Annotated in this window: 54 protein-coding genes and 1 pseudogene (1 of these 55 only partly in view); 22 read left to right on the forward strand and 33 right to left on the reverse strand. The window is 43.7% G+C overall.

From position 1 onward, the window contains the following. Positions 1–507: 507 nt before the first annotated feature. The 6 genes from JWG45_RS02960 to JWG45_RS22585 all read left to right on the forward strand — a co-directional run bounded on the left by JWG45_RS02960 (position 508) and on the right by JWG45_RS22585 (position 5,108). Complete coding sequence (locus JWG45_RS02960) at positions 508–876, forward strand: hypothetical protein (protein WP_205278295.1); 369 nt, start codon at positions 508–510, stop codon at positions 874–876. Between the two features lie 55 nt (positions 877–931). Then, complete coding sequence (locus JWG45_RS02965; RefSeq protein ID WP_205278296.1) at positions 932–2,035, forward strand: MBL fold metallo-hydrolase; 1,104 nt, start codon at positions 932–934, stop codon at positions 2,033–2,035. Positions 2,036–2,047: 12 nt separating this feature from the next. Next, positions 2,048–2,854 (forward strand): SDR family NAD(P)-dependent oxidoreductase, encoded by an 807-nt coding sequence (locus tag JWG45_RS02970; protein WP_205278297.1) that lies wholly within the window; start codon positions 2,048–2,050, stop codon positions 2,852–2,854. A gap of 126 nt (positions 2,855–2,980) precedes the next feature. Continuing rightward, on the forward strand, positions 2,981–4,420 hold the full coding sequence (locus tag JWG45_RS02975) for an MFS transporter (RefSeq protein WP_232380485.1): 1,440 nt from the start codon (positions 2,981–2,983) through the stop codon (positions 4,418–4,420). 69 nt (positions 4,421–4,489) lie between these two features. Beyond that, a complete protein-coding gene (locus JWG45_RS22665) occupies positions 4,490–4,717 on the forward strand; it encodes a DUF433 domain-containing protein (RefSeq protein WP_269750270.1) in 228 nt (75 codons plus the stop codon). A 46-nt stretch (positions 4,718–4,763) separates the two neighbouring features. Then, complete coding sequence (locus JWG45_RS22585) at positions 4,764–5,108, forward strand: DUF5615 family PIN-like protein (protein WP_205278298.1); 345 nt, start codon at positions 4,764–4,766, stop codon at positions 5,106–5,108. On the opposite strand, the gene JWG45_RS02990 is transcribed toward JWG45_RS22585, so the two are convergent. From JWG45_RS02990 to JWG45_RS03005, 4 genes are all read right to left on the reverse strand, one after another. Next, complete coding sequence (locus JWG45_RS02990; protein ID WP_205278299.1) at positions 5,105–6,001, reverse strand: tyrosine-type recombinase/integrase; 897 nt, start codon at positions 5,999–6,001, stop codon at positions 5,105–5,107. The two genes, JWG45_RS22585 and JWG45_RS02990, sit on opposite strands and share 4 nt — an antisense overlap. 111 nt (positions 6,002–6,112) lie before the next feature. Then, a complete protein-coding gene (locus tag JWG45_RS02995; protein ID WP_205278300.1) occupies positions 6,113–6,652 on the reverse strand; it encodes a shikimate kinase in 540 nt (179 codons plus the stop codon). Then, a complete protein-coding gene (locus JWG45_RS03000; RefSeq protein WP_205278301.1) occupies positions 6,649–7,500 on the reverse strand; it encodes an HDOD domain-containing protein in 852 nt (283 codons plus the stop codon). The genes JWG45_RS02995 and JWG45_RS03000 overlap by 4 nt, the downstream gene beginning before the upstream one ends. Positions 7,501–7,505: 5 nt before the next feature. Then, the gene (locus JWG45_RS03005) at positions 7,506–8,012 is read right to left on the reverse strand and encodes a chemotaxis protein CheD (RefSeq protein ID WP_205278302.1); all 507 of its coding nucleotides are present in this window, start codon (positions 8,010–8,012) and stop codon (positions 7,506–7,508) included. A gap of 230 nt (positions 8,013–8,242) precedes the next feature. Here JWG45_RS03005 and JWG45_RS03010 point away from each other — a divergent pair, with 230 nt between their 5' ends. The 3 genes from JWG45_RS03010 to JWG45_RS03020 are packed head-to-tail and all read left to right on the forward strand — an operon-like array spanning position 8,243 to position 12,161. Next, positions 8,243–9,469 carry a TraB/GumN family protein gene (locus tag JWG45_RS03010; protein WP_205278303.1) on the forward strand — a complete coding sequence of 409 codons (1,227 nt, stop codon included), beginning with the start codon at positions 8,243–8,245 and terminating at the stop codon, positions 9,467–9,469. Next, the gene (locus tag JWG45_RS03015) at positions 9,466–11,598 is read left to right on the forward strand and encodes a 7TM diverse intracellular signaling domain-containing protein (RefSeq protein WP_205278304.1); all 2,133 of its coding nucleotides are present in this window, start codon (positions 9,466–9,468) and stop codon (positions 11,596–11,598) included. The genes JWG45_RS03010 and JWG45_RS03015 overlap by 4 nt, the downstream gene beginning before the upstream one ends. Beyond that, entirely contained in the window at positions 11,595–12,161 is a 567-nt protein-coding gene (locus JWG45_RS03020; RefSeq protein ID WP_205278305.1) for a FlgO family outer membrane protein, read from the forward strand. Before JWG45_RS03015 ends, JWG45_RS03020 begins: the two co-directional genes overlap by 4 nt. A gap of 10 nt (positions 12,162–12,171) precedes the next feature. Here JWG45_RS03020 and JWG45_RS03025 read toward each other — a convergent pair whose 3' ends face one another. After that, positions 12,172–12,864, reverse strand: coding sequence for a M24 family metallopeptidase (locus JWG45_RS03025; RefSeq protein ID WP_205278306.1), 693 nt, complete (start codon positions 12,862–12,864; stop codon positions 12,172–12,174). A 48-nt stretch (positions 12,865–12,912) separates the two neighbouring features. Continuing rightward, positions 12,913–13,767 (reverse strand): annotated as a pseudogene (locus JWG45_RS03030) (alpha/beta hydrolase); the annotation flags it as partial. 51 nt (positions 13,768–13,818) lie between these two features. On the opposite strand from JWG45_RS03030, the gene JWG45_RS03035 reads away from it, so the two are divergent. From JWG45_RS03035 to JWG45_RS03045, 3 genes are all read left to right on the forward strand, one after another. Further along, positions 13,819–14,226: a hypothetical protein gene (locus tag JWG45_RS03035; protein ID WP_205278308.1), complete on the forward strand. Its 408-nt coding sequence runs from the start codon at positions 13,819–13,821 to the stop codon at positions 14,224–14,226. After that, positions 14,214–15,632, forward strand: coding sequence for a UTP--glucose-1-phosphate uridylyltransferase (locus JWG45_RS03040; RefSeq protein WP_205278309.1), 1,419 nt, complete (start codon positions 14,214–14,216; stop codon positions 15,630–15,632). The genes JWG45_RS03035 and JWG45_RS03040 overlap by 13 nt, the downstream gene beginning before the upstream one ends. A gap of 127 nt (positions 15,633–15,759) precedes the next feature. Continuing rightward, positions 15,760–17,112, forward strand: coding sequence for an EAL domain-containing protein (locus JWG45_RS03045; RefSeq protein WP_205278394.1), 1,353 nt, complete (start codon positions 15,760–15,762; stop codon positions 17,110–17,112). A gap of 901 nt (positions 17,113–18,013) precedes the next feature. Here JWG45_RS03045 and JWG45_RS03050 read toward each other — a convergent pair. The 16 genes from JWG45_RS03050 to JWG45_RS03125 all read right to left on the reverse strand — a co-directional run bounded on the left by JWG45_RS03050 (position 18,014) and on the right by JWG45_RS03125 (position 35,945). After that, entirely contained in the window at positions 18,014–20,413 is a 2,400-nt protein-coding gene (locus JWG45_RS03050) for a C1 family peptidase (RefSeq protein WP_205278310.1), read from the reverse strand. Between the two features lie 9 nt (positions 20,414–20,422). After that, positions 20,423–20,881: an LIC_20196 family exoprotein gene (locus JWG45_RS03055; protein ID WP_205278311.1), complete on the reverse strand. Its 459-nt coding sequence runs from the start codon at positions 20,879–20,881 to the stop codon at positions 20,423–20,425. A gap of 73 nt (positions 20,882–20,954) precedes the next feature. After that, entirely contained in the window at positions 20,955–22,532 is a 1,578-nt protein-coding gene (locus JWG45_RS03060) for a methyl-accepting chemotaxis protein (protein ID WP_205278312.1), read from the reverse strand. A 28-nt stretch (positions 22,533–22,560) separates the two neighbouring features. Next, the gene (locus tag JWG45_RS03065) at positions 22,561–23,163 is read right to left on the reverse strand and encodes an SCO family protein (RefSeq protein ID WP_205278313.1); all 603 of its coding nucleotides are present in this window, start codon (positions 23,161–23,163) and stop codon (positions 22,561–22,563) included. A gap of 53 nt (positions 23,164–23,216) precedes the next feature. Then, positions 23,217–23,855, reverse strand: a complete 639-nt coding sequence (locus JWG45_RS03070; protein ID WP_205278314.1) for an energy transducer TonB — start codon at positions 23,853–23,855, stop codon at positions 23,217–23,219. Positions 23,856–23,873: 18 nt separating this feature from the next. Beyond that, a complete protein-coding gene (locus JWG45_RS03075) occupies positions 23,874–24,278 on the reverse strand; it encodes an ExbD/TolR family protein (RefSeq protein ID WP_205278315.1) in 405 nt (134 codons plus the stop codon). Between the two features lie 17 nt (positions 24,279–24,295). Continuing rightward, on the reverse strand, positions 24,296–24,910 hold the full coding sequence (locus JWG45_RS03080) for a MotA/TolQ/ExbB proton channel family protein (RefSeq protein ID WP_205278316.1): 615 nt from the start codon (positions 24,908–24,910) through the stop codon (positions 24,296–24,298). Positions 24,911–24,985: 75 nt separating this feature from the next. Beyond that, a complete protein-coding gene (locus tag JWG45_RS03085) occupies positions 24,986–25,504 on the reverse strand; it encodes a hypothetical protein (RefSeq protein ID WP_205278317.1) in 519 nt (172 codons plus the stop codon). Beyond that, the gene (locus JWG45_RS03090; RefSeq protein WP_205278395.1) at positions 25,504–28,032 is read right to left on the reverse strand and encodes a TonB-dependent receptor plug domain-containing protein; all 2,529 of its coding nucleotides are present in this window, start codon (positions 28,030–28,032) and stop codon (positions 25,504–25,506) included. The genes JWG45_RS03085 and JWG45_RS03090 overlap by 1 nt, the downstream gene beginning before the upstream one ends. Before the next feature lie 11 nt (positions 28,033–28,043). Continuing rightward, entirely contained in the window at positions 28,044–28,412 is a 369-nt protein-coding gene (locus tag JWG45_RS03095; protein ID WP_205278318.1) for a hypothetical protein, read from the reverse strand. A 1-nt stretch (position 28,413) separates the two neighbouring features. Then, complete coding sequence (locus tag JWG45_RS03100; RefSeq protein WP_205278319.1) at positions 28,414–29,061, reverse strand: hypothetical protein; 648 nt, start codon at positions 29,059–29,061, stop codon at positions 28,414–28,416. Continuing rightward, positions 29,030–29,410, reverse strand: coding sequence for an LIC20211 family lipoprotein (locus JWG45_RS03105; protein ID WP_205278320.1), 381 nt, complete (start codon positions 29,408–29,410; stop codon positions 29,030–29,032). Before JWG45_RS03105 ends, JWG45_RS03100 begins: the two co-directional genes overlap by 32 nt. A gap of 308 nt (positions 29,411–29,718) precedes the next feature. Further along, on the reverse strand, positions 29,719–30,768 hold the full coding sequence (gene meaB / locus JWG45_RS03110; RefSeq protein ID WP_205278321.1) for a methylmalonyl Co-A mutase-associated GTPase MeaB: 1,050 nt from the start codon (positions 30,766–30,768) through the stop codon (positions 29,719–29,721). Between the two features lie 12 nt (positions 30,769–30,780). Further along, positions 30,781–32,979: a methylmalonyl-CoA mutase gene (scpA, locus tag JWG45_RS03115; RefSeq protein ID WP_205278322.1), complete on the reverse strand. Its 2,199-nt coding sequence runs from the start codon at positions 32,977–32,979 to the stop codon at positions 30,781–30,783. Beyond that, a complete protein-coding gene (locus tag JWG45_RS03120; protein WP_205278323.1) occupies positions 32,976–34,862 on the reverse strand; it encodes a methylmalonyl-CoA mutase family protein in 1,887 nt (628 codons plus the stop codon). Before JWG45_RS03120 ends, scpA begins: the two co-directional genes overlap by 4 nt. 90 nt (positions 34,863–34,952) lie before the next feature. Next, positions 34,953–35,945, reverse strand: a complete 993-nt coding sequence (locus tag JWG45_RS03125; protein ID WP_205278324.1) for a TerC family protein — start codon at positions 35,943–35,945, stop codon at positions 34,953–34,955. Between the two features lie 87 nt (positions 35,946–36,032). Here JWG45_RS03125 and JWG45_RS03130 point away from each other — a divergent pair, with 87 nt between their 5' ends. From JWG45_RS03130 to JWG45_RS03150, 5 genes are all read left to right on the forward strand, one after another. Beyond that, entirely contained in the window at positions 36,033–36,659 is a 627-nt protein-coding gene (locus JWG45_RS03130) for a lysoplasmalogenase (RefSeq protein ID WP_205278325.1), read from the forward strand. Positions 36,660–36,721: 62 nt separating this feature from the next. Then, complete coding sequence (locus JWG45_RS03135; RefSeq protein WP_205278326.1) at positions 36,722–37,564, forward strand: ferritin-like domain-containing protein; 843 nt, start codon at positions 36,722–36,724, stop codon at positions 37,562–37,564. Between the two features lie 9 nt (positions 37,565–37,573). Continuing rightward, positions 37,574–38,731: an aminotransferase class V-fold PLP-dependent enzyme gene (locus tag JWG45_RS03140; RefSeq protein WP_205278327.1), complete on the forward strand. Its 1,158-nt coding sequence runs from the start codon at positions 37,574–37,576 to the stop codon at positions 38,729–38,731. A 407-nt stretch (positions 38,732–39,138) separates the two neighbouring features. Further along, the gene (locus JWG45_RS03145) at positions 39,139–40,089 is read left to right on the forward strand and encodes a bile acid:sodium symporter family protein (protein ID WP_205278328.1); all 951 of its coding nucleotides are present in this window, start codon (positions 39,139–39,141) and stop codon (positions 40,087–40,089) included. A gap of 204 nt (positions 40,090–40,293) precedes the next feature. Continuing rightward, a complete protein-coding gene (locus tag JWG45_RS03150) occupies positions 40,294–40,539 on the forward strand; it encodes a hypothetical protein (protein WP_205278329.1) in 246 nt (81 codons plus the stop codon). Between the two features lie 114 nt (positions 40,540–40,653). On the opposite strand, the gene JWG45_RS03155 is transcribed toward JWG45_RS03150, so the two are convergent. Continuing rightward, positions 40,654–41,730 carry a helix-turn-helix transcriptional regulator gene (locus JWG45_RS03155; RefSeq protein WP_205278330.1) on the reverse strand — a complete coding sequence of 359 codons (1,077 nt, stop codon included), beginning with the start codon at positions 41,728–41,730 and terminating at the stop codon, positions 40,654–40,656. 271 nt (positions 41,731–42,001) lie between these two features. On the opposite strand from JWG45_RS03155, the gene rpmG reads away from it, so the two are divergent. From rpmG to JWG45_RS03170, 3 genes are all read left to right on the forward strand, one after another. Continuing rightward, positions 42,002–42,166 (forward strand): 50S ribosomal protein L33, encoded by a 165-nt coding sequence (gene rpmG, locus JWG45_RS03160; protein WP_001206796.1) that lies wholly within the window; start codon positions 42,002–42,004, stop codon positions 42,164–42,166. An 18-nt stretch (positions 42,167–42,184) separates the two neighbouring features. Beyond that, positions 42,185–42,643: a TraR/DksA family transcriptional regulator gene (locus JWG45_RS03165; protein WP_205278331.1), complete on the forward strand. Its 459-nt coding sequence runs from the start codon at positions 42,185–42,187 to the stop codon at positions 42,641–42,643. A gap of 202 nt (positions 42,644–42,845) precedes the next feature. Then, on the forward strand, positions 42,846–44,909 hold the full coding sequence (locus JWG45_RS03170) for a hypothetical protein (RefSeq protein WP_205278332.1): 2,064 nt from the start codon (positions 42,846–42,848) through the stop codon (positions 44,907–44,909). Here JWG45_RS03170 and JWG45_RS03175 read toward each other — a convergent pair. From JWG45_RS03175 to JWG45_RS03185, 3 genes are all read right to left on the reverse strand, one after another. After that, positions 44,892–46,286 carry a PrsW family glutamic-type intramembrane protease gene (locus JWG45_RS03175; protein ID WP_205278333.1) on the reverse strand — a complete coding sequence of 465 codons (1,395 nt, stop codon included), beginning with the start codon at positions 46,284–46,286 and terminating at the stop codon, positions 44,892–44,894. The genes JWG45_RS03170 and JWG45_RS03175 overlap by 18 nt on opposite strands. Before the next feature lie 43 nt (positions 46,287–46,329). Beyond that, a complete protein-coding gene (locus JWG45_RS03180; protein WP_205278334.1) occupies positions 46,330–48,030 on the reverse strand; it encodes an LruC domain-containing protein in 1,701 nt (566 codons plus the stop codon). A 365-nt stretch (positions 48,031–48,395) separates the two neighbouring features. After that, positions 48,396–49,136 (reverse strand): ubiquinone/menaquinone biosynthesis methyltransferase, encoded by a 741-nt coding sequence (locus JWG45_RS03185; protein WP_205278335.1) that lies wholly within the window; start codon positions 49,134–49,136, stop codon positions 48,396–48,398. Between the two features lie 132 nt (positions 49,137–49,268). Here JWG45_RS03185 and JWG45_RS03190 point away from each other — a divergent pair, with 132 nt between their 5' ends. Then, a complete protein-coding gene (locus JWG45_RS03190) occupies positions 49,269–49,793 on the forward strand; it encodes a MotA/TolQ/ExbB proton channel family protein (RefSeq protein ID WP_205278336.1) in 525 nt (174 codons plus the stop codon). After that, positions 49,790–50,203 (forward strand): ExbD/TolR family protein, encoded by a 414-nt coding sequence (locus JWG45_RS03195; RefSeq protein ID WP_205278337.1) that lies wholly within the window; start codon positions 49,790–49,792, stop codon positions 50,201–50,203. Before JWG45_RS03190 ends, JWG45_RS03195 begins: the two co-directional genes overlap by 4 nt. Here the strand turns inward: JWG45_RS03195 and JWG45_RS03200 are convergent, their stop codons facing one another. From JWG45_RS03200 to JWG45_RS03230, 7 genes are all read right to left on the reverse strand, one after another. Continuing rightward, positions 50,204–50,548: a nucleotide pyrophosphohydrolase gene (locus JWG45_RS03200; protein WP_205278338.1), complete on the reverse strand. Its 345-nt coding sequence runs from the start codon at positions 50,546–50,548 to the stop codon at positions 50,204–50,206. Further along, positions 50,545–51,612: a DUF1574 domain-containing protein gene (locus JWG45_RS03205; RefSeq protein WP_205278339.1), complete on the reverse strand. Its 1,068-nt coding sequence runs from the start codon at positions 51,610–51,612 to the stop codon at positions 50,545–50,547. The genes JWG45_RS03200 and JWG45_RS03205 overlap by 4 nt, the downstream gene beginning before the upstream one ends. 9 nt (positions 51,613–51,621) lie before the next feature. Then, positions 51,622–53,019 carry an MBOAT family O-acyltransferase gene (locus JWG45_RS03210; RefSeq protein WP_205278340.1) on the reverse strand — a complete coding sequence of 466 codons (1,398 nt, stop codon included), beginning with the start codon at positions 53,017–53,019 and terminating at the stop codon, positions 51,622–51,624. After that, on the reverse strand, positions 53,016–54,176 hold the full coding sequence (locus JWG45_RS03215) for an SGNH/GDSL hydrolase family protein (RefSeq protein ID WP_205278341.1): 1,161 nt from the start codon (positions 54,174–54,176) through the stop codon (positions 53,016–53,018). Before JWG45_RS03215 ends, JWG45_RS03210 begins: the two co-directional genes overlap by 4 nt. Before the next feature lie 15 nt (positions 54,177–54,191). Further along, positions 54,192–55,607, reverse strand: a complete 1,416-nt coding sequence (locus tag JWG45_RS03220) for an MBOAT family O-acyltransferase (RefSeq protein ID WP_205278342.1) — start codon at positions 55,605–55,607, stop codon at positions 54,192–54,194. Between the two features lie 97 nt (positions 55,608–55,704). Next, positions 55,705–57,084, reverse strand: a complete 1,380-nt coding sequence (locus JWG45_RS03225) for a hypothetical protein (RefSeq protein WP_205278343.1) — start codon at positions 57,082–57,084, stop codon at positions 55,705–55,707. Between the two features lie 9 nt (positions 57,085–57,093). After that, a protein-coding gene (locus JWG45_RS03230) for an LIC20162 family protein (RefSeq protein ID WP_205278344.1) crosses the window boundary here: on the reverse strand, positions 57,094–57,671 show its 3' portion. 25 nt of this gene lie beyond the right edge of the window; the window shows 578 of its 603 coding nt (coding positions 26–603); the start codon falls outside the window, past its right edge; its stop codon occupies positions 57,094–57,096.

Below are 57,671 nucleotides of genomic sequence, written 5' to 3' on the forward strand. Positions count from 1 at the left end.
TCTAAAAACTCATAGGCCTCCTTAGAGAATTTTGGAGCTTATAAGAAATAAGAGGGTTTTGAAACCCGAAATATTGTCTCTCAATAATGAACCCATTGGGAACAATCTTAAGAATTATCTAAGGAAAATAAAAATTCAGAATTCCAAAAAAAAAGAATCCATTGCTCTTCTAAAAAGGTTTGGATCGCTCCTGAGGGCCCCTCACTTGGATAAATGCGCTTGGAGCTCTTAAAACATATTAGGATTTGCAGAAAAAAATTGTTTAGCTATTCTGAAAATCGTCCTTACTCGAATCTCTAATAGTATGGCTTTAAAGCTTTTTGTTAATCAGTTCTTTCGTAAAATACGAGATTTTTTATAAGAGAAAATCGATTCGTAGCTCGTTAAGTTTTTTGAAATTAGCTTTTTATATCCGTTACATTTCGACAAACAATCGTTGCCAAAGCCAATTCTTCCCGGAAGATTGGCTTCTGATAATTTACAGATTGCAAAGGAAAAACTGGTACGATGATACCCTACACCATCTATAAAATGCTCCATATCTTCGGAATTCTTCTTCTCTTTACCGCGCTGGGGGGAGTCACCATGCACGTATTGAACGGAGGAAACAAAGAATTCTCCAATCGCAAATTTGTGGGAATCACTCACGGAATCGGTCTCTTTCTGATCTTACTAGGCGGCTTTGGAATGCTCGCAAGACTCGGAATCCTCTGGCCTTGGCCGGGTTGGGTGATCGCAAAGTTCACGATCTGGCTTGCTTACGGAGGACTTCTTACGGTAGTTTATAAAAAACCGTCTTTAGCGAAAGTGTTCTGGTTCGGGTTTCCATTATTAGGACTTCTCGTATCCTATATCGTTCTCTATAAACCTTTCTGATCGACTTTCAAAATTTGAAGAATTAAGATACATTGGTATCGAGGAATTAAAAGAGATGGCAAAAGCATCCGCATCCAAAACAACTCCCAAGTCAAAACCAAAAAAGGATTCTTCTATCAAACCGGTCACGGACTTCGTCGGTTCAAGAAGCCTTCCGTTTCCAGTGGACAGGCTCGAAGATGTTCGCAAACGTGCGCGCAAATTTCGAGAAAAGATGCTGTCGGGCTCTCAAGTCGTTTTTTACAGATCCTACGATTTGGTACGGGTGCCGTATCCGACACGTTATGCGCTCTTGAACGCTTACAGCCTACCGACTCCTTATATGCACATATTGAATCGATTGTTTATCATTCAATATCGCACCGGAGAAGGCATCAAAACTCTTTTGTTTTCTCCTTCCGATCTCGACGGAAACGCGGAAACTCCTTTTTTCAAAAGACTCGCAGAAAGTTTCGGACCCTTCCAATCCATCGGAAAAAAGATCATCGCTCCGATCTTAAATACGGTGGAAGAATGTCTTCAAGACGCGGGAATCTCTCCTGAAAAAGTGGACTACATTTCTTACGATCACCTTCATACGCAGGACATCCGTAAATGGTTGGGTGCGAACGGAGAGAAAGGTTATTTCCCGAATGCAAAACTTTTGGTGATGCGGGAAGAATGGGATTCCGTTCAAGGCCTTCTTCCTCCACAGTCCGATTGGTATTGCCCCAACGGGACAGGCGGAGTTTCCAGTGATAGGATCGTCGTTTTAGAAGGCGACGTGGAACTCGGACAAGGCGTCGCGCTCATTCGAACTCCAGGTCACACTTATGGGAATCATTCTCTCGTCGCACACACACCCGAAGGAATTTTTGTATCCAGCGAAAACGGCGTCAGTGCGGACAGTTATTCTCCTTTAAAATCTCGAATTCCGGGCGTCAAAAAATTCGCAAAGGCTACCGGGATGGAAGTCATTCTAAACGGAAATACGCTCGAGATCGGACTGGACCAATATATTTCGATGGTTCAAGAAAAGGAAATGGCCGGAGTTTCCCTTAGAAATCCAGACTTTTACAATGTGATGCCTTCTTCCGAAATGACCAGTTATTGGTTGTTCCCCGGAACGTCTCCGACGTTTAGTTTCGGACAATTGTCCTTCGGTTCTCCCGTAACATAAGGAAAAAAGAATATGATTCTATTCATCACGGGATGCGCGGGCGGACTCGGAAAAAAATTAGCGGAAGACGCGTTTGCGGCAGGACATTCCATTCTCATCACGGATATCAACGAGAAGGAACTCAAAAACTTCTCAGCTCAATGGAAGAATGAAAAAGAAAGGGTTCTCGTTTCGAAGTTAGACGTCACATCTCCTTCCGATTGGAAAAAGGTGATGGACCTCGCATATAAAAAATGGGGAAAAATCGACGTTCTCTTAAACGTCGCGGGATATCTTCTTCCGGGTTATATCTATGAAGTTCCAGCGACTCAGATCGATCGGCACATGGATATCAACGCCAAAGGTGTGATGTATGGAACGCGAGAAGCGGCGGTAAGAATGGTCGCAGCCAAAGCCGGCCATATCGTCAATATTGCGTCTCTCGCGGGAGTGGCGCCGATTACGGGAATTGCTCTTTATTCTACTTCGAAATTTGCGGTTCGAGGATTTTCCTTGGCGGTCGCCCAAGAACTCAAAGAGAAGAATGTTTTTGTAACAGTCGTTTGTCCCGATGCGATCAAAACTGCGATGTTGGATCTCCAAAAAGATTATGAACAAGCATCCATGACGTTTTCGGGCGACAAGGTTTTAACGGTAGAAGAGGTTTCTAAAATCATTCTTGGAAGAGCTCTATCCAAAAAACCTCTGGAAGTTCTGATTCCTGGAAGCAGAGGAATTCTCGCAAAAATCGCAAATGTATTTCCCGGAATGAGCGGCTTCCTCGGGCCAATGCTTCGAAAAAAAGGTCTAAAGAAACAGTCAGCTTACAAAAAAGGATAAGGGAATTTAGGATCATTTTTGGAATCGTAAAAACGATTTCATCCCGACCGTTTCAAAACGAATCGTAGTTTTTTTAAAGCGATTCGCAAAACACCCGTTCGGCGAAAAATTCTCCCGATTGTTTTTATGGAAAAATCAAAATCGATTCCCGTCGCTGTGATGGCGGGATATGCAGTGGCCGAAATCGGAATCACCGCCGTAGAAGTTTTAGCCCAAATCTATCTTTTGGAATTTTTTGTCACCGCCGTCGGACTCAGAGCGTCCCTTGCAGGTTTGGCGCTCGCGGTCGCCGTTCTCTGGGACGCGATCTCGGATCCACTCATGGGTTATCTTTCCGATCATACAAAAACCAAGATGGGAAAAAGAAGGCCTTACATCTTGAGTGGAGGAATCCTTCTCGCAATTTCGGTCTACGTTATGTTTTCTCCCCCCTCGCTGGAAACTCAAACACAGAAATTCTTTTTTCTATTGTTCGTTTATCTTTTGGTGAACACTTCGATGACGATTCTTGCTGTACCGCATATCGCACTTGGAGGAGAAATGACCTTCGTTCCGACCGAAAGAACTCGGATCTTCGGATGGAGATTCTTTTTTAGTAACATAGGTTTTATTCTCGTTTTGATTCTTCCTTCTTTTTATTCCGCTTTGTTCCCGAACGGAAACGAAGTCTCCCGACTTTTGATCACCAGAAATTATACTTCTCTAACGATCGCGGTCATTCTGGTTCTAACCTCGCTTATTGCGTTTTTTGCAACTTCGGGAAAAGACAAATCGGAAGAATCCAAGCTTTCGCGAAATCCGAATCGAAGACAAGATGTTTCCCTCGGACACTCTTGGTTCGTAAAAATCGCTTCCGTCTTTAAAAATCGTTATTTTTTACCTCTGATTCTCGCCTTTATCATAGCGACATTTGGAAGGACATTTAATTCTTCGATCGTAAATCTATATTATAAATATAGAATTCGTTTAACGGAAGCGGAAATCGGATTGATGATTCTTCTTCCATTTGTCGTTTGTTTGATTTTATCCATTCTTCTTTGGGTTTATCTTTCCAATCGATACGGAAAAAAATGGCCCGCGTTTTGGGGCGTCCTTCTTTTGGGAATCATGACTTTCGTGGTTTATCCTCTATTCCCGGAAAGGGGAATCCTTCCGATATTATTCGCCGCAGTCTTCGGAGGTTTTTTTGCAGGCGCCGTCTTACTCTTTGATTCTCTCGTAGCGGATATCGTCGACTATGACGAACTCAAGACCGGAGAAAAAAGGGAAGGATGGTTTTTCGGACTCTGGAAAATGGCGACCAAAGTGGCGAGGGCGCTCGGTTTAGGTTTTGGAGGGATTCTTCTGAGCGGAATCGGTTATCAAGAAGGATCCGTGGATCAAATTCCCGAACTTGGATTTCGTCTTTCGATTCTTTTCGGTCCTGTCGTTGGAAGCTTCTTCATCCTCGGCGCTTTGATTTTTCTTCTGATGCCGCTTACAAAAGAACGACATCAAAGAATTCAAAGTCTTCTTTTGAGAAGAAGGGAGATACGCAAGAAAAGATTAGTCGTTTCAAAAGCGTAAACGAAACTGAATTTTTGAAACGACATGTTTCTCTGAAAGTATTCATTCGATAAGATCAAAATATTCTGATTGGAATTCTTAAACTCGCGAACTAGAATTTCTTTAACGGATCATTATGAATCTATTATCAAGAATTACCATAAACCCAGACAACTGCGGGGCAAACCCTGCATTCGCAATATGAAAATTCGAATGATCGACATTTTGGATCTATCCTATAACGACCTTTCTCATAAAGAAATAGGAAAGGAAATGCCAGATTTAGAACCAGACGATCTCAATGTTTCTCTTCCATAAGCTTCGATGAAAATGGACCACGCGGGGCTTCTCGTAAGTTGGTCCATTGGTCGGATGCGATCTAACGCCTAAACTTTCCGGTTGGATTCAACAAGAATTTCAGATCAACTCGTTCTGTCTTCGGGAACGAAGCCTCATTTCCAAAACGGCTCAGGAGATTTTTTTCTCCACACGCAATCAAACGGAAATTATAATTATGACGAAAGGTGGGGACTTCATCGATCTTCTCAATCGATACTGTCCACCGCCAAAGATCATTTGGATTCGATCCGGAAATACATCGAACCAATCGATACAAGTTCTTCCTAAAAAAAGTCGACAAAAGGTTCTTACAATCTTATCCCACAGGCGAAAACTTTGTAGAAATCGCCGATTGAAAATTCTCACCTAACCTGTCTTAAACTTTTTACGGATATTCCGAAGCGCGTCTTGTTTTGATTTCTCACGCACGGCAGCGCGGAGATTCTTTTTCACAGGAATATAGGACTCGGTGCTTGCCAAGGTTTTGTGACCGAGAAAGTCCTTCACTTGCGCCAGAGGGGAACCGTCCGCGATCAGATGCAGAGCACGGCTGTGCCGAAGAGTAAATACGGTCACCGGGCTGACAATCCCCGCGTTTCTTCCGATTTCGGAAATGATTCTTTCTACGTTTCTGGATGTTGTATGAGAGCCTAAACTTTTGCCGGGAAACAGATAGGAATTGGCGGAAACCAAAGCATCTTTTTCATATTTCTTTATCAGTGTAAGAAGTTCCGCAGGAATTTCCACGTTTCTAGATTGAGAAAGAACGCTCGATTTGATCTGAATCCATTTGCGTTTTAGATCCAGATGATTCCACTTGAGAGAAATCAATTCTCCCACCCGAAGCCCGCCGTAATATACGAGGCCGCACATCAGTTCGTGTTTTGCGTTGGAAGATGCAGATTTTAGAATATTCTGCATTTCTTTAAAAGTAATCGCATTCGGGTTGTTATACTCTCGAACGGGTCTTTGAAAATCCCGAAAGAGGTCCATTTTCATCACGTCTTCAAAGAACATCTTGAGAGAACTTACGTTGATCTGAATCGTAGAAGAAGAAACCTTTTTCTTTTTCAGATGATCCATATAACGGTTGAGGTCTTTGAGAGTGATCTTTTCAGCAGGTTTATCTGCGAAATTAAGAAAATCCACATTGTATTTGAGATACGTGTAAGCGGTCGCTTTCTTATAATTTCTTTGTCGAATGATCTTACTGAGCCTTTCGATCGAAAGTTTGTTCTTTTTCGGAAGTTCCAATTCTGACATCTCTCTTTCCTGCCAAATCTGTGTTGGACTCGTTAGGCGCCATTCCACAGATTTCTATTCTTTTTAGTAGCTTTGAAAAAAAGAAATCAAATATTTCCAAATTGTGTCAATTCAATATTCGATTTTCTGTAGAATTCTGTCGCAAATCTCTTCGACCTTCAAATCATCGATCTGAAAATAGTGATCGGAAACGGCTTCGTAGTAAGGAAGTCTAGATTCTAAGATGCTTCGATAGGAAGCGATGGCGCTGAGGGCCGGTCGGGTGGGATCGTTTTGTATCTTTTCTACGAGAACTTCTATGGATCGGGAAAGCCCGAACACTGTCGCAATGGATTTGAGAATTTCGGTCTTTCTCTGACTCGGAGTTTCTTTCCCATTCGAATCCAAATCGAAAAGAATTCCGCCCCCGCAATCCAGTATGATTCCGCTTGCGGTTTTGAGTTTTTCTAAAATTCGAAATTCGAGATCCCGAAACGGCCGCCAATTCCCATCGTTTTTTTGTATAAACTCGGGAATCGAGATCCCCCCGATTTCGTATACGGCAATCATATCCGTCGAAATCACGGGCATCCCCGTGATCTTGGATAATTTACGGGAGATTTTGGATTTGCCGACCCCTCTCGGGCCAATCAACGCGAAATTTTTTTTCAAGCCTGGATTAACTCACGAATATGTTTCTGTATCTCGGGTAAAACCGTATAATACATCTGTAAGTCAGAATCATTAATTCCTAAAATCTGCAAAGCTTTATTGGAAATCGGGACAGACAAACCCGCTATATCGATCCCCACGCCTGCGGCAACCGAAATCGTATGCGCGACGTGAACGACGGAAACCAACTCTGAATAATCCGTTTCTTGTTCGGGACGACTGTAATTCTCCGCGACATGAATGAGCTCCGTTGGAAAATTCCATTTTGCTAATAGTTTAGCTCCGGCTTCTTCGTGAGAATAACCGAAATATTTTTTCTCCAGATCCGCGAACGAAGAAGTATGATTTTTTAATTCTTCTCGAAGTGTGATCAGAACCGAGGGAAAAAAATCCGCTAGGATGACTTTGCCGATATTGTGTAAAAGCCCGCCCGTAAACGCAAGATCGGTTCCGATCTTGAGTTTTTTTTGTTCGCAGATTCTTTTGGAGAGTTCGGCAACCGTGAGAGAATGAATCCAATTGTCTTCGGCTTCTACCTGATATCCTTTTAAATCCTTTTTGAGGATCCCTTTGGAGGCGGTTAGGAGAATGATATCTTTTACCGTTTTGATTCCAAGAGTCATCAGAGATTCTTGAACCGTCTTGATTGGTTTTGCCGCTCTATAGTATGCAGAGTTGGAAAGTTTGATCACTTCCGCAGTCAGACCGGGGTCGTTTGAAATTTCTTTTGCGAGATCGGGAATGGACACGTCCTGTTTTTGTACCATCTGCATCACTTTCGTAACCACGGAGGAAATTCTAGGAAGTTGGGCGTCGTTTAAAAAGAGTTGGTCTATTTTTTCTTTCATCTTTTTTACCTGACCTTGTAGAGGTACTTTTCAAAACCCGCTTTCTTTAAAAGGACACGTCCGTCGTCCAAATACAAGCTAATGGTTCTTCCGTCGTTACCCCCGACGTCTTCCACGATCAAAGGAATTTTATTTTGTTCCAAGATGGCGCGTGCGGTCAAAATATTCTGTTCTCCGATATTTTGGAGAAAACTGGACTGAACTCCTTTAAACATCGAAGCGCCTCCGAAAAGACGTCCACCGTATTCCCCTGGATGACAACCCAGCTCGGTCATTTTTTTGATCAACAAAGGAATCGCGGTTTCCGCGTATTTGAATGGATTCTTCTGCGAGTCCTTTCCGCCGGGATCCTTCGAAAGCATAAAGTGAGACATCGCTCCCACTTTTTTTTCGGGGGCGTACAAGACGACTCCGATACAGGATCCAAGAGTCGTTCTTAGAATTTCAGGAGATTGCCCGCCTTGCAGGTCGGCGATTCCAACATTGACTATCTTAGTTCCTTTTGCCAGCATTTGTATCCGTTATCCGGGTGATATCTCGTTCTAAAAGAGTATCCAAGACAATATAGTAACGTCCCGAATTCTTCAATACTTTTTTGAGACGTGCGAAAGAGGAGATTACCACAATCCGAAAAGTCGCACTGAATGTGCAAGCAACGATTCTATTTTTCATTTTGTTTGTAAGAATTTAAGGTAGAATTTCATTTTACGCGGCGATCCGGGTTTCATACACTGCTTTTGGAATGGCAAAACAAGCTCTCAAAGAAAATACAACGCCTACGCGTAAAAAAACGAATTCTACCTCGGAACCGATCGAATCGTTTCAACTCGGAAAAACTTCCGTAACAATTCTCGGCACGGCTCATATCAGTCAAAAAAGCATCGACGAAGTTCAAAGAATCATTCGTGAAGAAAAGCCGGATACGATCTGTGTGGAACTCTGTAATTCCAGGATGCGTTCGGTAAAAGATTCCGAACACTGGAAAAAGCTGGATATATTCAAAGTTTTTAAAGAACGAAAGATGTATCTTCTTCTTTCCAGTCTTATTCTTTCCGCATTTCAAAAAAAATTAGGAAAGGGTTCCATCCGTCCGGGAGACGAAATGAGAATGGCGATTTCCGAAGGTGAAAGAACCGGAGCAAAGATCGTACCGATCGATAGGGAAGTTTCCACGACCCTTAAACGCGCTTGGTGGAATATCGGACTTTTTAATCGTATGTTTTTACTTTCCGCGTTGCTCACGTCCCTCTTTGTAAAGGAAGATATCTCCGAAGAAAAAATCGAAGAAATGAAATCGGACGACGTTCTGAAGGATTTATTCTCGCAACTTCCGAAACGTTACGAATCGATCAAAAACGTAATCATCGACGAAAGAGATTCTTATCTCGCACAAAGAATTCGGGAAGCCGCAGCCGATGGAAAGAAAGTTTTCGCAGTCGTCGGCGCCGGTCACTTGCAAGGAATTATGAATCACGTTTACGAGGACAAGGACATCTCCAGCCTAGATCATCTTCCGCAAAAAACGGCTTGGGACCGCTGGAAGGGCCTGATCGTCCCGGGAATTTTCTTAGGTTTGATTCTTACCGTTTTTTATTTCGGAGGAAGACAACAAGGACAGGAGTTTGTTCTGCGTTGGATCTTGGTGAAAGGTGGACTCGCCGCGTTAGGCGCCATCATCGCGCTTGCGCATCCTCTTTCCGTGATTCTTGCGTTCTTAGCCGCTCCCGTAGGAAACTTCAATCCGGTCATCAAGCCGGGCTGGGTCGCAGCGTTATCCGAGTCTTGGTTACGCAAGCCTCTCGTGGAGGATTTCGAAAGAATCGCTCAAGATTCAGAAAACTGGAAAGGCTATTGGAAGAATAACGTGATCCGCATCTTTCTTGTATTTATGCTTCCGCAGATCGGAAGTAGTATTGGAACGTTTATCGTAACCGCAGATCTATTTCGAGTCATCAAAGGATTTCTGTGAACGATCGACTCCGGAAAATCAAAACCGTTCTTTGTTTGGTTTTGGTTTTTTCCGGAGTTATTCCCGTTTTCTCCGAAGCATCGAATTCTTCCGAATTCGAACCTACCGTGATTATGGAAGACGTCGATCTTCAACCGTATCTCACTTTTTTCGAGGACAAAACCGGAAAACTTTCGTTTCCCGAAATTCAAAAAGTATTTCGATCCGGCAAATCCATTCCTCTTTTTAACAACAGCCTCGGTTATTCAGAAGCTGCGATTTGGATTCGGGTTCCGGTGGCAAACCGGGAACGAGGCACCCGAAACTGGGTGCTTCTATACGGATATAGCCTGATCGATTCGATCCAACTTTACTCCACCAGAAACGGCGAAGCACCTTTGGTAGTTTCCGGGGACGAACTTCCGTTTAAAACACGTTTGGCGGAGAATCGAAACTTTCCGTTTCAATTGAGCGAACCTCCTCTTTCCAAAACGGATTACTATCTTCGGATTCAATCCAAAAGTTCCGTCATCATTCCTCTGTCCGCTTTTTCCAGGACTGAGTTTTTAGAACAAACCGCAAAGGAATACACGACACTCGGCTTTTATTACGGAACGATGCTCGTCATGTTCGTATATAACCTTTTCCTTTTAATCATAACCCGGGACAAAAGTTATCTCTACTATAGTATATTCATTTTATTTGATATTTTATTCCAGTTGACGTTGAACGGATTGTCCTTTCAGTTTCTTTGGCCGAATAACCCGGAATGGGGAAATACCTGTCTCCCGTTTTTTATGTTCTGCGCTTTTCTGGCCGCTTGTCTTTTCGGAAAATCATTTTTAGAATCTTCTAAGATAACTCCGATCACGAATAAATTCTATTATCCTTTGATAGCGATTTGTATTTTCGGATGTGTCGGGTCTCTTAGTTTTTTTACTTATACGTTCAGCGTAGTCTCGAGCATAGTCGTACTTCTTCTGACACTTCTCCTTCTTTTGATCAACAGTCTGCAGTGTGTTTGGAAAGGGCACAGACCGGCGAGATTTTTTCTTACCGCCTGGGCCGTCCTCATTTTAGGAAGTTTTTTATACGCGATGAAAGCTTTCGGAATTTTTCCGGATAACTTTTTTACGCAGTGGGGTCTTCAGATCGGATCCGCGATCGAAGTCGCTCTTCTTTCTTTGGGACTTGCGGATCGAATCAAACAACTTTCCTTGAGCTTGGAAACACAGGCGACTACTCTCAATCTTCTCAAACTTCGACACGAACAATCCGCGATTCAATATAAAAATTTATACGAAGGGGAAGAAGACTTTCTTTTCAATCTAGATTCTCACGGAAATATCACCGGAACAAACAAGTCAGTTTCCACATTTCTCGGCTTCAAACCTGCGGATGTAATCGGGAAAAACTTTCTAGAATTGATGTACAACACCGGAGGCCTGGAAGACGCATTCAAAAAATTGTATGTGATGGAAAGAATGGAAGAACTTTCCAATACCGGAAAACCCGTCTACTTTCGAGCAGACTTTTTGCAAAAATATCTCAAGGAACCGAAAGAACTTCAAGTTCGTCTTCAAATACTGGAACACGAGTCTGGACGTGAAATCCTCGGAAGAGCTTACGAACCGGATCAGGATTTGATGGGAAGGTTTTTGGACGAGGAAAGAATCGTATTCTCGATCAATAATTATCTTCAGAATGCGGAACTCCTAAGTCAGAGACTTACGTTCAATCTGGTTCGTTTTACGGATCCGACGGTTGCCCTTTCGATAAGAACGAGCCTCCGAGAGATGCTCGTCAACGCAATTGAACACGGGAATCTGAACATTTCCAACGAGGAAAAGGCAAAGGTTTTAAAAACCGGAAATTATTTTCAATTCATTCTCGCGAGACAAAACGATCCGTATTATAGGGACAAAAAAATTCTCGTGGAATATTTTCTTTCTAAACAAAAAGTAGGTTATAGAATCACGGACGAAGGCAAAGGATTTAATCACGCGAGAACGGTGAGAAACGCGGTAACAAAAACGGAAGATACTACCTCGTTGCAAACGAGAGGAATCGCATTCGCACTTTCTACCTTTGACGTCGTAAAGTTCAATTCCACTGGCAACAGGGTGACCTTGGTTAAATATTTCAAATGAAACATTATTTTTTTATAATATTCTTTTTGTTGTTTTTCTTATCCGCCTGCTCGAGTTCCGGACGTCCCGGAAAGAGAAACGTTCCCAAAGAACTTTCCACCGTTTTACAGGAGCTTTCATCCTCTTTAAAAAAACAAATCCAGACCAATCGGGAATCTTCTTTGCCCGATCGAAAAAACGCATTAAAAATGGCGATTCTACCTTTGTTAAACGAAAACGGATCCGTAACCAATTTAGGATCTTACATCGCAGGGCAGCTTCTTACTCAAATGAACGAACCTGGCAAATTGATTTTGGTGGAAAAATCACAGTTGAATCGATTGATCGACGAGCTTACGTTTCAAAAATCGGGTCTTGTTCTTTCGGATAAGTCTTTGGAAATCGGAAAACTTTCAGGCGTGGATTTGATTCTTTTGGGTTCCGTTCAGTTCAACGACCAGACATTTGTCTTACAACTTCGAGTCGTTTCCTTGCAATCCGGCGAAATATTGGCGTTAGGCGAAGGAGTTTTTGATTCGAACGACACTTTCTACGATCAACATCGAATCGTTCAAAAACCCTAACAAATCAACGTTAGACTGACTTTGGTTCGAGCAACAATTGTTCGAAAAATGAGCCGAACTTTTTTTCCTCGTTCACAAAATGAATTTCCAAAATCCAAAATCTCTCTTTTCCTTCAAAAGTTTCCTTAAGATTTAGGGAATTCTCCTCGCAGATGTAATTGATTTTACTGATAGAATGATTCTTTTTATGAGGGAATTCATCGATGATATGGCCCGCAATCTCGCTTCCGAAAAGATAACCGTTTTCCGATGCGATTTTTTTTGCGAAGTCGAAAAGCTCCTTACCCGTGATGGATTCTTTGGAAAAATAATAATCCCTACAACGACTCCATGCGTTCTCTACACAGGATCGAATGCGTAACTTTTCTGGATCGTTTCCCAGGACATAAGTCCTTCCAAAATCGGCTTCCATGTTTTCAAAGACCGGTCCCAGATCGACCCAAAGAATATCGTCCTCTTGGATGAGAAGATCTTCCGGTTCATAATCGTAGGAAAGAATCGTGTTTTTGCCGGTGCGTACGATTTTTTTGTGCCAATACTTGGAAACTCCAAACTCAGACTTTGCCAACTCATAGATGAGCCCGCTCGTTTCTTTTTCGGAATTGCCCGGTTGAAGGATCCGATTTTTTTCGATGAGTTGAAACAAATGCGAAGCTTTTTTTTCCGCAATTTTCAAATTTTCTAATTTGTCCGATCCGTTCACAATTGTAATACCGCGCCTCAATTTCCTTGGAAAGAATGTCGTTTAACGTTTTGTTTTCTTTTTTGCGGATTTTTTGGAAACCGGCTTCCGCTTTTTTTTCGGAGTTTTTGAAATTTTGTTTTTGGATGTAGGAGCTGTTACACTTTTCTTTTTGACAGAAGTTTGTGTTTTTTTCTGAGAGACAAGTTTTTCATGAAGTGCCGCCATCGCGACTCGTTCCGATTCTTTCGCGACCGCACTCGGATAATGAAAGACTAAAAATTCTAAAATGGTGCGAATGTTTTCGGATTTGCGGACCTGATTGTAATTTCCGGGAATATCGAACCAGAGATCTCTTTCTTCTCCGTAAACCGACGAAGAAGCGGGAAGAAAAATAAATTCTTTCATCGGAGAAAGAGGATGAAAACGATCCATAAAAAGAAATGTCTTAAAAAGTTCCTGCAGATACGAAGACCCGAAGCGCAAACCGGAAACAGGAAGAATGGAAAACAGATAACTTCCCCGAAAAGGAGTTCCTAAAGTTACAAGACCTCTGATCTTTTGGCGGCTTCGATCCGGAAGCAGAAGTGTAAGAAGGCCCCCGGTATTGTGAGCGATCAAAACCGATTTAGACGGAATCTGGTCCATCTGTTTTGCCAAAATTTCCACAGCCTTTTTTGTCTTCAAAAAAAACGGCGGGATTTTCAAGACCCTCGGCTGATATCCTTTGACCTCCAGCGCTTTGCGGAGTTTCCAATAGAACAAGGGCCCTGAAAGAAAACCGGTCACGATATAAATATCCCCTCGGGACAGATTGGGATCTTTTCCCGAAGGAATCAAAGATGAAATTACAGAAAGGATAAATTCTAAAATTTCGGAGAGGAAATAGAAGAATGTTCTAAAAGCGGAAATGATTTTTTTCATGAGAATGGCTTGAAGTTATGGAGTGAAAAGACAAGACTGTCAGAGTCTTTCATGAAAACAAAGAAGCTAATTGTTTCCCTTGGGATTTTTTTCATCCTTCCTTCCGCTGTCTATTCAAATATACCGACTCACGCGGGGATGGAAAAAAATTTTAAAGAGGTTTGGGGAAAATGGTTTCCCGTTGCCTATTCCAAAATTCTGAAAAAGGATCTAACGGGCAAAGGAGTTCTAGTCTATAAAAAAACGCCGGAACGAGTCGTCTATATTTACACGTATCTGGTTTTTCTTCCTCTTTATATGGAAAGCGAAGAAGTACCAAAGGAAATTCCGGGTAAGGGAAGAGAGATTCGAGCAAAACTGATTTACGAACCGGCTCACCCGACGGAAAAATATTCGATCGAGTTTACCGAGTTCGACGAACAATACAATGGAAAATCGGCGGTGCGATGGATTCGTTAAAATCAAAATCGGAAGAACAGATCCGGCAAAAGATGGTTTCGGAGGGGATGTCTGAAACATTCATAGAGGATTTTTTAAAAAAAGTAGATCAAGTTCGAAACGGAGAAACGGGGATTGTTCGTTGGGAAGAAGTCGGCGATCTCGACCCGAAAAAAGACGAAATCGCGCTCGAAGAAATCGAAAGACGAACTTCTCCCGCACCCGAAATTTTAAAAAACCTCGTCGTCATCAAATTAAACGGAGGACTTGGAACCTCGATGGGACTCTCCGGTCCTAAATCCCTCATAGAACTCAAGGACGGAATGTCCTTTTTGGAGATCATCGCCAAACAATCCGAAGTCATTTTAAAGAAGTATAACGTGTCCGTTCCTCTAATCCTCATGGACAGCTTCAATACCCAAGAAGAAAGCCAGGCTGAGTTGAAAAGAATCGGATTCCAACAAAAGTTTGCGACTTCTTTTTTACAACACAAGGTTCCTCGTCTTTTAAAGGAGAACCTAACACCGATTTCATGCAAAATTCCGGACGAAGAGTGGTGTCCTCCCGGACACGGTGATATCTGGATTTCCCTCTTGGAAACGGGACTTTTAGAGACCCTGATCGCGGACGGATACAAAGTGGCCTTCGTTTCCAACGGGGACAACCTGGGGGCAACGGTCCATCCGGGAATTTTGGAATATCTTCTCAAAGAGAACCTCGAGTTTTGTATGGAGATGACACCGAAAACCTTAGCCGACAAAAAAGGCGGAGCGATCTACAGAAGAATCCTAAACGGAAAACCCGAGAACTATCAACTTTTGGAAACAGCGCAGGTTCCTTCCGAACACATGCACGAATTCGAAGGATTGGGAAAATTTAGAAGTTTTTCGACGAACAATCTATGGATCAACCTTATAGCCCTTAAGGAAAGATTGTTAAGGGGGAACTTCGAACTTTCTCTCATCGTCAACCCGAAGAAGATCGAAGGAAAAGAAGTGTTACAATTGGAAACGGCGATGGGTTCCGCGATCCGAAACTTCAGCCGCATCAAGGGAATCATCATTCCTAGAGATCGATTTGCACCCGTAAAAAAATGCGAAGACTATCTCGTAAGAAGATCGGACGCATATCAGCTCTTAGGCGATTATTCGATCACGATGTCAGACGAAAGGAAAAAGTCGGGTCTCGGTGAAGTGTTGATTGCATTGGATGAACAATACTACAAGAAAATCCAAGACTTTAACCGATTGTTCCCGGAAATACCTTCTTTGGTGCGCTGCACTTCCTTATCTGTGCTGGGAGAAGTTCTCTTTGATCGGAAAATCAGCGTAAACGGTGACGTCGTTATCCAAAATAACGGTTCCACGTTGAGAAAAATATCGGAATTAAAAATCATCAATTTCGAATCCGGAAAATACAGCTTTTAGGCTTTACAAAGAGAATCCACAATCGAATCTTTTTATAAGAACGATTCTGATACGGTTCTAAATATCTCAACTGTTATGATGGACTCGGGTCCGGAAACGGACGGATCTTTTGCAAACAAAGGCTGAAATGACAACTTCTAAAAGTCCGAAGATCCGCTCCTTTGACGAAGGAGAAATTGAACAATTTAAGAATGTTTTTATCAACGAGAATCGCGGTAAACCGATCGTTTTACTTCGATTTCAAGATATCAAATCTCTTTCATTTCTGGACTTTTTACAATTGGTTCCGATTAAAATTTCGGAACTACATCCGGGTGCGGAAAATCATTATTCTTACTATTGTTATGGTGACAAAAAAAATCTTCTGATCGGCGTTGCTCCGGTTCAAATCAACGGGTCCAACGGATTCTTAAACTTTGATTCCGTGTTAGGAAGATTCCGTGAAGTTTCGATCAAAAACGGATCGATGAACTTCGATTTCGGAATCGCAAGAACTCAGTGTAATTTTATTTCTTACGTCGACGAAATCTTTCACGAATTGGAAGTTTCCTCCCTCAAAAATCTCAAAGACAACCTCATTCGTTGGAGTTGGACCTATCTCAATCGGGTCAACGATTACTTTGCGGGAGAAAAGGCGGACGCCGTTATCCAGCCGATCATTCATTTTAACCACAAAGCCCACACGTATTCGATGAAGGGCGGCGAGGTTTTTGTGGGCGGAGAAGCTTACGCCGGTTATGCGGATCTGATTCGGGATATTCCTCACGATCAGGATCTCAATCGGATCGAACTTTTAATCTTAGAAAAGCTCACGATGTGTTGTAACGGGGCACCCGGTCTTTTAAAATTTAATATTTCACCTCAGACTCTCATCGATACGTTCGACACGGACGAAAAAGTAACTCGCTTTCACAATCTTCTTCTCAACCAAAATCTAAACCCGGCACTCGTGAGGATGGAACTGATTGAAAAACCTTACGAAGAAACCGAGATCACACTCAAGAGTGTCTGCAAACGTTTTTGGAATTTCGGAATCAGCTTCGCGGCGGACGACTTCGGCGTCAAAAGTCAGAGTCATCAGATCGTATTGGATCTCGGGGAAATGATCAAAGAATTTAAACTCGATCCGATCAGCTTTAAGTTCAAAGCGGATCAGGATTTGACGAAATTTTTAGACAACCTTGCTTTTATCGATTATTGCAGACGATTATCCGACAACAGAGAAGCGATCATCACGGCGGAAGCGTTGGAAGACATCGATTCTCTCAACTTCCTCATCGCCCACCAAGTCTATTACTTCCAAGCTAATCTTTTCTGTACAAAAATTTCCATCGAAGAATACAAAGAAATCTACGAGGAAATGCAAGACTTGCCGGAATCGGTGGTGAACAAAATCTTAAATTCGGAAGAATTACTCCTCAAGTTGAAAGCCAAAGGGAATATTTTTAAACTTTCCAAAGAATTGGGTCTGATCCCATAAGAATTGCTCTGACTTTCATAAACTTAAAACTTGTCAAAACCTCAGGGTTCACCGTATTGAGGTACAACGTCCGCCCGGAATAAAAGCGAAAGAGTTCCAGCGATTCCGGCTTTGAAGGCGGTTCGTTAACTTTCTAACGGATGGATTGTTGAAAGATTTCTTTTGGGAGTTCCTACATTCTGAAGTTTGGGAACGAACCTTATTCTTTTTTTTGTAGAATTTTTCCAAATGTAACTCCCGCAATGGAAAATATGAGAACGAAAAACATCGGAAGAATTCTGAAAATTGAAGGGATCGGATTTCTCCAAGAATCGAAAAAAAGGAGATCTTCCGCGCAAAAGATCGTGAATCCGATCGTCCATTTGGAAACCGGAACTCGATTCGTCCCCAAAAATACGAAGAACGTGGGAACTACGACGGTCCTCTGTGAAAGTCGCCGGCCCCGCCCGAATTTTGGGTGGAGGGGAGGGTGGCGGAAAAAACCACAGCGGACTTTCCTCTATCACAGAATTCTAATTTTGCAAGCGCTAATCCCGATGTAGAAGCTCCTACAAAATATCTTTTCTCGGGGCGAATCTGATTGTACCTCGTGAACTTATGATAAGGTCACGCAGATTTCGGAGGTGCGTAAAATGTTAGGATGCGGAATTCGGAAAGAATAGAAAAGTGATCCAGTCGAAAACTTCAGCGAAAAATAACGAAACTAAAACAGAATTATTGGTATAGGATAGATTTCTCATACGAATTTTTTTCTAAAGAATTTCGAGACTCCGGTTTTGGAGAATTCAACCCGAGAACTAAAGTTTGTTTTTCCAAAACTCCGCAAAAAAGAAAATCAAAACGTTTAGCGTAAGCCTACTTATTATTTGCCAGACCTACGCTTCTCGATCTGAATTCTTCTTTATTCTTTTAAGAAAGAAAGATTGGATTTTTGATTTACGATCGTTTGATCTTTCATCGTCACCGAAAGTGCGTCTCCCGACTTTTCGATCTCGATCTTAAATTTTCCGTCCTTGTCGATGATCGGGGATTCTTCCACATATTTTCCCTCGAAGATTTTCTTCTTATTGAACTTCACGACGTAGTTTACATTGTCCTGACTTTCGATTTCCAGAAGCACTTGACTGACTCCGTTGTTTCCATCCCAAGCCATTGCTGTCCAAGGCCCTTTGAACTTTTCAAGACTGGAATCTCCTCCAAAAGTTCTCTTTTTCGGAGCGACCACCGCTGAAGAAAGAACCGCAGAGGCGGGAAGAGAATTTCCGCTTTCCCCGCCAAGATCCGATTTCGAAGTCACCGAATACAAAAAGAGGGTTTCCTTTGCGGGAACATCCGCTACGTAAGAATTCTTGTCTCCCGCTGAAGCCAGGAAAGTCCAAGAAGATTCTCCCCGCTTCTTGCGAAAAACATAATATTCGGAAGCTTCTTTAACCTTGTCCCAGGTGAGCGAAATTTTCGCGTTTTTAGAATCCAAAACTCCCTTTACGTTTTCGGGAGGAGAAAGTTTCACACCCCTCTGTTTGTTGGGATCCGTGAAACCATAAGCAAAGCTGGAAAAAGGACCGTTTTTTCCTTCTGGATTCACAGCCGTCACCGAGTAGTACGCGTAACGTGCGGGAAGATTCTCGTCTACAAATTCTTCCGAGCCGGTTTCGGAGATTTTTTCCCAAGCGCCTCCTCCGATCCATCCGGATTTCACATAACGGAAAACGAGATATTTCGAAGCCCCGGATACTTTTTTCCATCTGAGTTCGATCTTACTCTGATACGCGCCTCTAGTCGCCACCAATCCCAGAGGTTTGGCGGGAGGGGTTTTCGGTTGTGCAGTAAATCCGCTTGCGGCATCCGAAGGTTCTCCGGTCTTTCCGTTCATTTTTGCGGAAACGACATAGAATTCGACGGCCCCTTTTCGAGCCGCGGATGTATCGGTATAACTATTCAATTTAGAATTGCCGATCGGGTTGTATCTCTTTTGTGTTTTGTTGTATTTGAATACTTGATATTCCGCGGAAGCGTCGGCCGGTTCCCAAGCCAATTCCACCTTATTGTCGTATTGGCCTTGTGTCGCCTTGAGACCTAAAACTTTCGGAGGAGGTTTGAGTTCTTCCGTTTTCGCAAAACCGATCACTTCTCCGGGAGAAAGATCGGAAGCCGATGTATCCGTAAGCGTAAGAATTCTATATTTGTATGCGAGATTCGGTTGAACGCCGTCGTCGTTAAAACTGTTCGTGGAAGAAAGACCGATCTTAGAAAAACCGGAATCTCCCGGAGCCTTTCTATGAACCTCGTAACCGACCGCACCGGGAACGACTTCCCAGTTGATCGTGACCTTATCGATAAAACTTCCTTGCGAAGCCGTAATCGAAGACGGTGGAATCGGACTGTTATCGCTCGTCACCGCAGCGGGATCCGGAGTGTTGGAATCCGGTTTGCCCTGATCCGTAGCAACTTCCACTTGATCCACCATGACAAAAGCTCCTTGGCAAATTTTTGTAAACCAGCGATAGTCGATATATCCGTATCCTTGATCACCCCAATCCTTTCCCCAAGAATTGATAAACTTTACCGCGTTTTTAGAATCGTCATAACCGACAAGGGCGATCGCGTGACCGCCGTAGGTTTTACCCAGTCCTTCTTTATAAACCGTATTCCCCTTGAGGTTAAAGAAATTCTCATATACTAATATACCTGCGACAACAGGTTTTCCTTCGGCGAGTTGGGCTTTGACTTCGGAAAGATCCGTTGTTTTCACCCTTAAATATTCCTTGGCTTTAAATCGCGAAGCGGCGGCAATCGCGGCTTGGGAAGGACGAGCTCTGTAATCCGCCGGATTGTAAGGCATTTGATCCCAAGGAGCAGCGCCCATTTCCACCATTACGCGCATCGCGTCGGAGATCAAAGAACCGTTGTCCCTTCCGCCGTTGATCTGATTGTAGATAAACGCCGGAGAAAAAACCTTACTTAAGTTCGGACTTCCGTCCTGAGTCCGAAGAGACCAATCCTTGGAACCCTTTCTTTCGATGTATTCCTGAAAACTTTTTGTCGCGTAAGCAGTGGACCAGGCGACACAACTTCCTTGCTCTCCTTGATTGCCCACGGGCGGCATAGAATCCGAAAGATCCACTCTGGAGGAAAGCCCTCGGTGCGAGATCCCGTAAGGATTGGTTTCCTTTAAGGAAGAAAGAAGTTCGGAAGACTCTTGTTTCATTCCCAGAGATCTTGTGGAAGGTTGGGAAAAAACCGAAATCTGAACGTATAAAAAAAGAAAAGAGATTACTATAGAATATCTTGAAATTCTCATATACTTGACTTAGTTTCCTTTTTGAGATTGGATGACTTCTTTGATCTGATCTTCGGTTTCTCTCGCGTATTCCTTAAAGGCGAACGGATGAGGTTCGTAAAGTGCGATCAGTTTGGATTCGTTTCCTTTACTGTCCTTTACCGTTTTTTGAATTAAAAATAGAATGTAGTCTCCTTCCGGCGGAGAGGCTTTCAACCACTTACCCAACAATTCCGGAAAAATCATAAAACCGATTTCAAACTTAGTAGGTAGTTTTTCACCGCCTTTCCACGGTTTTAGAATTTCGACGGTCGCGGTCACGGACACCGAGGTCTCGGAGATTTTTTTCTCGCGAACATTCGTAATCCGTGTGAGCGCGATATAATCCGAATTTCTAATCTGATTATCGAGAGTCGGAGGAGTGGGAAGCGGTAGAATCGGTAAGGTTAAAAAAAGAAAAGCGATAAAAGCAGATCCTTTGAATTTCATCTTTGTCTCCATCTGTGTCGTGTTACAGTCAAGGGTGCAGTTTAGGTCTTGGAATCGGATCCGCAAGAATTTTTTAATTTTTAAAAAGGGCGGCCTCTTGTCCCAGATCGCCGGAAACTTCTTCGCAGGTTTTTGCGATTTCCGAAGATTCTATCGCCAATTTATGAATGAACTGAGTCGCCCCGACGATCGAAACTGAAGAATGTTTTACTTCTTGAATGACGCCGGATTGTTCTCTGATGACCGCTTCCAGTTCCCCCGAATTTCGAATCACACGATCGAAAATACCGCTCAACTTTTCTCTGACCTTTGTCTGATCTTTTAAGGTTTCAAAAAAAGATTCGGTGACTTTCATAATTTCAGTCACGTCTTCGATCACTTTTGAAACTGTTTGGGTTCCTTGTTGAACGATTTCCGTATTCTTATCCATCGCCTCGTTTCCGCTAAGAATCAGATGATGAATCTCCTTGATCGTTTTTGCAGTTTGATCCGCGAGTTTTGAAATTTCATCCGCGACAACTGCAAAACCTCTTCCTTGTTCCCCGGCGCGCGCGGCTTCTATGGAAGCGTTGAGGGAAAGAAGATTCACCTTTTCCGCGATATCGTTGATCACTCTGAGCCTCTGAGACATTTCCTGATAACTCGCAGAAACTTTTCGAATCGAGTCGTCCATCTTCTGCAGAGATTCTTCGCTTTGTCTTGTGTGTTGACCGGCCTTGTCCAAGATGAGTTTGCTATTTACGATTTCGTTTTCCAAAATCTGAAATTTTTCCTCAAAGGTCCCGTATAAGGAAGCAAATTCCTTGTGGGATTCCGATTGAAGTTCCGCGGCTTTCGACACTTTTTCCAAGTTTTCCAGAGCGTCGTCCATCGCCGCGTCGATCACTCCGATGTTGGAAATTTGTTCGTCCGAATTGTGAACCACGCTGAGAGCGCTGTCGGCCATAGAAGCCATATTCTCCCTTAAAAAATCGACCTTGGATTGAACCGATTTTTGAATGACGAGATTTGCAGAATGGAATTCCTCCCTCTTAAAATAGGTTTCCCAATATTCCAAATACTCGTTTTTGAGAAGAATTGAATAATAGATAAGAATACCGGCCTCAAAGATTACAAAAATTGCATGTACAAAAACTACCTCTAACCCGGCTCCGGTGCTGAAAACGACAATCGGTGTTTCGTTCCACTTGAGTCCGAATTCTTGACAATAGTTTAGAATTCCGTGATGAACCGCGATATAGCCGGCCGCCGGAACCACCGCTCTCCAGTCCTTATAGATGAGAAGAAAGGCGAGGGCACCGAATATATGGAAGTGCATCTCGATTCTTCCGAACTCGGATTGGATGAAAATTCCGGAATACAACATCAACAATAAAGAATTCAGGATTCGACTAAAAAGAGTCCCTCGAAAAGAAATATAGTTGAAGGTGCCCGCAACCCCAAGAACCAGGGAGGAATACAAAGCGAACTCCCAAGTTCCATAGCCGATGGAAAACAAAACCGCGGCGGGAATATGAGCCAAAAGCAAAATCCAAATAAAACGGTCCGCGGCTTTCATCTCCGCGTTGAGTTTCTCCTGAGCGCGTTGTATCGGAGAAACCCCGAATTGAGTCCATCCCTCCGCGAGAGAGGAGTTTTCTACATTTTGCATTTTAGTTTTCGACATACTTTACAAACCTCTAATGAATCTTAGCTTCTAAGTTTCGAAACGATTCTTCTGAAATCACGCTCAAGTCAGGATATACGATCCGAATTCTTCCGTTGTCATCCGTTATAAAAAGCGGATTCCGATGTAGAATCTCGTCGTCGGTGCCCTTACTTACGGCTACCTGAAATAAACCGGCGATCCTTTCGGCTTCCTGTCGGTCTTCGGGCAAAAGAAGAATCGGTTGTCTTTTCCAACGAGAAAGATACTTTCTCATCCAGGATTGTTTTTCCCGATCCTCTTTCGGAGAAAGACTGATCAGTACGAAACCCCAAGACTTAAATTCTTCCTTTGAAAAAAAGGTTTCCAGTTTTGAAAGCCCCGTCCTGCAAACCGACTTACATTCTCCGTAAGCAAAGTAAATAAGATATTTCCTGATTTGTAAATCCGAATCGGAGATAAAAAAGCCCTCGGCGTTCCGAATTTTAAATTTTGGGAGTTCTCGATCGACTTTCAAACCGGAATCCGGATGTTTTAGATCTCCGATCACGAACGGATTGGCCGCGAACACAAAATAGAAACAGACAAGGATGATCGAAACGGAAATAAATTTGGAAATTATAGAACGATAATTCAAACTATAATTTTTTGACGAAAAGAAACGGAAAAAGACGGAACAATTTTAGGAATTCAGTCTTCCAGATTGAACGAAATCGGAACTCTGTGCGACATTCTCGTGGGTCGGCCTTGAACATAGCCGGGACTCCAACGAGCCATTTTTACGATTTTGATCGCGGCCTCGTCAAATCCGAATCCGGCTTTCCCAGAAGCGACCTTCGCTCCTTGCAGATTTCCTTGTTCGTCGATCTGAACGATTACGACAACTTGTTTGGAAACGATTCCCGCAGACTTTGCCTGAGCTGGAAAAAAATCCCTTAGATCAAAGTCGATGATCGGAGTCGGTGTTTTGTCTCCGTTATAGGAGAATAAATATCCGTCCTTATCGGTTCCGTTTCCGGAAAGCGCGTTCGGATTGAGATCCTCGTCGATGGGATCGTCAGCATTTTGATTCGAACCTTCCACCCATTCCTGTTTTTCAACCGGGGCGGGCGAGGACGTACCTCCGATGAGCTCGGGAGGAATTTCTTCCAAGTCGACCTCTACGTCCTGCGCTTCCAAATCCTCCGATGAAATTTCGGATTCCGGAATGTAGGTCGCGATAAAATAGGCGCCGATCGTGACCGTATGCAAAACAAAAGACGCAATCAGACAAAATTTGAATAGACCAAACTTGAGAATCTTCTGTTTGATTTCGGGAACGCTTACCATTCTTATTACCTATTTCGCCTAACGTTTAACCGAAAGAGCGATTTTTGTGACACCCGCTTTGCGAATCACTCCCATTGTCTCGGCGATCTTTCCATAAGGCAAAGAAGAATCCGCAGAAAGGGTCAGACGCATATTCGGTCTTATCTTGGAATCTCGTTCCAACTGAGACTTCAATCTTTCGATCGTCGTATCGGCTCCTTCCAAAAGAATCTTTCCGTCTTTGGTCAAAGCGACTTGGACGGATTGTGCCACGTTCGGATCCGCGGCGGCAACTTTCGGAAGATTGATATTGATGGATTCCTTTTTTAAAAAGTTCGCCGTTACCATAAAGATAACTAAAAGTACCAAGATCACGTCCACCATCGGGGTGATATTGATATTGCCTATTTCGTCTCCGTCGCCGGATGGAGTAGTTCCTGCCATGTCCGATCTCCTTTAAACTACTTCTTGCGAGACAGGCTTGCTAAAAACTCTCTGGAAAGAATTTCTAAATTTGCCTGAATGACTTTCAGCTTACGAGTAAAATAGTTATTGGCCATTACGACCGGAATCGCAACGCCCAAACCGGCGGCTGTCGCCAAGAGCGCGGTGGAGATACTTCTCATCACAAACTCCGCTCCGGTACTTCCTAACGTTCCCAAACCGTAAAAGGCTTTGATCACTCCGAGAACCGTTCCCAGAAGACCGATAAAGGGAGCGTTGTTTCCCAAGGTATTGAGGATGGAAAGATGGTTTTCCAGTTCGACTCTTTCTCCGATGATTCTTCCTTCCTGAAGTTCGGAAAGACTCTCATGTCCTCCGTTGAAGTTTTCGACGGAGAATTGAGAAAATTTAGCGTAGATGTTTCCGGGATTTTCAGCTGCGAGGGACTTTACCGAATCCAGGTTTCCGTTTCTAATTTCAGAAGTAAGAACGGGTAGGATGGCTTCCGTATTTTTTAGATTCTTACGAAAGATGAGAATTCTTTCCGTTCCAACTGCGAGGGCGACGATACTGGCAATCAGCATAATAATAAAAATGAAAGTTTCGCCGTATTCAACTAAAAACATGGTCATGATGTAGATCCTCTAATATCTTTATTTTTTAAATCTGGCGACGAAGTCACTCAGTTTTCAATCGTTTATAAATCCTTATTCGCCCGAAATGCTTACGCAGGTTTTTGTACACGCAAACGTTCCGGTGGAAAGCCCCGTTATCTGAGACAGACCGCTTTGATTACAGGTTCCCGAAGAATTTCGACTCGTCCAATAAGATCTGTTGCAATCCATAAGACAAGCCTTCGCACGATCCGTAAATTTTACGAAGGTAGCGGAGTTCACCAGCGAAGTGCAATAATTCTGATACGTCCCGAGCGTCGCACTTCCGCTAAACAATGTCACGATCCCGACTTCCGAAAGCGGAGTGGGGAGATCGGGGGCTTGATCCAAACAAGACTTTGCGGCTTGTAAGGAAGCCACACAAGACTGGATCGGATCCGTGGGAGGCAACAAAAGATATTGAAGAATCACCCTCTTTTCGTTGTCCCGATTAAAACTGTCGTCGTCGTTCGGTAAGTTGTTACAGTTCAAAACCCAATTCAAAACGAAAAGAATTACGATCGAATTTCCGATCCATTCTTTCCAATGCGATAGTAGATTCTTCTTGTTCATCAGAACTTCACCTCGATCCCCAGGTTGAAAAACGGTATCACCATTCCTCCCGGTAAAGTCAGGGTCCCGAACGTCTGGTTCGGTCTCGGATTTGTGGCGGAATAAGGACGCGTAACGTCGAAACTCTCGCCGGAAACGTTCTGCCTCATGTAGACGTTGATGACTTCGAAGAAGGTATTCACGTAACCCCACTCGTAGTTTAAGAATCTATCAAAACGAATATCCAATCGATGATAATCCGAAAGACGTTTTGTGTTAGTGTGATCCGCGAGATACGGGTTGTTTGCGGATTGGGGAACCCAAATGACTTGTCCGTTCGCAGGATTTGAAAAAGCCCCGCCGTCGTCCCCGATGATCGGAGTGATCGGAGTGGAGGTAAGATAAGACCATCTCGCACCAAACTGCCATTCCTGACTGAATCTCCAACCGAAAACGACGTTCATAATATGAGTTCGATCGTAGTCAAACAAAGTCTCTTTCGAGTTGTGATAAGACTGAGCGAGAAGCCTTTGCTCCGGCCCGGTTGCGACGGGAGCCATCAAACCGTCCGGTTTGTATAAATTCGGATTTCTGAATGTTTGGGACCAGGTGTAAGAGATCCAGCCGAACCAATCTCTGGTTCCGGGCGCCGCCGTTTTACGAAGTACGAATTCGTAACCGTGGGAACGACCGCTTCCGTTATTGGAATAATTCAGAGGTTTGTTGAGAATGTAGGGCTGGGTGACTTTTCCGTACTGATCGGGATTTGTTCCGATGAATTCAGTGATATAAGGATCGGAAACGATCAAGCTGGAGAATTCCTGTTTAAAAACTTCTCCTTTGATCTGCCAATCGGAAGTGATCTGTTGATCGATTCCTCCCCCGTATTTCACGGCTTTCTGAAATTTTAGATGAGGGTTTCCGCTCTGTTCGGAAAATTGAGTGCTCAGAGGAAAGTTATAGTGTTCTCCTCCGCCTCCGAAGACCGTAGTTCCCTTGCCGAGTCCCTCAAACTTATAGGAAATCTGCGCTCTTGGACCCAAAGCCCCATTCTTAATATAAGGAATATAATCGTATCTCGCACCGGGTTCGATGAGCAAACCGCCGAACTTAATTTTCAAAGTTGTATAAGCGTTGTAGTATTTGCTGCGTACACGATTCGTATCGGGAACCGTTCTAAAATCCGGACTCGCCGTATCGTAAGGGTTCGGGTCCGGATTGTTCGGATCGGATTGTTGAATCGTAGTTCCTGAGGTTTTGTAATTGAGAAAACGAACCTCGGAACCGAACTCGAGAGAAAGGTGTTTGTTAGGATCCCAATATGCGTCTTGCCGAATCCCGTTATAGGCTCCGCTTGCTCTTTGTTTTGCCTTGATCGAACCCAATGCTACGTTAAAATCCGTAAACGGATCATAGCTGATCAATGTGATACGGTTGGAGAATTTTTCGGAGGCTCTCCAGGTATAACGAAACGCCTGAGTTCTATAACCTTGACCTGCGGAAAGATTTCCTCCTGCAAACGCGGCTAACTGATCTTTGGTGGGATCGTTCTGAGGTTTCGCGGGAGGATTCAAAGCGAAGTCGTCTTTTGCGGTTAAAGAATAGAATGAAATCTGGTGTTGATCGTTGAAGTTATAGACCATCTTCACTTGAGAATCCGTATAACGGGGCAAACGAACTCCGTCCGGAAGAAGACTCCCTCCCGAAAGATTGCCTAACGTTTCAAACGTCTTATCGATGTAACCGACTTTAACCGCGCCGAGGACGTAACCTTTCCCGCCGGCGAATGTGGTCTGGTAATTGGCGGAAGCGGCCCAGAGAGAAGTCAAAAAATTTCCGGAAGTTTTCTGAACCTTATCGGGAGACTCGATTTCGATCACCCCGCCAAGCGCGTTGTTAAAATTCGAAGGAAGAACCCCGGTATAAACGTCCATCGACTTGATCAGGTTTCCGTTAATTGTAGCGGTCAAACCGTCGAAGTGAAACGGATAAAGAATCGGAAGATCGTCATACAAATAAAGGTTCGTATTCGGGTCGGCTCCTCGGAAAACATAGTTACTCGCGCCCCCGCCGAACGCAGAAACGGGAACGACTCCGGGAATGGTTTCGATTGAACGAAGAGGCTCCCCAAAAGTTCCGGGCATCCGTTTGATTTCTTCAAAACGAAGTTTGGTCCGGGACATGAGTTGTTTTTCTCTTTCACCCGTAACGTTGATTCCACCTTTACTGCTTACGCCGCTTACGGAAGCGGGATCGGTGTAAATCAAAACGGTATCCGAAGATTCTCCAACTTCCTGGCGAATCTCCTGCATTCCTGTATCTCTCAGAATCCGAAAGGTATAATTCCCGGAAGCAGGAACCACTCCTTCAAAATAACCTTCAGCGTCCGTCTGGTAGAATTTTTTAGTTTCCGAAATCCGAACGCTTACGTTCGCTTCTCCGGAATTTTTACCGCGAGAATAAATACGAGCACGAAAGGTAACTTCCGCAAAAAGTTCCCCGGCGGGAAAAGCAAGAAGAATGACTAATAAGTTTCGAATGAGTTTCATCATCTGCCTTTCTATAATTTAGTTTTTACGAAAGTTTCCTGGAAGTTGAGATACCAAGGAATATCGTCCAGAGGTTTATCAACGTAGAGTAAAACACAAGCAAAGGGATACGAAACAAAAGGGCATTCCGATCTTGTGATCGCAATCGTACAAAGATCCAGATTCTTCTGTTGAACGTCGTCGAAAACGAGCGGAAAGGGAGCCGGAATCGGAGTGCCGCATTTATTCGCCAAATAATTCGCAGCCGCATAGATCTGACTCTGCGAATCGTTGGGAGGAACGACCTCGGGCCGAACACAGTTTTGCGAAAACAAAACGATCCCCACAATCCAAACAAAGTAGAATGTTTTGAATTTCAGTTTTTTATTATATTCAAACATACTAATTCTTTTTACCGCCGACGGAAATCCCGCCCGATTCCTGAGTTGTATTCGGACCTTTTTTGCCTCCGACCGAGATCCCGCCCGATTCTTGCCCGGAATTCGAAGACGACTTTTTACTACCCACAGAAATCCCTCCGGAAGAAGGGGAATCCGATTCCGATCCTGCCGAGGAAGGATTTTTCGCGGCTTCCGCGTCTTTCTTTTGCTGTTCGAGTTTCAGTTTTTCGGCTTCCTCTCGGTTGCCGATGACATTCCCTTTTACTTTCAAAACGGAAACGGTTCCTAAAGGAAACATAACGTGCGTTTCATGCCAAACTTTGATGTTTACGATACTTCTTCCGCCGGGAACTTTTTGAACCGCCTGGCTCAACGCATAATCTATGCTGATCGGATTGGTGATTGGAATCATACCGAACACAAAAAACGTGGAGGATTCTCCGATGGATTCTTCCAAAACGTCGTAGCCGGAAGTTCGGATGATCGTCGCCGAATCATACATTTCCGGAGAACGAACACGACCTCCGGGAGAAAAAAGGGTCGCTCCCATACAATTTGCAAGAGCGGCAAGAAGAAGAGTGGAAAAGATTCCGTTTCCGAAAAAACGAAAGAGCTTTTTATTTAGTTCTCTTTTTACCGGATTGATCATTGAGTTGATCCTCGAATTTGATCGCTTCTGCGTTGATATGGAGTCTGTTTACGGTAATAAAAAGAAGAATATACTTGTCCGTCCAATAACGAATGTTGATCAGCGCGTCGGCTTCTTTTTCAGCTAACATAGAATTGACGAGTTTGTCTATCGGAGGCTCCGATAGTGGAATTCCTACAATCGCCATATCGAAGGTGTTCCAACTTTTGTGGCCTTCCACCGGACCGATCACCTTGTATTTGCGATCCGCTACGGGAATATTACTGGTCGCCAGTCCCGCCGAGGAAGTGGCGCAATTTGTAAGAATGAATGAGCAAAGAATAAAAACGAAAATCTGAAACGATCTCATGATACCTGCCTGCAACCGGGGTAAAATCAGTATCCCTGAAAGAGCGATTTTTATATAAAATCTTCCAATCGGATAAGTGTATCTACCAGATAGTATCTGGTAGATACAGACGCAAGAATAAATTCTCAACTGAAAATTACGAACCGATTTCTTTTAATTATTGTAATCTTCATTTTTAGAAAAGAATGACAAGCTCATAGAAAAAAAGTTTCGTTTCCGGAAAAAATAACCTCCGAAAAAAGAAAAATCAAATTGAATTCAGAGGTTTTTTTGGGAACAAATTCGGAACTTGTTCGGTCCGGTGAGGATCACTTATGATTTCTTTTTCTATATTCTTGGATCAATTTTTCAGCGGCTTGAAAAGAACTGATTTTGTGTTGGCTTACCTTTTCTTCCATATCCTGATAGAGATCCTTCATCCGGGAATAGAAATCACCCATCAGATGTTCGGAGACGGTTTCTTCCAGCCAATATTTCGCCTGATCGGTTCTGCGAATTTCAAAGTACCCGTTGGACTTTAGAGTTTTCTCATATTCTAATATTTGAGTCCAGATCTCCGAGATTCCTTCCTTGGTCACGGCGGAACAGGAAAGCACCTTCGGGGTCCAACCGTTCTCATTGGAAGGAAAAAAATGAATCGCGGATTGTGTTTCGACACGGGTAAGCTCGGCTCTTGCCTTATTGTCTCCGTCGGCCTTTGTTACTGCAAAAAGATCCGCCATTTCCATAATACCTCTTTTGATCCCTTGGAGTTCGTCGCCCGCACCCGCAATCATAAGAAGCAAAAACAAATCCACCATAGAATGTACCGCCGTTTCGGATTGTCCAACTCCGACGGTTTCCACAAAGATCGTATCAAAGCCTGCGGCTTCGCAGAGATAGATCGTCTCCCGGGTTTTTCTTGCGACTCCGCCCAGAGAATCTCCGGAGGGAGAAGGCCGAATGAATGCAGAGTCGTTTCTTGATAAATCGAACATCCTCGTTTTGTCTCCGAGAATACTTCCTCCGGAAATCTGGCTCGAAGGATCGATCGTAAGAACTGCGAGTTTTTTTCCCTGAGAGATCACGTGCATCCCGAAGGCTTCGATGAAGGTGCTCTTTCCGACTCCGGGAATTCCTGTGATTCCGATTCGAACCGAATTTCCGGAATGCGGAAGACAAGCGTCGATGATTTTTTCTGCGAGTTCTTTGTGAGCGGGGAGTGAACTTTCGACGAGAGTAATCGCACGGGCAAGTATCATCTTGTTTCCGGAAAGAATTCCTTTTACAAATTCTTCCGCAGAAGGAAGGGCCTTTCTGCGGATTCCGGTGGATCGGACTCCGCCGGAAGAAACTCCCGATGATTCTAACCCGCTCAAAAAAGATTCTTCCTAAACGTTTACTTTAGAAGATTCTAAATCTTTAATGAGAAGTTCTAAAATATCCGCGGCCGCTTTGGAGATTTTGGTTCCCGGTCCGAAGATTCCAGTCACTCCCGCTTTGTAAAGAGTATCGTAATCCTGTTGCGGAATCACTCCGCCGGCGATGACCATGATGTCTTCTCTTCCGAGTTTTTTCAATTCTCCGATGACTTGTGGTACGAGAGTTTTGTGACCCGCCGCCAAACTCGAAACTCCTAAAATGTGCACGTCGTTTTCTACGGCTTGTTTCGCCGCTTCCGCCGGTGTTTGGAAGAGAGGCCCTATATCGACGTCGAATCCCATATCCGCAAAACTCGTGGAGATGACTTTCGCACCTCGATCGTGTCCGTCCTGACCCATCTTCGCGACCATGATTCTAGGACGTCTTCCTTCGAGGGTCGCGAACTTGTCCGAAAGTTCTTTGGCTCTTTTGAAATCCGGATCGTCTTCGATTTCGGAAGAATAAACTCCCGAGATAGAACGGATCGTTGCTTGGTATCTTCCGAATACTTTTTCCATAGCGTAGGAGATTTCTCCGAGGGTCGCACGTTTGCGCGCGGCGTCCACCGCCAATGCGAGAAGATTTCCTTCTCCACCGCCGGCGCATTTTGTGATCGCGTCGAGAGCAGCGGTCACGTCGGCTCCGTTTCGATTCTTCTTTAACTCCGCGAGTCTGCGGAGCTGAGATTCTCTCACGGCAGTATTATCAATATCTAATATGTCTAAGGGTTTTTCTTCGACGGCTCTATAACGATTGACTCCGACGATCACGTCTCTTCCGGAGTCGATTTTTGCTTGTTTGCGTGCGGCGGCCTCTTCGATTCTCATCTTAGGAATTCCGGTTTCGATTGCCTTCGCGATTCCGCCTAACTTTTCGACTTCTTCGATGAGTTCCCAAGCGCGGTGTGCAAGAGAATGAGTGAGAGATTCTACGTAGTAGGAACCTCCCCAAGGATCGACGACGCGGTGAATGTTCGTTTCTTCCTGCAAAAAGATCTGCGTGTTTCTGGCGATTCTCGCGGAGAAGTCGGTCGGAAGCGCGATCGCTTCGTCGAGCGCGTTCGTGTGAAGAGACTGCGTATGTCCGAGCGCGGCCGCCAAGGCTTCGATACAAGTCCTTGCGACGTTGTTGAACGGATCTTGTTCGGTCAAACTCCAACCGGATGTCTGACAGTGAGTTCTGAGCGCCAGAGATTTTTGGTTTTTTGGATTGAATTGTTTTACGAGTTTCGCCCAGAGAAGACGACCGGCTCTCATCTTTGCGATTTCCATAAAGTGATTCATCCCAATCGCCCAAAAAAAGGAAAGACGAGGCGCGAATGTATCCACGTCCATTCCCGCTTTGATTCCGGTTCGAAGATATTCGAGTCCGTCTGCAAGAGTGTAGGCGAGTTCGATATCGGCGGTCGCTCCGGCTTCCTGCATGTGATAACCCGAAATTGAAATCGAGTTGAACTTGGGCATAAAATCGGAAGTGTATTTAAAAATATCGGCGATGATCTTCATCGAAGGAAGAGGCGGATAGATATACGTATTCCGAACCATGAACTCTTTTAGAATGTCGTTCTGAATCGTTCCGGAAAGTTTATCCGCGCTCACACCTTGTTCTTCCGCGGCTACAATATAAAACGCTAATATAGGAATCACGGCTCCGTTCATCGTCATCGAAACCGACATCTGATCCAGAGGAATTTGATCAAAGAGAATCTTCATGTCTAAGATCGAATCGATCGCGACCCCGGCCTTGCCGACGTCGCCTACCACACGTTCGTGATCGGAATCGTATCCTCTGTGAGTCGCCAAGTCGAATGCGACCGAAAGACCTTTTTGTCCGGCCGCTAAGTTTCTACGATAGAATGCGTTGGATTCTTCCGCGGTGGAAAATCCAGCGTATTGACGGATCGTCCAAGGTTGTTGGACATACATCGTGGAATAGGGCCCGCGTAAGTAGGGAGGAATTCCAGCTCCATAGTCGAGGTGTTCCATCCCGGCGAGATCTTCCGCAGTATAAACCGGTTTTACGGGAATCTTTTCGGGAGTGTTCCAGATCTTCGGATCGATGGAACCTAAACCTAACTCGTCAAGAGCCGCCTTTTCCCAGTCGGATTTGGAAACGGCTTTGTTTCCCTGTGGCACATAACGTTTTGGATCAAAACTCGGACGTTTCATTGGATGCCCAGCCTTTTCTGAATGGTTTTCAGAGTTTCTAAATGTTGGGATTTTACGTGGATAAACAATTCGATTCCTTTGGATTTGATAGAATCGATTTGTTCCACCGGATTCCCGGCTACGATTCCTAAAAGATTTGAGTTCTGTTTTTTGAGAACGGAGAAGACAGAATCCACAAGTCCGGAAACCTCTTCGTCACTGGTGCAAAAGACGACGACGTCCGCGTTGTGTTCCTTTAAACCTTGCAAGGCTTCTTCCGGTGTCGCATAACTTCCCGGATCGATCACCTTGTAACCGGCGCAGGCGAGAAAGTTTTGGGAGAAGATGGCTCTTGCCTTTTTCATCTTCAAATCTCCCATCGGAAGCAAAAGTACCGTCGGAGTTTTTCCGTTTTTCTTTGCAAAACCTTCGGTCTTGATACGAATCTCTTCGATTCCGGCTCCGGCTCTGAATTCGGGAATCACTTCGCAGGTAAGTTCTCCCGGGACCGATTCGATCGTTCCCGAAAGTCCGTGAACGTTGAGTTCACTCACTAAAATTCTATCTTCTCCATTCGGATACTGATTGGTTCCGAGAAGAATTTCTTTTCGGATCGCGAGATTGTCTTCTTTCTTCTTTCTGGATTCGGAGATTTTCTTTTGGACGATTCCTTTTTTTACGGCTTCTAAGAATCCGCCGGCGGATTCGATCTCGCAGAAAATTTCCCAAGCTTTTTTTGTGATCGAATCGGTGAGGGATTCGAGATAATACGAACCCGCGGAAGGATCTACCACTTTGTCCACGTGTGATTCGTGTTTCATGAGGAGCTGGATGTTTCTCGCGATTCTCAGAGAAAAAGAATCAGAAGTTTTTAATATACTATCGTAAGGAGAAACGTTGATCACTTCGCAGCCTCCGATCGCGGCGGACATCGCTTCCGTCGTCGCACGAAGCATGTTCACGTTTGGATCGTAGGCGCTGTAGTTGTAGCGACAAGTGTGGGCGGATAAAAACGCGTGCAGAGACGATTCTTCTTTGGGTTCGAATTCTTTGAGAATCTCCGCCCACAAAATTCTCGCGGCGCGAAACTTTGCGATCTCCAAAAAGTAATCGGGACCGATGGAGAATTCGAAAATGATCTGAGACGCGATCGTATCCACTGACATTCCCGCTTCTCGAAGTTGTTGTACATACTCCGCACCAGCGGATAACGTGAAAGCCAATTCTTCGGAGATCGTGGAACCCGCGTCTCGAAAGCTGGAAGAATCAACGCTGAGTCCTCGAAAATGCGGCCAAGAAGAAGCGAACGATTCTAAGATTTCCTTGAGCGCAGAAATCGAATGTTTTCCCGATCTTCCGTGTTTGAGAAGAATCCGAAACGGATCATAGCCGAGTCCGCCTACAAGAACCTTTCCTTTCGGAAGCCAAGAGAAAATTTCAGGAGATCTTTCTTCCGCGATAAAATGAAGCGTCACTTGATCGAAAGGAAGTCCGTCGATCAGAGCTTCCAAATCCTTGGAAGAATGGACCGGGATTCCTCTTTGCGGAGAAGTTTTGTTTTCGATGACAAATCCGATTGCAGTCACGCCGTTTTTCGCGGCGTCTTTTGCAAGACGATTCGCTTCCGCGACGGATGAAGAATCAAAGTCCTGACGGATGCTCCAGTCTTGAACGAGCTTTCTTGTGGACCTCGCGAAAGGAAACGTCCCCGGAAGATTGGATGTCAGCCATTGTTTGTCTGCGATATCTTCCTTTGTATAAACGGGTTGGATCTTAAATCCTTCCGTCGTTTCCCAAACCAGTTTTTTCTCAAAGTCCGCGCCCTTGAGATCTTTTTGGATGACCGCCATCCACGCTTCCCGAGTGACCGGGGGGAAGTCGGTAAATAATTTCTCGTTTGCCATTTTGAATGTTTCTCTTTTTTGAAAAGGCCCTACAAAGTTCTCTTTCTAGGGAACCTTGCAAAACCCTGGTGTAAAGTCAAAAACCCATTCTCAATTTCCATTTTTGGTTTTGAGATAGTGGGGAACGGATGCCAGAATCGAAAGTGTAAGAGTTCCTACGATCACTCCTAAGGACACAAGGATCGGGATATGAACCTCGTATCCGAAAACGTAAGGTGAAAAAAGAGGAAGAAGAAGTTTTAATCCTACGAAAGCGAGCAAGACACTCACTCCTTTTTTGAGAAAGACAAAAAGTTCCATCACACCCGAAAGCATAAAGTAGAGGGAACGAAGTCCGAGGATCGCAAAGATATTCGAAGTATAAACGATAAACGCGTCGGTCGTGATCGAAAAGATCGCCGGGATCGAATCCAAGGCGAACATGATATCGCTGAATTCAACGACGAGCAACGTGATGAAGGTGGAAGTAAAAAGATAGTTTCCGTGTTCCTTGACTACGAACTTTTCCGGGTGATGCGCGTGCGTCATCGGAAGAAACTTCTTCGCAAACTTGATGATCGGAGAAGATTCCGGATGAAAGTCTTCCTCTTCTTCCTTATGAACATACATCTTGACCGCAGTATAGAGAAGAAGAATTCCGAAAAGATATAAGATCCAACTGAAAACGGAAATGAGTTCCGCGCCGACAAAGATCATAAAGGCTCGAAAGATCAAAGCTCCGATGATTCCCCATTTGAGAATCAAAGGTTGATACTGAGGAGTGATCCGGAACTTCTGAAAGACCATGATAAAGACAAAAAGATTGTCCACGGAAAGAGAATATTCCAAAAGATAACCGGTGATAAATTCAAGGGCTTTTGTTTTTCCCGCTTCCGGATCGTTCGGACCGTGATCCATAACGAGAATCAAAACGCTAAACGAAATCGCGAGACTGAACCAGAAAAGAGACCAATAAACGGATTCTCTGAGAGGAATTTTGTGGGCTCGTTTGTTGAGAACAAAAAGATCGAGGTAGATGAGAAGTCCCAAAACCACGGTAAAAATTCCAATTAACGTCAATTCTCCGGAGTTTACTTGGTTCATTTATCCCTCTTGTTTTTCCCGATTCTGGATGACAGAATCCAGGCTCTGTACAAAATTACAATCCCAATTCCCAAGAAGAAGGTTCAGATGATTTTACTGTTATTCTCCGTCGCGTCGATCGCACACTTACTCGCAATCTATTTTGCACCGGGGGAGATCGCCCTCAAGTTAGGAACCAAGGTGGTTCCTATTTTGATTTTAATCTTTTTTTCCGTCTTCGAAGGAAACTGGAAAGACCGTTCCGGAAAATACATCTTCATCGGTTTGATCTTCTCTCTCTTTGGAGATACGTTCTTGGCGCTTCCGGGAAATTATTTCGTCTTCGGACTCGGCTCTTTTCTTGTCGCACAGATTTTATATTCGATAGGATTTTCGGTGGGGAATCCGGTGCATATAGTACGACTGATTCCGTACGCAATTTTCGGAATTTCATTCTACACTTGGATTCTTCCGGGAATGGGAGCTTCTTTGTTTGTTCCCGTCGCCGTTTATGTAAGCGCGATCTGCGTAATGGGTTGGAGGGCTTCTTCCAGAGAATGTCCAAAACCAGAATACTGGAAATCTTTCTTCGGGTCTTTGATCTTCATCGGCTCGGACAGCTTGATTGCGATGGGAAAATTTCTATCGCTTCCGATTCCTTGGATCGGAGTTTGGATCATGATCACTTACTACGCGGCTCAATTTCTGATCTATGAATCCGTGGAAGAAAATTAAATAATTATTGATTCAGTCTGTAACTTAACTAAGATAGCAAAGAAATCGGGAGAATCTTTATTATGAATATGAAACCCTTAAAAGAAACTACATTTTTAGAAGCTGTCGCCGCCGCGATTCAACACGAAAAGGATTACTTCGAGTTTTATATGAGCACTTACGAAAAGCTTCCTCCCGGAAATACCAAAGAGCTTTTTGAAAGACTCGCCGAAGAAGTCGACGATCATATCAAATTCATTACGGAATTGTACGAACAAGCCGAAGGTTCCGAACTTCCGAACTTAAAACAACTCACAGCGATTCATAAGTTTCACGATTCCACTCTTCAAAGAATGATGAACAAGGTGGAGAGAACGATCTCGGGACCGGGAAGTAAGGACGCGCACGAAGCGCTCGAACTCGCGATCCGGGAAGCGGAGAACAGCGTTTCTTTTTACGACAAACTCGCGAACAAGTTCGAAGACGTGAACATCAAATCTCTCTTCACAAAACTAAAAGATTACAATAGCAACTACCAATCTCTTCTGGAAACGGAATTGAACGGATTGGATCAATCCGGCTCCGGACAACAAGGAACCTTTTTCTGGGACGAACAAGCGGAGGAAGTAGCAAAGGCGGAAGCAAAACCGGCAAAGAGCGCGGCCGCTCCGAAAAAACCGAAGGCTCCTGTGGCAAAACTACCGGCTCCGACTCCAACCGCAAAAAAAGCGGCGGCGCCTGCTCCTAAAAAATCCGCGAGCAAACCGGTTGCGAAAAAGGCTGCACCTAAGAAGAAAGCCGCTGCGAAAAAGGCAACGCCAAAACCTAAAAAAGCAGTAAAGAAATCCGTTCCAAAAAAAGCGGCTTCCAAGAAAAAGATAGCGCCGAAAAAGAAAACTTCCGCGAAGGCAAAGAAAAAAAGGTAAACGATAAGAATGCAATCCGCCGCGATTACAGATTGGAAGGAAATCCAAGATCTTTATCCTGTGAATCAGGAGATGATCTGGCTGAACAATTGCGGAACCACTCCTTGCAATTCAGAGACGATCGATACGGTCCGGGAATATTTGGAAGGTTACGCCAAAAAAGGCGTCTTGACCGAAGTTCGCAAATATGGAAACGTAAAACATTCGATTCGAAAGATCATTGCCGGGTTGATCAACTGCGATCCGGAAGAACTCTGCATCATACACAACACCAACGAAGGAATGAACTTTCTTTCCCTCGGGTTTCGTCTCAAATCCGGAGATGAAATTCTTCTCTTAGAAAACGAATACCCGAGCAATATCTATCCTTGGGAACACTGGAAAGAAAAAGGTGTAAAGATAGGAACCATTCCGATGGCAACCACACCGGATCAATTTCTGGACAATCTCAAGGCCGCGGTTTCTCCGCAAACAAAGATCGTTTCTCTTTCCGCAGTTCATTGGTGCACGGGAATGCCGTTTCCATTGGAAGAAATCGGAAACTTCTTGGATTCGAAAGGAATCGATTTTGTTCTCGACGGAGCGCAAGGAGTAGGTTTGGTTCCGATCGACGTTAGAAAGATGAAGTTGAAATACATCGCCTTTCCCGCTTGGAAGTGGCTACTCGGTCCTTTAGGACTTGGGATGTTGTACATCCAACAAGATAAGATCGACACGCTTGCCTTTCCGTTTAAGGGCACCGGTTCCGTCGTCAACGACGAGGTTTATTTGCCTTATCGCGCGGAACTCAAACCGGGAGCGGACCGTTATGAAATCTCGAGCGGGAACTTTCTGGATTGGGTTTACTTCCAATCCACGCTCGAAATGCTTCAGAAAATCGGATTTCATTCCGTGATGGAAAGAATCTACGAACTCGCGGATTATCTTTCGGAAGGAATGAAAGGAATCGGATTCCAGATGGAACTCGATCATTTTCCGGATTACAGAACCGGAATCGTGGTCGGCAACAAGGAAGGAATTTCGATGGAAGATCTTGTTTCGTATCTCAAGAAGAATGGAGTGATGTGCGCCCTTCGTCTCGGGAAGGTTCGTTTTTCCCCCCATATTTACAACCGAAAGGATCAATTGGATCGAGTGGTGGAATTGCTCGGTAATTTTGCCCCTTAGAAAGAAGAAAGTTTTTCGAACCCGAAAATGTGGGAACTCATACTCAAAATGGGATGAGGAAGAACGATTCAAAACGGAGACGAATCAACGGAAATCCGTGGGAACTCCTCGGTTTGTTTCGAGATTTCGAAAGGAATTCCTTTTTCGAAGTTTTGAACAAACCCGAAAGGAAAAGACAGAGGATAACTCCGGATTTTCCTGAGAAAAAGGTAGAAGGAAACCGGTTCCCCAAAGAACCACAAAAAGCCGTTTTGAATGGAAGCCTCTTAGAAAACATGTAGGGAGCTCTTACAAAAATATCCTTTTCCCGTTCTTGCAGCGGATTCTTAGATAAAAAAAGAACTCTTTTACTTTTTTCATTTCAATTCGAAAGAGAAAACGGAATTCTTAGGAAGATACAATTTCCATTGGCGACAAACAAATTTCAAAAAATCAGTGAGATCGGAACCTTATTGTTTCCGGTCTGGGTATTGACCGGTTCGATTCTTTCCTTCTTTTATCCGGAGTGGTTTACCTGGTTCACAGGACCTTGGATCACCTATGGACTCGGCGCGACGATGCTCGGAATGGGGATCACACTTTTACCACAAGACTTCAAAGACGTTTTCAAAACGCCGATTCCGGTTCTTGCCGGAGTGATCTTACAATACACCGTGATGCCCCTTTCCGGTTGGGGAATCGGAATTCTTCTCGATCTACCTAGCCCGCTCGCGACCGGGCTCATTGTCGTTTCCTGTTGTCCAGGAGGTGTTGCGTCTAACGTGATCACTTATCTCGCCAAAGGAGATCTGGCGCTTTCGGTTTCGATGACCGCGTCTTCCACGATTCTTTCCGTCTTTATGACTCCCATGCTTACCTTGCTCTTGATCGGGCAGGGGGTAAAAGCATCCGCGGGAGGGCTTTTTTTCGATACGTTTCAAGTGGTGATTCTTCCCGTGGCGCTGGGAGTAATCCTGAATTCTTATCTCCCGAAGATTTCCAATAAAATTCAGATCGTTTCACCGCTTTTTGCCGTGTTTCTGATCACGATGATCGTTTCTTCGATTCTCGGCTCGGGAAGGGAAAAAATTCTTCAATCGGCGGGGTTTTTGATCCTGGGAGTTGTGGGTTTACACGTTTCCGGATTTTTCTTCGGTTATTTGTTTTCCCGGATTCTTATCAAAAATCGAAAATCCGCAAGAACCATCTCCATCGAAGTCGGAATGCAAAACTCCGGACTTGGAGTTGTTCTTTCCAGAAATAATTTTTCCGATCCATTAGTCGCCATTCCAGCGGCAATTTCAAGCCTCGTCCATTCCCTGATCGGAAGCCTTTTAGCGGCTTTCTGGAGAAGATCGGATCCTGACGGAAAGAAATAATTCAAAGAATCCGCTGCTTTACCGATTTCAACTCAGTTCGCTTAACAAAACCAATTCCTAAACGACGGGGACAGGCTCTGTCCATCCTTATAAATTCGAAAACATTACAAATGTAATAGACTGGAATTATAATCTATGACAGCTGGGAGTGGAAAACGGGAGCTCAGAACGGTTATAATGAGATAGAAAGGAAATCAAAGTTGTATGGTTAGAGTGAGCCAAATCGCGGTCTTAATACTGCTTGCGGGTTTTAGCACGGAAGCGAGCGAGCTCGAAATAAAGAAGCAGTACGGCGGAATCGAGGAGAAAGCCGCGCCGCGGATCCTGACAAAGAATTTTTTTTCCACCAAAGATCTCATTCTCCGAATCGTACAAACCAGTTCGAACCACAACTTGCGATCCGAAAGAAGAAACTGTGTTTTCTGTCATTCCGGATCGGAGAAAATTTAGCAATCGCATCCTAGCAAAATGGATCGATAGTTTTCCAAAGAGGCAAACGATTTCTTCGAGTCTTGTTAAAAATCGGCTCGTATTCTTTTCTTCGAATTCACGCATCCTTCGATTTTATTTCCGCTTTGAAAGAAAGATGGTCAACCTCTGTAGCTGATCCTTTGAGGTGGATTTGGATTCCGGCAAAACTTTGGCGTAAATGTTCTTCAAGTGATTTCTCAAAGTACCGTTGGAAACGTTCAAAATCAATTGGATGAAAGTCCGACTGTGTCCGGCCTCTACGAGTTCGCAGATTCGAATCTCCTGTTTCGAAAGCCCGTAACCTTCCAGATTCGAACTCGGAACCGAGAGGATTTCTTCAGTGTTGTAAGAATGGAAAAAAAGAAAGGCCATAAACGAACACGCGCTCAACGAAGAAATTCCTGCGACGTAAATCTCCCGAAACGGAACGAATTTAAGAACGGTCCAGAAGAACATACCGATCGTCACTCCGATCGCAATCGAAATGAGAATGTTCGCGCCGATTCGAAGCAGACTTGCTCTTCCTGCATTGTATCGATTCAAATAAACCGAAAGAACCACCGAAAGTGTTGCGTCGACGACGGGGTGTAGGGGAGGAAAATCCATTCCATACAAAGGTAGAAAATTCGTAAAAAGAGCGGACCACCAAAAAAGAAACACACCCACGAAAAACCGTTTTTCGAAAAATACGTTCCATTGAACTGGCTTTAAAAAAAAGTAAATACACACGCACATCGAAAGAACGTGAATACCGATTCCGATCGCTCCGCCGGCTGGAGAAACGAGAGGAGCCAAACCGAATGGAAAGGATTGAAAACCCGCGATAAAAACCCGAGGGAAAGAAGCACAAAGAAAATCCAAAACGAGAGCGATCGCAAAAACGAAAATCGTAAACCGATTTAAAATTCTTCTCCCCGTACAAAAACTCGCCATCCCAACGAGCACTGGGGAAAGGATAAAAAAAGAATGACACTGAAAAATCCACCAAGCCAGTCCGAGTTCTTCCGTGGAAGCGGTACACATCGCCGCAGTAGTCGCATTTTGAATCCCGATCGCGAGATAAAAAACCGTCATCAGCTTATGGAAGCGATGATCCCGACGAATATTTTCAATCAAACAGCTCGCATTCGCAAGAGCCGCCATGATCGGTACTATGAAAAAAATTTCCAAAATAAGTCCATTTTGAGAATGTTGGCAAACGAGATCGAAGAAAATACCACTCTGATTCTAAGATTGAATTTACAACAAATTTCTCGTCCTTTTTCGAGAATTTAATCTATTCCTCCTTGATTTTTAAGCCCTCTCACTTTTTCTAGCAGAATACAACCTCCAGTACGACATTTTCAGGACTCAAGAACCAACTTTTGAACCGAATGGAACTGAAAATCAGGAATTTTCCGTCTTACTATGAGGAATTTATTGAAATCGAGACAGTAGCGCCATGAGAGAAATTATCAAGCTCGTTTGTCAGGAACCAGGTTGTTCAAAGGGAAAGAGTACTTATCTCCTTACTAAGAACAAAAAGGCTAAAACCGAAAAACTGGTAACTAAAAAATTCTGCAAATTTTGCAGAAAACACACCGAATACAAGGAAACCAAGGTCTAAGATTTCCAGGAAATAGGTATGACTGCAAAAAAACCAGCACCCGCGTACGACAAAAAAGCTCTTCAGGAAATCAAAGAGCTTCTCCTAGAGAAAAAAAATACTCTCTTGGAAAAGTACGCCCACTGGGAAGATAACAGTAAACCTTCCGGTCTCAAAGAAATGGGGGATATCGCCGATATCGCTTCCGAGATCAACGAAGAAACTCTGAGTTCGGTTCTTTCCGAGGCCGAAATCGAAACAATCCGTGAAATCGATGTCGCTTTGGACAAGATCGAAGACGGAACCTACGGGGTCTGCGAAGGAACCGGAAAAAAAATTCCAATCGCGCGCCTCAAAGCAATTCCTTGGACTCGTTATACCGTTGAATTTGCAGAAACTCTTTCCAGAGGAAAGGGCGGCTTTATGCGGAAAAGCAACGCGGGAAGCCTCACTGGCGCCTATAAAATTCCTACCGACATGGATTCGATGGACGACTGATTCGTTCTTCTTTCCTTCCTTTTTTATACACCTTCTTTCCTAAACCTTATCTTTTTATAAAAGAAAGAATTCACCCTTGGAAGTGCCGGACAGGCGCTTTAGGAATTCTTCGCTTATCAATTTCTTTCTAAGAATCGGAAAGCTTTTTCAAAAACGTTTTTTAGATTGAAATCTGATTCTTTTTACAAAATCCTCTTTATTCGTGCCCGGATTACTCAACAAACTCAAGCCTCTACGGACTCCAACCTTTTTCGGACTCATCCTTTGTTCCATTCTCTCTTACATTCTTTTTCGAAGTTTTCTTTTTGTTCGAGAAACGGAAGGATCCGGGATCGTCGCGATCGGTCTGATCCAATTTTTGTTCGGACTCATTCCCAATCTCTATCACCGCAAACCCGGAAGAATGTTCACAATGGCGGGGGCTCTGATTCTACCGGGACTTCTCTACGAGAAACACGTTGTTTTTGGTTCCCTCAGCGGTCTGTTCGCGGGTGCGGTTTTAGGAATCTTTTTGAGACAGTATATTTCCACATTTCATTCTCAGACCGTAAACGAAGAGGACCCAATATTCCGTTTTTTTTATATCAATCGTCCCTATAAATCCTCTCTTCCGTTTTATCAAAATCCGAAAACCGGAATTCTCGCGTTGATTGCGATCCTTCTTTTGGAACGTTTTTTTGTCTATTTCAACGCTCCACCTTTTAAGGGTTTTGGAATCTTAGATACGGTATTCCTTCCGGGTATAAGTTCCAGATACGCGTTCGGATTGAGTCTCGATTTTTTCGGATCCTGGATGCTCGCAATTCTCTATTTTTTAGCGGAAGAATCCTCCTCCCACGAAAGCGATTCTCCCGTTAAGTATTGGAGACAGGGCCTTTTCGCCGGAGTATTTTTGAATATTCTAATGTTCTTAATTCAAGGGCTGACACGACGCTCGGCGATTCCTTTTACTCCGATGATCGAAGATTCTTATCTTTTTTCGGGACTTTTAGGCGACGCCGGTTCTCTCGACTGGTTTTTTCCACTTTTGATTTCTTACTTCTTTTACTATATCCATTCCAGAAGTTGGAGAACTCCCACAACCGTCGTTCTCAGTCTGGGTCTCGTTCTTCCTTTTGTCCTCTTAGGAAAACATTTTAGCGCCGGTGCGTGGGTCTTACTTTTTAGTTCCTTACTCTACGCATACTCGATAAACTATTTTCCAAAGATCCGCAACAAATGGTGGAGATGGTCCTACATTCCTGCCTGCGTCGTTCTTTGGATCGGATGGATCGTTTTTCTCGTCTGGATCGGTTCCTTCCCTTGGTCTTACGAACCTTGGCAAGAATTTCATCTGGCTTGGAGCAAAGGTTATCGCGGAGCCGCCGGCAATCTCGGCCGTTTTTTAGATCTTTTTTGGGGTGAAGGTTGGATCCAAACAAGAGCCGCGTGGAACTGGGTGAAACCTTCTCTCTGGTTTGGAAACGGAATCGGAAGTTTTGCTCTCAACTGGATCGATTCCAGATCGGTGAGTGTAGTTCCTCCGGGAGGGATCCGGGAATTCTCTCTTTCCTCTTTTGTCTTTTTGTTTCACGACGGGGGAATCCTTTTCTCACTCGTCTTTTTGATTTGGATCGGCCTGGAAATCGCCTATCGAGATCACTGGAAAGTCCTGATTCTTCTTCTGCCGATCGTATTCTTCTTTATGCCTTGGACCGGAAGTTCCGGCGCCGCCTCCTTCGTCTGTCTTTGGTTGATTACTTCTTCTGCGCCTTTGAGCCGACAATTGCATCGAGGATTTGGAGGAGGATTCAATTTATTCGCTCTGATATTGGGTTCTATCTTTTTATTCTATTCCTTGATTCAGATCGCTCCGAATTTGAGAGGTCCCGAGTTCCGTTATGCGGAATTAAAGACGTATCAGTTGATGGCGAAAAAACAAAATCAAAATCAGAACGGAATTCGATTTCATGAATTTTCTTCCGGAGCGACTTGGGTTTTGGCGGGAAAGGCTCCGATCAATTTGCGTGCGTTTGTTCCCGTCTCTCAACAAATTTCAAAAGAAGATAAGGCTTATGTTCGTTGGTCTTTCTTGGGACCGGATTGGATCGAGATCCAATCCAAAACATTACCCTTAAATCTCAACCCGAGCGCGGTGGGTCTCAATGTTCCCGAACGAGCCAAGTATTTGAAAGCGGAAATTCTTTCAGGATCCGTTTTTGAATCTCAAATAGAAACCTTCGGAATTTTTGCGGAAGATTTTGACGGGCTAAATCGGGTGCGTTGATCCACGTCTTTGGTGTCCGATTTGATCTTTTAGATTGTGAAGTTGTTGTTTGGCTCTTACAAACAATCTCCAGAGGAGAAGTTTCCAAGGCGGACTTACAAAGATAAATACGGCCCCCGATTCGAACTCGGGATCGTCTTCTCTCACGTTTAGCCAGACGGGAATCGCTAAGATATTCTGAAATTCTTTTCCAGCGATGTAAAAAGTCACATAAACACGATCTCCGATCCGCAAAGATTTATCCACGGGGGAATAAAATCCCTTTTTGGAAAGGGAATAAGCCAAAGAATGATATTCTCTTTCCTCCTGCACGATCGAAACCGCAATAAACAAAGGAATCCTCAAAATTCTTTCCCGAAAAAAACGCGGATTGAGAATTCCTCTGGATAAGATCAAAATACAAAGCCAAATCGGATAAACCAGAAAAAGCCCGATAAATTCTGAAATCCGAATCCCACCCAAAAGGACGGGAATTCTTTCAGGGAACATTAAATAAATAGAATATAATATCGCCGGTATCGAAAAAAGAACCGAAGAAACCGCAATTTTTACCTTGGAAAGATTTCTAAAAAAAGGAATCTGAATTTTTTTCTGTTCCAAACTCTGGCTCGCTCGCAACCAGGAATCGTATCTGGTGAATTTGGAAACCACTTTGTAATCGTCCTTAAAAAGACCAATCGATTGTAAAACTTCTATAGGAAGAATGTTCTGTGAAATCGTTAATAAATATTCCAAGATAAAAAATCCGGACGCGAGAATCAAAGGTAAAAGAAGAATCGAGTCTCCGTCTATCAGCAAAACGTAATTGAAGGTTCCGTGCAAAAGGAAACAACCGACAAGGCTATAGAAAAGTCCTAAAAAATTAAAGGAAGACGGCCGGGATTGATAGTATTCCAAAACGGCATAGCCGTAGATTCCGCCCGTAAACGTATGAATCGGAAGCGAAGTCACCGCGCGGAGAAACAAGGGCCAAAAATCCAGGATGGGAGAATAGAGTAGGTTCTCCAGAAGACCGAATGTTACGCCTAATGTGATTCCGAAATAGATTCCGTCGGAAGTATTGTAGACCTTTTTCAATCCCTTAAAATACCAGAGGATTACTACAAGTTTTGGAATCTCTTCCAAAAGGGAACTTCCGAGAAAGGCCCTTTCAAAATAAGAGGTTTCATTCAAATGTTCTTGAGCTAGGACCTCGGGAAAAATAGCGAGCCCTACGGTAAAAACTCCGGAGAAAATGGCTGAAAGATCAAAGCTGATTCGTTCGGGGTGATAATAGGTATTTCGGTAAAAAAACCAGTAAAACCCGGTCGCAAAAATTGCGGTTCCGAATTTGAGAAGGGTGAGGGGGAGTTCTTCGAATCCTAAGAAGAGGAACATATTCCCTTTGATTATCGGAATATGCCCTCTCTGTAGTTGATGTTTACGCTCTAGAAAGAGTTCTTCTTTTCAAAAGAAAGGCGGAAATAGCGCCGGCCGCCATCAGAAAAATTGCGACAAGAAGTCCATTCTCCTTTACCCCCAAAAGAAGGAATCCAAGTAACCCGGAATCGTCCTCGGGAACCGGAAATACCTTGGCTTGGTTCGTGATATGTTTATACCAATCCTTGTAGGAAGTTCCGTTCGAAGCGACCCAGAGATTGAATTCCTTATATCCGCTCTGAGAATCATTGCGGATATCCAAGCCTTCGTACGGATATTTCCAAGTGCCGGGAACCAAAATCGCCCAAGGAAAACGATTGGAATCGAGAAACTGATCCGATCCGTTTGAATTCTTATAAAGCCCTGAAAAGTGGATTTCCTTTCCGGTATTGATTACCTTGATAAAAATATCGTAAGGATAATTTCCAAGGGCGCTTTTTTTAACGGGAGAATCAAAGACAACTTCGATCGTCGCAATATGACCCGGTTTGAAAACACCACCTGGATTTACGTTCGGATTGGAAACGGTCTTGTTCGATTCTTCATGGATTTGAATTCCCTGATTCAGATCCGAAGCGCTAACTTTAACCGTATTGAGTGAGGTTACTTCTTTCCCGTCTTCACGAATCACTTTTCTTGAAAAGGAAGCTCCTACCGAGACAGGAAGTTTGAGATGAAAGGTATGTCTGTAACCGGCACCTCTGGCGACGTGTTGATAGGTTCCTCTCAAACGAATTACATCCCCGGCCGCGTTGAGGTCTTCCTCGTTGTGAATGTGAAGAACGTAGTCGTTTAAGTCCGCGTCCCCTGCGCTCGGATAAAGGTCTTCATAAGCAACCGTGCTCACACCTTCGGAAGGAATCCGAATGAGAGAAGCGCGAGTCGGATCTTGCGGGTAAGAATCGAGAGTATCGGGAATCCCGTCTGCGTCCGTATCCGTAGGAGCTGCGACGACAGGCAACAAAATCTCATACTTGATTTCGCGATTGATCCCGATGACGTTGATAAGATTGATGAGATTGGAAATCGATTCACCGCCTGCCGTAATTTCCAGAGTGATTTGGCCTACGGAAGTTTCCACCGTGATCGTTCCTGAAACCTTTCCGGCGCTGTCGGAGATTCCTTGAAACAAAATGTTTCCGTTATTATCGGAAACGATTACGGTCGCTCCGGAAATCGGATGCGATTGTTTATCAATGACAAGCAGATTGAGAGGAATCGTTTGAACCGTATTGTAATTGAAAACGGGAGTTCCTACTTGATCGTCCACGGTAATGACGCCCGTGATCGGAGATGGATTGTTCCCCGGGTTAGAATCAGTCCCCGTTGTAGGAGTGGTACTTCCTACATTGGAAGGATCGGGAGAGCTCGAAGAACCACCGGAGGAAGAATTTCCGTTGGAAGCGGAAGCAGAGTCAGACTCGGAACTTTCCGTGTTCGTCGATGAGACCGAATTCGAAGAGGTAGTGGTATTGCCGGAAGAAGCCGTCGGAACGACTGCGTTGCCGTCCGAGGCGGAAACAATCACGACCGAACCTCCGTTCGAAGCGGTGGCAATCTCCGCACTTGCTCCGGATGCAGCATTCGCAGCCGGCGTATTGGAGTTTAATAGAAACAACAAAGGCCAGAGCGCGCCTTTCTTCTTATGACTGCAGTCCACTAACATGCTCGAAACAAGTAGCAGAAGAATTAGTTTTTTCATGATCTCTAACATCCCGTTTTTATTTAATTAAATCATAGGACGAAGCCCTAGATAGAAAATACTACAGGGAATAGATATTTTATAAAATTCTTAGATTGGAAAGAACTTTTAGCCGTCTTTTACTGTTCTTTAAAATAAAACGGTCTGACGAAAAAAGACACATTGAACGAAAAAACTGTCTCATTTCCTAAAGAGAATCGAGAATTCTCCGAAAAGAAAGGCGTGTAATTAGTAGTTTAGAAATTTTGAATATTTTACAAGCGCCGTGTTTTAGAATTCGGCATCAACTCGTAAAAACTTTCGATTGAAATGAGAAACATTCCTTCTGGAAAAAGGATTCAAAACGAAAATAGATTTTTCTATTCTTAAGAAGCCTTCTTGCCTACGTGTAAAACGGCGTTTCCAAAAACGAAGTTTTGAAATCTTACGTCACGAAATCCATTCTCTTCCAGGATCGATTTGAGTTTTTCCTGGCTCGGGTAAGAGAGAGAAGAGACTGGAAGATAATCGAACATTTCATTCTTACCACCCCAGAGAATATAACCGAGAATCGGAACGATTCTAAAAAAATAAAAATCCGCAGCCCAGCGGATGAGAGGGTTTTTTACCTTTCCGACATCCAGATTCAGAAATAGACCTCCGGGTTTGAGAATTCGATGAATCTCTTGAACGGCTTTTGTAAGGTTGTCCACATTACGAAGACCAAAGCCGATGGAAACCGCGTCGAACTGAGAATTTTTAAAATTCTTCAATTGAGTCGCGTCTCCTACTTGAAAATCGACGCGGCCTCTTTCTCCTTCTTTCCTCAGACGAGTTTTTGCGATCTCGAGCATGTTCTCGGAAAAGTCCACACAAGTCACGTGATCGACCGAAGGAGAATGTTCCAAACGAACGGAAATATCCCCGGTTCCACAACAAAGATCCATGACCTTGAGATGAGAGCCGAGATTCTTCTCGACTTCTTTTACCAGACGATTTTTCCAAACACGATGGAGTAAAAAACTGTTCCAGTCGTTGAACCGATCGTATTTTTCCGCGATCCGGTTAAAGTTCTCACGGACAAAACCTGCTTTCCTTTCGGTCTCTGGCATCTTAAATTCTGACATAGGGCTAATGAAATGATTTTTGAATCTTTCAGCTTGGCAAGAAGAGTTTTCCTCCTTTCCAAACCTTTCAAGATTAGAATGACAAACAAAGCCGAAATGACAATCTGCTCCTAAGTTTGGGGGTTTTTTCGCGTGGACGTTTTGTTTGCAAAAGGAGGATGGGTCACCGTCCTCATCTTGATTGTGAGCTTTATCAATCTCGGGCTTTTTTTAAGAGTCTGGTCTTATCTTCCGATTCTCAAAAGAAGAATTTTATTTCGTCTTCAAGACGAAGCCCAAAATGGAAATCAAAATCATTCTTATTCTTATCTCCGATCGATTTTGGAAGATTCGGAAGAGTTTTTTACAGGAGAATTTTTTGTTCCCGAGGCAATGACCGCTTGGATTCGAAACCTCGCGGGAATCGCGACGATGCTCGGACTTCTCGGAACCGTCATCGGAATTTCAGTCGCGTTTGAGGAAATGAAAAACGCCGGAACCGTAAGCCTTGAAATTTTTTCGGAAGGAATTCGTCTCGCCCTCAACACCACCATCCAAGGACTTTGTGTCGCAATCCCTTCCATCTTGGGTTTTCAATATCTGAAAACACTTTTACACAAAACCGAAATCGAAATCAAACATACGATTCAAAACGGAACGGAAGAGCGTTTCGAATGAGAAGCGGAGCGTACAAAAGAAAAACGCTTCTCGAAGGGGATGATTCTCCGCTCGACATGACGAGTATGTTGGACGTCGTCTTTATTCTTCTCATCTTTGCGATGGTTGCAATGAGTTTTCAAAAGGAAGTTCACACCCTTCCGGTTCGACTTCCGAAATCGAACGCAGAGGCAGCCGGAGTCGGTTCCAAAAAAGAAATTTTTCTCTTGAAGGACGGAAACCTTCGATACGATGGAAAAGAATTTTCGGAAGAAGATTGGAAACAAATTGTTTCGAAAGGAGAATTCAAAGAAGTTGTTCTTTGGATCTACGGGGATCAGGAAGCCGACTACGGAAGATTCGTATTTGTCGCGAACAGTCTAAAAAACGCGGGTCTAAAAGAATTACACTTAGCCGTCAAAAAGGAATGATCAAGATTGAAGTTTCGGATTTTCTTTATGCCGATCCTTGTCTCTTTCCGTATTTTTTTGCAAGGTGGCGTTGAGCGCGTCTTCCAAAGAAATTCCCATCTGATTGGCGAGACAGATCAAAACAAAAAGAATATCTCCCATTTCTTTTGAAATTCCGTTCGGATCTTCTCCTTTTTTAAAGGACTGATCCCCGAATTTTCTCGCCATCAGTCTCGAGAGTTCTCCGACTTCCTCCATCAGAATCGCGAGATTTGTGAGTTCGGAAAAATAACGAACCCCGAAATTTCGGATCCATTCGTCCACTGTTGTCTGCGCTTCATTGAAAGAGAGTCCGTTTTGTTTCAACGTCTTTCATCCAAGTGATCGATTAGAATTTCAGTCGGTTCGGGGTAACATCCTCCGCTTAGATGATGAGGATCGATGAATTTCTGACATTTCACCTGTTCGCGGAATCCGTTCATATCCAGAGGAAACACATTCTTAAATTCTAATGTTTCTTTGCGAATTTTTTCCCAGGAAGGATAAAATTCGGCCGACTTTACGCGAGATTCCAAACCGGAATATAAAAGCGGAGACCAAAGAATCACTTTGATTCCGTTCTTTTCCGCGGTTTCCAAAAAATGAAAAAGAAATCGTTTTTGTACGTTCGAAATTTTGACGTAACGATAGACATCGTTGTAATATTTCGCGGCTTCTTCCTCGAGTTTTTCGGGGGGAGTGTTCGCCAACAATACGTTCGGGATTCCTCCGTTGAACTTATCGGATTCGTTCATCAAAAGATTTTTGATAGCGAGCATCATTTCTTTAGAACTCGGATCCTTGATTCTCTGCATCGCCTCCTTAAATCGAGGAGGAAAGACGGTAGTTCTAAAAACTCTCGATCTTAAAAACGTATCCCAGTCGTTCGTAGAAAACTCGTTCGCATAACGCAAAAAATACGCAAGATCGTAAGAATATCGCAGCGGATAACGATTGCAGAAATCGGTCATCGAATCCGGATAAAATTCTATGACCGCGTAGTCGGGTTTGATTCCGGCGGATAAAATCTTTTCGAGATTGTAGTTGTGATACGAGAACGGCGCGGAAGGAGCCGAAAAATTATAAACGATCAGATCCTTTCTTTTTTTGCGGATCGTCTCCAATGAGAATTCTCCCATGTGGGAAGTTCCAAAAAAGATCAGAGTTTTTTCATCCGGCTTTGCAGATTCTTTTTGTTTTACCAATGCGGCAAGAACTCGGTCTTTCATCTCGTAGAAATAATATTCAGCGCCTGCCTCTGTATAAGGTCTTATCCAATCCGAAGAAAGAAATCGATCCAAGGAAAATGCAAAGGAAAAAAACACGAGAGGAACCCATAATAGTTTACTGTGAAAAAAAGGAAGGATGACTTTGGGTTTTTGCTTACTCATGATTCTTCCTCAAAACTGAAAGTAGATAAAGTCCTGTCCTTTGCCCGCGTAATTGGAAAGGAGAAGAACCAAGATGATGAGAAAAACGGCGACGATCGTTTTTTTATACCGATAATAGAACCTCGGAGTTTTCTCGAAGTATTCGAGCGTGTGCAAAAGAAAACCTCCGATCAAAAACGGCGCCACCAGATCGGTTCTTAATACGTGTTTGGCGGGCTCGGCGATCCAAATCAAACCGTTGTTCAGAATATACCAAGTATCTCCGAGATTTTGAGATCGAAAAAAAATCGCTCCAATCACAAAGATCGAATAGATAAACGAGGCTCGGATCACAAACCAAACGATTCCCTTTTCGGGTAATTTAGGAATTCCTAATTTATCCATCAGACGATCTATCACCAAACAAACCCCATGCCAAAAACCCCAGATCACATAGGTCCAACTCGCTCCGTGCCAAAAGCCGCCTAACGTAAATGTGGCGATTAGGTTTAGATACACTCTCGGCTCGGAAGTCCTCGATCCACCCAGAGGAATGTAGATATAATCCCGAAGCCAGGTCGCAAGTGTGATATGCCAACGTCTCCAGAGATCCTGAATGTTCTGACTAAAAAAGGGAGCCCGAAAGTTTACGGGAATGTTAAACCCCATCAAAAAAGCGCAACCCCTCGCAATGTCCGTGTAACCGCTAAAGTCGCAATAAACCTGCCAAGTAAATCCTTGTACAGCCAAGAAGAGAGAATAGTTATCATACTCGGACGGATTTCGAAAAACGGGATCCACCAAGGAAGCGATGTTATCCGCGACTAGAATTTTTTTCGCGATCCCAAGTCCTAAAAGATAAAGCCCCGCATAGACAAAGGAAGGTTTGATTCTTACCTTATCCAAAATCGGAAAAAAATCCTGATGTCTCATGATCGGTCCCGCGACCAACTGAGGGAAAAATAGAATAAACAAAACGAATCGGAAGAATCCGGTGTCTTCTGCGATTTTTCCGCGATAGACGTCTACGACAAATGCGATGATTTGAAACGTATAAAAGCTGATCGCGAGAGGAAGAATGATCTGAAAACTGAAATTTTTCTGATCTAAAAATCCCCAGTGCGTCCAAGCATAAAAGTTTTCGGTAAAGAAGTAGAAATATTTAAAAACCGCGAGGTTAATCAGATCAAGAATTACGATCGCGCGCAAGACTCCGAGGCTCTTGTTTTTAAAAAGACTTCGAACCGCGAGATAATTTATATAAAGAATCGCTAATAAATGGAATAGAAAGGGAACACTCCAAGTCGCGTAGAATACGAGAGAGGCGATTACGATCACCCATTCCCTGTATTTCCTTCCGTTGTAAGCCCAATAACAAAGATAAACGACTAAAAAGAAAAGGAGGAAGAGTGTGGAAGTGAAGATCATTTCTTTTCCTTTACGAGAGTCTCTTTTAAATCTTTCGCGAACGCGTGACTCAACTTTTCCATTCCCAGCTGATTGAGATGGATTAGGTCGTAATAATAATCGCCGTTATCCGGTCCGTCCAAAAGTGTTTGATAATCGAGAAGAGAAACCGGTTTTGCGGGATTGATTCTTTGCAATTCTCGTTTCCAGACTTGATTTCTTTCTTCGAGTCTCCATTCTTGGATGAGTTGACTGTAAGGTGCGACGACTCCGATGATTTCGATTTCCTGCCCGTTTTCCTTTCCTATTCTTCGAATTTCATCGTGTAGAATCTTCAATCGATCGAAGTATTGTCTTGTGACGTCGTCTTCTACTGCATTGTTTAGAGGATTACTTGAGAGCACGCAGGTATCAAAGATTGCCTTTTTGTGAAATCGATCCGAACCTTCTGGGATCGGTTGTCCGTTCGCCGGATCCGTTTTTGCAACGCAGTCAGGTACGTCTTTGATCGGATACATGCTGATCTTTTCTTTGTAAGAATTCTCGTAGTCCCACGGATCGAGATTCTCCTTTCTAAAACGTTTTCCGATATCCTTGATTCGTTTGGAAGGACTCAGGATTAAATCCTGAATGTCCCTTCGATACGCGATCGATTTTAATGTGATGTAAGCAAGGTCGTCCGCTTTGACTTCGTAACCGAAATCGTAAATTCTTGGATACACTTGCAAACGATCAAACTCCGAGATCATCGCGAGCGTATGCAAGTTTAAGATTTTTTGACCGACCCAAGGAGTTGTGATTTCGAAAACGTGCACAACGGTTTTTACTTTTTTAAAGTGGGGAAGCGTTTTTAGCACGGCGAGATCTTGTACGATCAACTCCGTTCCCGGAATCGCGACGGATTGAATTTTTTTTCCGAGAGGTTCCAATTCTTTGTTAAGAATCGGAAGCGACAATCCTTGATAGGCCACCGAAGTTCCTACGATGAGAATGTCCGGATCGAATTCCTTTTGTTTATCGATTACGTGATTCGTAATTCTAGAAACGTTAGCGGCATAAGAATTTTTTTTCAGGAATGGTCGGTAACAACCAAACTGCATTCCCGTTTCTAAAAAAGTAAGGATCAAAACCGGAATCCAAAATTTGGAATCTTTCAAAAATGCAAGATATTCTTTCATAGCGGATATGGTTTCCTAAAACGCAAAGTAGAGAAAGCTCTGGCTTTCCGTGATTCCGAAAATCAAAAGCATGAATACGTTCGCGAGGAAGAATAGGATAAACTTCCAACGACTCTCGACGATCTTCTCTATATTATTTTTTGCAAAAAGATAAGAAGCCGCAAAACAAACAATCAGTAAAAGTCCGTAGGTATAATTGGTATAACCTTTTACGGAAGAGAATCCGCCAGGAACCCAGAACACAAGCGCCTTCATCATCGGGATCGCCTTTTCCATCGTCTCAGCACGAAACATGATAAATCCGAACGTTAGGCAAAACATCGTAAATACTCTCGCGGCGATATCGTAGATTCGACCACCTTTTTCATTTAAGAATGCGGCGACCTTGGTTCTACCATATTCTCGATTGACGAGGATCATAATTCCCTGCCACAAACCCCAGCCGATGTAGTGATACGCCGCGCCGTGCCAAACTCCCGCAAAGAACCAAGTGATAAAAATATTTCGATATGTTAAGAATACGGAACCTCTAGAACCGCCTAACGGGATAAAGATGTAATCCCGGATCCAAGTGGAAAAGGAGATATGCCAACGAGACCAGTGATCCGTTATATTTCTTGCGACCATCGGGAAGTTGAAGTTCGGATCAAACTTATAACCGAAGAGTCTCGCCACTCCGATCGCGATGTCGGTATAACCCGCGAAGTCGAAGTAGATCTGCCAACCGAATGCAAGTGCGCCCGTCCAGATCTCGATCGGATTGAGGGTCGCGTGATTCTTAAATGTAAAATCGACGACCTTGGCTAAATTGTCAGCAAATACGATCTTTCTCGTAAAACCGATCAGAATCTGACAGAACGCGATTTGAATGTCTTCCTTATTGACCGGAAGTGGCATATCCAAATCCCGAAAGAAAGTCTGCGCACGAACGATCGGTCCCGCAACGAGTTGCGGAAAGAAAGAAACGTACAACGCAAAATCGAGAAACGATTTTTTGGCTTCGATCTGACCGCGATAGACGTCGATTGTATAACTCATGGATTGAAACGTATAAAATGAAATCCCAACCGGAAGAATGATATCGTAGTAAGCAAATTTAAAACCCGCAATCGGAGTCAGGTCGTTTACAACTCCCAAAAGAAAATTCGTATATTTAAAGTAGGCGAGTAAACCGAGATTTGTGACAAGAGATAGGACCAGCCAAACCTTTCTCGCTTTCGAACCTTGAGGAGACCCGGAAATTTTTAAGGAAGCGAAATAATCAATAACGATCGAATAGAGCAAAAGAAGAATGAATTCTTTTCTCCAAGACATGTAAAAATAAAAACTCGCTCCTAAGAGAAAGATTCTTTGGATCTTACCCTTGAGCAGATGATTGAGAATGAGAACTACTGGGAAAAAAAATAAAAAGTGAAGGGAGTTAAAGAGCATGGTTCGTCTTGATTCAGTATTTTAAAAGACCTGAAGAGCAGTTTTTCAAAATAGAATTTCCTTACAACATCAATTTAAGGGTTTCCAACCTTTGATTTTACCATTCAAAAAGACCGGATTTTACAGACTCCGGAGGATAAACTTTTTCAGGAAGAATCGCTTCGAGTTTAAATTCGATTCCTTCGATATAACTCACCGATTTTTTTGAGGAACGAGGATAGGTTGAATACGAAAAATTCACAAGAAATAAAAGTAATACCCAAATGATAAGAAAGGAGTGAAAGACCGCACGACTCCCGAAAAGAAAAGACCGAAATTCCAAAGACTTCAAGGTAAGACCTGCGAGAAGAATCATACCGATGGAGGTTCCCACCCAGAACTCGAAAAAGTAACCTTCCCACCAAGTATAAAACAAAATCGAAGGAACGAGCCAGAAGGACAATAGAATCGTCTCGTTTCGAAAACGTTTCCAGACATTCTTAAGATTCAAAAGAAAAAGAAGAAGAATCGAAATCCAAAACGCAAGATTCAGATTGTAAGGAAGAATTTCCCGATTCTCCCATAAATTCAATCGCACCCTAAGTCCGCTCTTCACCCCTTCAAAGTTCAAAAACGCGTCTCCGATCCCGCGATAAAAATTCAGAACGTAGTTTTTAGATTCCGGAGAATTTCCCCACTTGTCCTTGGTCGCGTATAAGAAGAGCCAGTTTGCAAAGTTCTTCTCGCTGTCGAGAGGAGCTGAAAGATTTCTGTTGAGGACGATAAATCCCACGTAGAGATAGGAAAGTGTAAGAGCTCCTACAAGAGCAAAACAATACACAAACGCAAAGCGAAACTTCCAAGAAAGTTCGAATTCTTTTCCTTTCCAAGTTTTAGAAAGAAGAATGGAGATCGGAACAAGCGGTAAGAATAAAATATCCGACTGATGAAAGTAGACGCTCCAGAGTTGGATTCCGAACAAAACCAAAAGAGAAACGGGAGAATGTCCCTTTCTCGCAAAATATACGCAGGACAAATACAAAAGAGCCGTGAGACAGGAATGGATCAGAGGAGTATCGTTGTGTTGTGCATAAAACCAAAACCCCTGTGAGAAGTGAATCGCCAGACCCAAGATAATCGCGCCTAATGTGTCCGAGTAGATCTTTCGATACAACCAGACAAAACAAAACAAAAATACGAGCGCTGAAATCAAAATACGGAGTCGGAGTCCGAACATGACCGAATCCTTTCCCCAAAATTCTCTCCAGAGCTTGAGATAAAGATAACCGGTGCTTTCGAAACCGAGGTGATGCGGGTTGTAAAAAATTCTCCAAGTAAGATCCGAATTGATATTGTAGGCGTAGACGATCGCGTCCCAGTCGTAGTGCCGGGAAAGAAACCTCAGATCAAACAAAAACACGGAAAAGATAAAAAGAATCAGGAAGGAAAAAAAGATTCGATTTTGAAGAGCGTTTTTAGTTCCCGAGAAAAAATACATTCTACAATTCTAATATTGAAATAAAGAAGAAATCAAATTACGATTTTGACCGCGAAAAAAATACGGGGAAAGAATTCCTGACTGCGACGCGACACTTTCCGATCTCAAATCGGGGGTTACGATCCAAATTCTTTCCAAGCCCAGAAGTCTTCGCAAAACACCCGTTTTGTGAACGATCTGAACTCCGCTCTGTTTACGATTCCACTGAAACACATCCTTTCCAAAAAAACTTCTCGTTTCCACGGAAAGTAAATCTCCTTTGAGAGATACCCTGGTAAAACAGGTTCGATTGATAAATCGAACCCAGTCCAAAAAGAAGGCGAGGCCGATATAAGCGAATGTAAGATATCCTACACTTTGATACAAAAGAGGATTTTGCAGGATCGGAAGATTCAAAACTTTAGGAATTAAGAGAAAGTCCGTGAACTTCTGAAGATACAAAGCTGACAAACCGCCTAACAGATAACAACCGTAGAGAATGGCGCCGACGAGAAGGGTCGTCAAGATCGGAGGGATCGGATTGATTCTTAAATCGAGGGAAACTCCGAAGGAAGTATCGTTTGTGTTCAACGATTCCCAGCCGGAAT

It is taken from the genome of Leptospira ainlahdjerensis (assembly GCF_016919175.1).
In the GTDB taxonomy this organism is placed as follows: Bacteria; Spirochaetota; Leptospiria; order Leptospirales; family Leptospiraceae; genus Leptospira; species Leptospira ainlahdjerensis.

Coding starts and splice junctions, on each gene's coding strand:
- JWG45_RS03205 (WP_205278339.1), bottom strand. CDS start 51,612: ATGAGTAAGCAAAAACCCAAAGTCATCCTTCCTTTTTTTCACAGTAAA.
- JWG45_RS03135 (WP_205278326.1), top strand. CDS start 36,722: ATGAATATGAAACCCTTAAAAGAAACTACATTTTTAGAAGCTGTCGCC.
- JWG45_RS03080 (WP_205278316.1), bottom strand. CDS start 24,910: ATGACCATGTTTTTAGTTGAATACGGCGAAACTTTCATTTTTATTATT.
- JWG45_RS03090 (WP_205278395.1), bottom strand. CDS start 28,032: ATGAAACTCATTCGAAACTTATTAGTCATTCTTCTTGCTTTTCCCGCC.
- JWG45_RS03010 (WP_205278303.1), top strand. CDS start 8,243: ATGGCAAAACAAGCTCTCAAAGAAAATACAACGCCTACGCGTAAAAAA.
- JWG45_RS03045 (WP_205278394.1), top strand. CDS start 15,760: ATGACAACTTCTAAAAGTCCGAAGATCCGCTCCTTTGACGAAGGAGAA.
- JWG45_RS03055 (WP_205278311.1), bottom strand. CDS start 20,881: ATGAAATTCAAAGGATCTGCTTTTATCGCTTTTCTTTTTTTAACCTTA.
- JWG45_RS03095 (WP_205278318.1), bottom strand. CDS start 28,412: ATGTTTGAATATAATAAAAAACTGAAATTCAAAACATTCTACTTTGTT.
- JWG45_RS03075 (WP_205278315.1), bottom strand. CDS start 24,278: ATGGCAGGAACTACTCCATCCGGCGACGGAGACGAAATAGGCAATATC.
- JWG45_RS02975 (WP_232380485.1), top strand. CDS start 2,981: ATGGAAAAATCAAAATCGATTCCCGTCGCTGTGATGGCGGGATATGCA.
- JWG45_RS03175 (WP_205278333.1), bottom strand. CDS start 46,286: ATGTTCCTCTTCTTAGGATTCGAAGAACTCCCCCTCACCCTTCTCAAA.
- JWG45_RS03105 (WP_205278320.1), bottom strand. CDS start 29,410: ATGAGATCGTTTCAGATTTTCGTTTTTATTCTTTGCTCATTCATTCTT.
- JWG45_RS03100 (WP_205278319.1), bottom strand. CDS start 29,061: ATGATCAATCCGGTAAAAAGAGAACTAAATAAAAAGCTCTTTCGTTTT.
- JWG45_RS02990 (WP_205278299.1), bottom strand. CDS start 6,001: ATGTCAGAATTGGAACTTCCGAAAAAGAACAAACTTTCGATCGAAAGG.
- JWG45_RS03000 (WP_205278301.1), bottom strand. CDS start 7,500: ATGAAAGAAAAAATAGACCAACTCTTTTTAAACGACGCCCAACTTCCT.
- JWG45_RS03225 (WP_205278343.1), bottom strand. CDS start 57,084: ATGTATTTTTTCTCGGGAACTAAAAACGCTCTTCAAAATCGAATCTTT.
- JWG45_RS03050 (WP_205278310.1), bottom strand. CDS start 20,413: ATGAGAATTTCAAGATATTCTATAGTAATCTCTTTTCTTTTTTTATAC.
- JWG45_RS03180 (WP_205278334.1), bottom strand. CDS start 48,030: ATGAAAAAACTAATTCTTCTGCTACTTGTTTCGAGCATGTTAGTGGAC.
- JWG45_RS03040 (WP_205278309.1), top strand. CDS start 14,214: ATGGATTCGTTAAAATCAAAATCGGAAGAACAGATCCGGCAAAAGATG.
- JWG45_RS02960 (WP_205278295.1), top strand. CDS start 508: ATGATACCCTACACCATCTATAAAATGCTCCATATCTTCGGAATTCTT.
- JWG45_RS03120 (WP_205278323.1), bottom strand. CDS start 34,862: ATGGCAAACGAGAAATTATTTACCGACTTCCCCCCGGTCACTCGGGAA.
- scpA (WP_205278322.1), bottom strand. CDS start 32,979: ATGAAACGTCCGAGTTTTGATCCAAAACGTTATGTGCCACAGGGAAAC.
- JWG45_RS03185 (WP_205278335.1), bottom strand. CDS start 49,136: ATGTCAGAATTTAAGATGCCAGAGACCGAAAGGAAAGCAGGTTTTGTC.
- rpmG (WP_001206796.1), top strand. CDS start 42,002: ATGAGAGAAATTATCAAGCTCGTTTGTCAGGAACCAGGTTGTTCAAAG.
- JWG45_RS03085 (WP_205278317.1), bottom strand. CDS start 25,504: ATGAACAAGAAGAATCTACTATCGCATTGGAAAGAATGGATCGGAAAT.
- JWG45_RS03150 (WP_205278329.1), top strand. CDS start 40,294: ATGGTTAGAGTGAGCCAAATCGCGGTCTTAATACTGCTTGCGGGTTTT.
- JWG45_RS03070 (WP_205278314.1), bottom strand. CDS start 23,855: ATGGTAAGCGTTCCCGAAATCAAACAGAAGATTCTCAAGTTTGGTCTA.
- JWG45_RS03020 (WP_205278305.1), top strand. CDS start 11,595: ATGAAACATTATTTTTTTATAATATTCTTTTTGTTGTTTTTCTTATCC.
- JWG45_RS03005 (WP_205278302.1), bottom strand. CDS start 8,012: ATGCTGGCAAAAGGAACTAAGATAGTCAATGTTGGAATCGCCGACCTG.
- JWG45_RS02970 (WP_205278297.1), top strand. CDS start 2,048: ATGATTCTATTCATCACGGGATGCGCGGGCGGACTCGGAAAAAAATTA.
- JWG45_RS03140 (WP_205278327.1), top strand. CDS start 37,574: ATGCAATCCGCCGCGATTACAGATTGGAAGGAAATCCAAGATCTTTAT.
- JWG45_RS03195 (WP_205278337.1), top strand. CDS start 49,790: ATGAGAAGCGGAGCGTACAAAAGAAAAACGCTTCTCGAAGGGGATGAT.
- JWG45_RS02965 (WP_205278296.1), top strand. CDS start 932: ATGGCAAAAGCATCCGCATCCAAAACAACTCCCAAGTCAAAACCAAAA.
- JWG45_RS03215 (WP_205278341.1), bottom strand. CDS start 54,176: ATGAAAGAATATCTTGCATTTTTGAAAGATTCCAAATTTTGGATTCCG.
- JWG45_RS03060 (WP_205278312.1), bottom strand. CDS start 22,532: ATGCAAAATGTAGAAAACTCCTCTCTCGCGGAGGGATGGACTCAATTC.
- JWG45_RS03130 (WP_205278325.1), top strand. CDS start 36,033: ATGATTTTACTGTTATTCTCCGTCGCGTCGATCGCACACTTACTCGCA.
- JWG45_RS03220 (WP_205278342.1), bottom strand. CDS start 55,607: ATGCTCTTTAACTCCCTTCACTTTTTATTTTTTTTCCCAGTAGTTCTC.
- JWG45_RS03035 (WP_205278308.1), top strand. CDS start 13,819: ATGAAAACAAAGAAGCTAATTGTTTCCCTTGGGATTTTTTTCATCCTT.
- JWG45_RS03210 (WP_205278340.1), bottom strand. CDS start 53,019: ATGATCTTCACTTCCACACTCTTCCTCCTTTTCTTTTTAGTCGTTTAT.
- JWG45_RS03125 (WP_205278324.1), bottom strand. CDS start 35,945: ATGAACCAAGTAAACTCCGGAGAATTGACGTTAATTGGAATTTTTACC.
- JWG45_RS03165 (WP_205278331.1), top strand. CDS start 42,185: ATGACTGCAAAAAAACCAGCACCCGCGTACGACAAAAAAGCTCTTCAG.